Annotated in this window: 48 protein-coding genes (2 of these 48 only partly in view); 25 read left to right on the forward strand and 23 right to left on the reverse strand. The window is 74.3% G+C overall.

Going from position 1 to position 56,954, the window contains the following annotated elements; all coding sequences use genetic code 11:
• The 3 genes from cydD to IE99_RS30275 all read left to right on the forward strand — a co-directional run.
• On the forward strand, nt 1-456 hold the final stretch of the coding sequence (cydD, locus tag IE99_RS0113440) for a thiol reductant ABC exporter subunit CydD (RefSeq protein WP_030169177.1). It extends 1,182 nt beyond the left edge of the window; only the last 456 of its 1,638 coding nucleotides appear in the window; its start codon lies off the left edge, out of view; the stop codon is at nt 454-456.
• Complete coding sequence (cydC, locus tag IE99_RS0113445; protein ID WP_157610265.1) at nt 453-2,282, forward strand: thiol reductant ABC exporter subunit CydC; 1,830 nt, start codon at nt 453-455, stop codon at nt 2,280-2,282. The genes cydD and cydC overlap by 4 nt, the downstream gene beginning before the upstream one ends.
• A gap of 321 nt (nt 2,283-2,603) precedes the next feature.
• On the forward strand, nt 2,604-3,104 hold the full coding sequence (locus IE99_RS30275) for a hypothetical protein (protein ID WP_157610266.1): 501 nt from the start codon (nt 2,604-2,606) through the stop codon (nt 3,102-3,104).
• On the opposite strand, the gene lysX is transcribed toward IE99_RS30275, so the two are convergent.
• Nucleotides 3,101-6,388 (reverse strand): bifunctional lysylphosphatidylglycerol synthetase/lysine--tRNA ligase LysX, encoded by a 3,288-nt coding sequence (gene lysX / locus IE99_RS0113455; RefSeq protein ID WP_030169188.1) that lies wholly within the window; start codon nt 6,386-6,388, stop codon nt 3,101-3,103. The genes IE99_RS30275 and lysX overlap by 4 nt on opposite strands.
• A 246-nt stretch (nt 6,389-6,634) precedes the next feature.
• Here lysX and IE99_RS0113460 point away from each other — a divergent pair, with 246 nt between their 5' ends.
• The 3 genes from IE99_RS0113460 to IE99_RS30280 all read left to right on the forward strand — a co-directional run bounded on the left by IE99_RS0113460 (nt 6,635) and on the right by IE99_RS30280 (nt 11,467).
• A complete protein-coding gene (locus tag IE99_RS0113460; protein WP_037559352.1) occupies nt 6,635-8,359 on the forward strand; it encodes a serine/threonine-protein kinase in 1,725 nt (574 codons plus the stop codon).
• 65 nt (nt 8,360-8,424) lie between these two features.
• A complete protein-coding gene (locus IE99_RS33040; RefSeq protein WP_051712465.1) occupies nt 8,425-10,053 on the forward strand; it encodes a serine/threonine-protein kinase in 1,629 nt (542 codons plus the stop codon).
• Between the two features lie 22 nt (nt 10,054-10,075).
• Nucleotides 10,076-11,467 (forward strand): serine/threonine-protein kinase, encoded by a 1,392-nt coding sequence (locus IE99_RS30280; RefSeq protein ID WP_051712466.1) that lies wholly within the window; start codon nt 10,076-10,078, stop codon nt 11,465-11,467.
• Here IE99_RS30280 and IE99_RS0113475 read toward each other — a convergent pair.
• From IE99_RS0113475 to IE99_RS30290, 8 genes are all read right to left on the reverse strand, one after another.
• Nucleotides 11,419-12,381: a DUF6114 domain-containing protein gene (locus IE99_RS0113475; protein WP_030169200.1), complete on the reverse strand. Its 963-nt coding sequence runs from the start codon at nt 12,379-12,381 to the stop codon at nt 11,419-11,421. The genes IE99_RS30280 and IE99_RS0113475 overlap by 49 nt on opposite strands.
• Nucleotides 12,378-13,001: a DUF6230 family protein gene (locus tag IE99_RS0113480; protein WP_030169203.1), complete on the reverse strand. Its 624-nt coding sequence runs from the start codon at nt 12,999-13,001 to the stop codon at nt 12,378-12,380. Before IE99_RS0113480 ends, IE99_RS0113475 begins: the two co-directional genes overlap by 4 nt.
• A gap of 172 nt (nt 13,002-13,173) precedes the next feature.
• Entirely contained in the window at nt 13,174-13,791 is a 618-nt protein-coding gene (locus IE99_RS0113485; protein WP_030169206.1) for a response regulator, read from the reverse strand.
• Between the two features lie 76 nt (nt 13,792-13,867).
• Nucleotides 13,868-14,545 carry a response regulator transcription factor gene (locus IE99_RS0113490; protein ID WP_030169208.1) on the reverse strand — a complete coding sequence of 226 codons (678 nt, stop codon included), beginning with the start codon at nt 14,543-14,545 and terminating at the stop codon, nt 13,868-13,870.
• Nucleotides 14,542-15,801, reverse strand: coding sequence for a sensor histidine kinase (locus IE99_RS0113495; protein ID WP_051712467.1), 1,260 nt, complete (start codon nt 15,799-15,801; stop codon nt 14,542-14,544). Before IE99_RS0113495 ends, IE99_RS0113490 begins: the two co-directional genes overlap by 4 nt.
• Nucleotides 15,802-15,887: 86 nt before the next feature.
• A complete protein-coding gene (locus IE99_RS30285) occupies nt 15,888-16,706 on the reverse strand; it encodes a cytochrome P450 (RefSeq protein WP_030169216.1) in 819 nt (272 codons plus the stop codon).
• Complete coding sequence (locus tag IE99_RS0113505) at nt 16,691-17,338, reverse strand: response regulator (RefSeq protein ID WP_030169220.1); 648 nt, start codon at nt 17,336-17,338, stop codon at nt 16,691-16,693. Before IE99_RS0113505 ends, IE99_RS30285 begins: the two co-directional genes overlap by 16 nt.
• Nucleotides 17,335-18,114 (reverse strand): sensor histidine kinase, encoded by a 780-nt coding sequence (locus IE99_RS30290; RefSeq protein WP_051712469.1) that lies wholly within the window; start codon nt 18,112-18,114, stop codon nt 17,335-17,337. The genes IE99_RS0113505 and IE99_RS30290 overlap by 4 nt, the downstream gene beginning before the upstream one ends.
• Nucleotides 18,115-18,370: 256 nt before the next feature.
• On the opposite strand from IE99_RS30290, the gene IE99_RS0113515 reads away from it, so the two are divergent.
• Together IE99_RS0113515 and IE99_RS31860 are read left to right on the forward strand one after the other, a co-directional pair.
• Entirely contained in the window at nt 18,371-19,936 is a 1,566-nt protein-coding gene (locus IE99_RS0113515) for a Rieske 2Fe-2S domain-containing protein (protein WP_030169226.1), read from the forward strand.
• A 35-nt stretch (nt 19,937-19,971) separates the two neighbouring features.
• Complete coding sequence (locus tag IE99_RS31860) at nt 19,972-20,121, forward strand: hypothetical protein (RefSeq protein WP_157610267.1); 150 nt, start codon at nt 19,972-19,974, stop codon at nt 20,119-20,121.
• Between the two features lie 25 nt (nt 20,122-20,146).
• On the opposite strand, the gene IE99_RS0113525 is transcribed toward IE99_RS31860, so the two are convergent.
• From IE99_RS0113525 to IE99_RS0113560, 8 genes are all read right to left on the reverse strand, one after another.
• Nucleotides 20,147-21,067, reverse strand: coding sequence for a hypothetical protein (locus tag IE99_RS0113525; protein ID WP_030169229.1), 921 nt, complete (start codon nt 21,065-21,067; stop codon nt 20,147-20,149).
• Nucleotides 21,068-21,102: 35 nt separating this feature from the next.
• Nucleotides 21,103-21,858 (reverse strand): sugar transferase, encoded by a 756-nt coding sequence (locus IE99_RS0113530; protein ID WP_051712470.1) that lies wholly within the window; start codon nt 21,856-21,858, stop codon nt 21,103-21,105.
• Nucleotides 21,859-21,860: 2 nt separating this feature from the next.
• A complete protein-coding gene (locus IE99_RS0113535) occupies nt 21,861-24,584 on the reverse strand; it encodes a lipopolysaccharide biosynthesis protein (protein ID WP_084219478.1) in 2,724 nt (907 codons plus the stop codon).
• Nucleotides 24,581-25,813 carry a glycosyltransferase family 4 protein gene (locus IE99_RS0113540; protein ID WP_030169238.1) on the reverse strand — a complete coding sequence of 411 codons (1,233 nt, stop codon included), beginning with the start codon at nt 25,811-25,813 and terminating at the stop codon, nt 24,581-24,583. The genes IE99_RS0113535 and IE99_RS0113540 overlap by 4 nt, the downstream gene beginning before the upstream one ends.
• A gap of 7 nt (nt 25,814-25,820) precedes the next feature.
• Nucleotides 25,821-26,984 (reverse strand): polysaccharide biosynthesis protein, encoded by a 1,164-nt coding sequence (locus IE99_RS0113545; RefSeq protein ID WP_051712472.1) that lies wholly within the window; start codon nt 26,982-26,984, stop codon nt 25,821-25,823.
• 2 nt (nt 26,985-26,986) lie between these two features.
• A complete protein-coding gene (locus IE99_RS0113550; RefSeq protein ID WP_030169244.1) occupies nt 26,987-28,135 on the reverse strand; it encodes a DegT/DnrJ/EryC1/StrS family aminotransferase in 1,149 nt (382 codons plus the stop codon).
• Nucleotides 28,136-28,139: 4 nt separating this feature from the next.
• Entirely contained in the window at nt 28,140-29,477 is a 1,338-nt protein-coding gene (locus IE99_RS0113555; protein WP_030169247.1) for a YveK family protein, read from the reverse strand.
• A 103-nt stretch (nt 29,478-29,580) separates the two neighbouring features.
• The gene (locus IE99_RS0113560) at nt 29,581-30,240 is read right to left on the reverse strand and encodes a response regulator transcription factor (RefSeq protein WP_030169250.1); all 660 of its coding nucleotides are present in this window, start codon (nt 30,238-30,240) and stop codon (nt 29,581-29,583) included.
• Nucleotides 30,241-30,530: 290 nt separating this feature from the next.
• Between IE99_RS0113560 and galE the strand changes: the two genes are divergently transcribed.
• Nucleotides 30,531-31,544 carry a UDP-glucose 4-epimerase GalE gene (gene galE, locus IE99_RS0113565; protein ID WP_030169252.1) on the forward strand — a complete coding sequence of 338 codons (1,014 nt, stop codon included), beginning with the start codon at nt 30,531-30,533 and terminating at the stop codon, nt 31,542-31,544.
• Nucleotides 31,545-31,548: 4 nt separating this feature from the next.
• Here the strand turns inward: galE and IE99_RS0113570 are convergent, their stop codons facing one another.
• A complete protein-coding gene (locus IE99_RS0113570) occupies nt 31,549-32,724 on the reverse strand; it encodes a cytochrome P450 (protein WP_030169255.1) in 1,176 nt (391 codons plus the stop codon).
• A gap of 177 nt (nt 32,725-32,901) precedes the next feature.
• Here IE99_RS0113570 and IE99_RS0113575 point away from each other — a divergent pair, with 177 nt between their 5' ends.
• The 5 genes from IE99_RS0113575 (at nt 32,902) to IE99_RS0113595 (ending at nt 38,301) form a co-directional block, all read left to right on the forward strand.
• Nucleotides 32,902-33,525 carry a TetR/AcrR family transcriptional regulator gene (locus tag IE99_RS0113575; protein ID WP_030169257.1) on the forward strand — a complete coding sequence of 208 codons (624 nt, stop codon included), beginning with the start codon at nt 32,902-32,904 and terminating at the stop codon, nt 33,523-33,525.
• 119 nt (nt 33,526-33,644) lie between these two features.
• Nucleotides 33,645-34,883, forward strand: coding sequence for a PucR family transcriptional regulator (locus tag IE99_RS0113580; protein ID WP_245623188.1), 1,239 nt, complete (start codon nt 33,645-33,647; stop codon nt 34,881-34,883).
• 31 nt (nt 34,884-34,914) lie between these two features.
• A complete protein-coding gene (locus IE99_RS0113585) occupies nt 34,915-35,514 on the forward strand; it encodes a TetR/AcrR family transcriptional regulator (RefSeq protein WP_030169261.1) in 600 nt (199 codons plus the stop codon).
• Nucleotides 35,514-36,878: an MFS transporter gene (locus IE99_RS0113590; RefSeq protein ID WP_030169264.1), complete on the forward strand. Its 1,365-nt coding sequence runs from the start codon at nt 35,514-35,516 to the stop codon at nt 36,876-36,878. The genes IE99_RS0113585 and IE99_RS0113590 overlap by 1 nt, the downstream gene beginning before the upstream one ends.
• A complete protein-coding gene (locus tag IE99_RS0113595; RefSeq protein WP_030169267.1) occupies nt 36,868-38,301 on the forward strand; it encodes a pyridoxal phosphate-dependent decarboxylase family protein in 1,434 nt (477 codons plus the stop codon). The genes IE99_RS0113590 and IE99_RS0113595 overlap by 11 nt, the downstream gene beginning before the upstream one ends.
• Before the next feature lie 4 nt (nt 38,302-38,305).
• Here the strand turns inward: IE99_RS0113595 and IE99_RS33045 are convergent, their stop codons facing one another.
• Nucleotides 38,306-40,456, reverse strand: coding sequence for a D-alanyl-D-alanine carboxypeptidase (locus tag IE99_RS33045; protein WP_245623189.1), 2,151 nt, complete (start codon nt 40,454-40,456; stop codon nt 38,306-38,308).
• A gap of 215 nt (nt 40,457-40,671) precedes the next feature.
• Between IE99_RS33045 and IE99_RS0113605 the strand changes: the two genes are divergently transcribed.
• The 3 genes from IE99_RS0113605 (at nt 40,672) to IE99_RS0113615 (ending at nt 42,817) form a co-directional block, all read left to right on the forward strand.
• Nucleotides 40,672-41,256 carry an RNA polymerase sigma factor gene (locus tag IE99_RS0113605; RefSeq protein ID WP_030169273.1) on the forward strand — a complete coding sequence of 195 codons (585 nt, stop codon included), beginning with the start codon at nt 40,672-40,674 and terminating at the stop codon, nt 41,254-41,256.
• Nucleotides 41,257-41,258: 2 nt separating this feature from the next.
• On the forward strand, nt 41,259-42,293 hold the full coding sequence (locus IE99_RS29140; protein ID WP_051712474.1) for an LCP family protein: 1,035 nt from the start codon (nt 41,259-41,261) through the stop codon (nt 42,291-42,293).
• A 104-nt stretch (nt 42,294-42,397) separates the two neighbouring features.
• A complete protein-coding gene (locus IE99_RS0113615; RefSeq protein ID WP_030169279.1) occupies nt 42,398-42,817 on the forward strand; it encodes a CBS domain-containing protein in 420 nt (139 codons plus the stop codon).
• A 55-nt stretch (nt 42,818-42,872) separates the two neighbouring features.
• Here the strand turns inward: IE99_RS0113615 and IE99_RS0113620 are convergent, their stop codons facing one another.
• Entirely contained in the window at nt 42,873-44,039 is a 1,167-nt protein-coding gene (locus IE99_RS0113620) for an aminotransferase class V-fold PLP-dependent enzyme (protein WP_030169281.1), read from the reverse strand.
• A 206-nt stretch (nt 44,040-44,245) separates the two neighbouring features.
• Here IE99_RS0113620 and IE99_RS0113625 point away from each other — a divergent pair, with 206 nt between their 5' ends.
• The gene (locus IE99_RS0113625) at nt 44,246-46,129 is read left to right on the forward strand and encodes an ABC transporter ATP-binding protein (protein ID WP_030169284.1); all 1,884 of its coding nucleotides are present in this window, start codon (nt 44,246-44,248) and stop codon (nt 46,127-46,129) included.
• Between the two features lie 101 nt (nt 46,130-46,230).
• Nucleotides 46,231-47,034 (forward strand): transporter substrate-binding domain-containing protein, encoded by an 804-nt coding sequence (locus tag IE99_RS0113630; protein WP_030169287.1) that lies wholly within the window; start codon nt 46,231-46,233, stop codon nt 47,032-47,034.
• 7 nt (nt 47,035-47,041) lie between these two features.
• Here IE99_RS0113630 and IE99_RS0113635 read toward each other — a convergent pair whose 3' ends face one another.
• Together IE99_RS0113635 and IE99_RS0113640 are read right to left on the reverse strand one after the other, a co-directional pair.
• The gene (locus tag IE99_RS0113635) at nt 47,042-47,878 is read right to left on the reverse strand and encodes a cytochrome c biogenesis CcdA family protein (protein WP_051712475.1); all 837 of its coding nucleotides are present in this window, start codon (nt 47,876-47,878) and stop codon (nt 47,042-47,044) included.
• The gene (locus IE99_RS0113640) at nt 47,878-48,438 is read right to left on the reverse strand and encodes a TlpA family protein disulfide reductase (RefSeq protein ID WP_051712476.1); all 561 of its coding nucleotides are present in this window, start codon (nt 48,436-48,438) and stop codon (nt 47,878-47,880) included. The genes IE99_RS0113635 and IE99_RS0113640 overlap by 1 nt, the downstream gene beginning before the upstream one ends.
• 110 nt (nt 48,439-48,548) lie before the next feature.
• Between IE99_RS0113640 and IE99_RS0113645 the strand changes: the two genes are divergently transcribed.
• The 4 genes from IE99_RS0113645 to IE99_RS30295 all read left to right on the forward strand — a co-directional run bounded on the left by IE99_RS0113645 (nt 48,549) and on the right by IE99_RS30295 (nt 52,475).
• A complete protein-coding gene (locus tag IE99_RS0113645; RefSeq protein ID WP_030169295.1) occupies nt 48,549-49,472 on the forward strand; it encodes a MerR family transcriptional regulator in 924 nt (307 codons plus the stop codon).
• A 151-nt stretch (nt 49,473-49,623) separates the two neighbouring features.
• Nucleotides 49,624-50,595, forward strand: a complete 972-nt coding sequence (locus tag IE99_RS33410; RefSeq protein WP_030169299.1) for an alpha/beta hydrolase — start codon at nt 49,624-49,626, stop codon at nt 50,593-50,595.
• Between the two features lie 341 nt (nt 50,596-50,936).
• Nucleotides 50,937-51,485 carry an SRPBCC family protein gene (locus IE99_RS29145; protein WP_084219479.1) on the forward strand — a complete coding sequence of 183 codons (549 nt, stop codon included), beginning with the start codon at nt 50,937-50,939 and terminating at the stop codon, nt 51,483-51,485.
• 42 nt (nt 51,486-51,527) lie between these two features.
• Nucleotides 51,528-52,475 (forward strand): SRPBCC family protein, encoded by a 948-nt coding sequence (locus tag IE99_RS30295; RefSeq protein WP_051712477.1) that lies wholly within the window; start codon nt 51,528-51,530, stop codon nt 52,473-52,475.
• Here IE99_RS30295 and IE99_RS0113665 read toward each other — a convergent pair.
• Nucleotides 52,472-55,189 carry an AAA family ATPase gene (locus IE99_RS0113665; protein ID WP_030169340.1) on the reverse strand — a complete coding sequence of 906 codons (2,718 nt, stop codon included), beginning with the start codon at nt 55,187-55,189 and terminating at the stop codon, nt 52,472-52,474. The genes IE99_RS30295 and IE99_RS0113665 overlap by 4 nt on opposite strands.
• Before the next feature lie 209 nt (nt 55,190-55,398).
• Here IE99_RS0113665 and IE99_RS0113675 point away from each other — a divergent pair, with 209 nt between their 5' ends.
• Complete coding sequence (locus IE99_RS0113675) at nt 55,399-56,646, forward strand: PucR family transcriptional regulator (protein WP_051712478.1); 1,248 nt, start codon at nt 55,399-55,401, stop codon at nt 56,644-56,646.
• A gap of 55 nt (nt 56,647-56,701) precedes the next feature.
• Nucleotides 56,702-56,954: the 5' portion of a hypothetical protein gene (locus IE99_RS0113680; RefSeq protein WP_030169308.1), read on the forward strand. It continues 8 nt past the right edge of the window; the window shows 253 of its 261 coding nt (coding positions 1-253); the start codon lies at nt 56,702-56,704; its stop codon lies off the right edge, out of view.

The raw sequence follows: 56,954 nt of genomic DNA on the forward strand, positions 1-56,954 counted from the left end.
GAGTGGCGCACCGGCCTGTCCTGGGTGCCGCAGGACCCGTACCTGTTCGCGGGCAGCGTCGCCGACAACATCCGGCTCGCCGCGCCCGACGCGGGTGACGACGCCGTCCGGGAGGCCGCCCGCCTGGCCGGCGCCGACTTCATCGACGCCCTGCCCCAGGGGCTGCGGACCCCGCTCGGCGAACGCGGCGCCCGGCTTTCCAGCGGGCAGCGGCAGCGCATCGCGCTGGCCCGCGCCTTCCTGCGCGACGCGCCGGTCCTCCTGCTGGACGAGCCGACCGCGCACCTAGACGCCGCGACCGCCGCCGGCATCCGGAACACCGTGGAGCGGCTCATGACCGGGCGGACCGTCGTCCTCGTCACCCACGACCACTCCTGGACGGCGACCGCCGACCGCGTGGCCGTCATCGAGAACGGGCGGCTCCACGTCCACGACACCCTGGCGGCGGCATCATGACGACCTCGCAACCGCTCGCCCGCCGGTTCGCGGGGAGGCCGCGTGCCCCGCTCGGGTCCTCGGGGCGGGGGCCGCTGATGCGGCTGCTGGGATTCGCGCGGCCGATGCGGGCCCGGCTGGCGCTCGCCGTCCTCGCGGGCGCCGGGACGACGATGGCGGGGATCGCGCTGCTCGGCGTGTCCGGGTTCCTCATCGCGCGCGCCGCCGAGCGGCCGAGCGTCACGGCGCTGACGATCGCGGTCGTCGCGGTCCGCGCGCTCGGCGTCGGCCGCGGCGTGCTCCGCTACGTCGAACGGCTGACCTCGCACGACGTCGCGTTCCGCGTGCTCTCCGACGTCCGCGTGAAGATCTACCGGCGGCTCGCGAGGATCGCCCCGGCCGGGCTGCGCGAGTTCCGCTCCGGCGACCTGCTGGCCCGGCTCGTGTCCGACGTCGACACGACGCAGGACCTGTTCGTCCGCGGCGTCATCCCGGTCGCGTCGGCCGCGCTGGCGGGCGGCGCCGCCGTCACGGCGTGCGCGTTCCTGCTGTCCCCGGCCGCCGGGACGCTCGCCGCCGGGCTCCTCGTCGCGGGCGTGCTCGTGCCGTGGTGGGCGACGGTCCTGACCCGCCGTGCCGCCGACCGGGCCGCCGCCGCGCGCGGCGAGCTCGCGACCCGCGTCGTGGACGTCCTGTCCGGCGCCCCCGACCTGATCGCGTTCGGCGCGCAGGACCGGGCGCTCGCCGCCGTGGCCGCCGCCGACGGCGACCTCACCGCGCAGGCCCGGCGCGGCGCGTTCGCGGAGGCGCTCGGGGCGGGCCTCGTCGCCGCCGTCACCGGCGCCACCGTGTGGACGGTCCTGCTCCTCGGCGTCACCGCCGTCGAGGGCGGCACCCTCGGCCGCGTCCCGCTCGCCGCCCTCACCCTCACCGCCCTCGCCGCGTTCGAGGTGGTCGTGGGGCTGCCCGCGGCGGCGGCGCGGCTCGCCGAGACCCGCTCGTCCGCCCGCCGGATCACCGCCGTCCTGGACGCGCCCGAACCGGTCCGCGACCCGGACCGGCCCCGTCCCGCCCCGGACCGGCCCCTGACCGTCCGGATGCGCGGCGTGCGGGCCCGCTACGGCCCGGACGAGCCGTGGGCGCTCGACGGCCTCGACCTCGACCTCGCCCCCGGCCGCCGCGTCGCGCTCGTCGGACCGAGCGGCGCGGGCAAGAGCACGGCCGCGTCCGTCCTGCTGCGCTTCCTCGAATACGGCGCCGGCACCGTCACCCTGAACGGGCACGACCTGCGGAAGCACGCGGGCGACGACGTCCGGCGGCTGATCGGCGGCTGCCCCCAGCAACCGCACGTGTTCGACAGCACCGTCCGGGAGAACCTGCGGCTCGCCGCGCCCGGCGCGTCCGACGAGCGGCTCCGCGCGGCCGCCGCCGAAGCGCGCCTGCTGCCGTGGATCGAGTCCCTGCCGGACGGCTGGGACACCCCGGTCGGCACGCGCGGCACCGCCATGTCGGGCGGCGAGCGCCAGCGCCTCGCACTGGCCCGCGCGCTGCTGGCCGACCCCGCGGTCGTCATCCTGGACGAACCCACCGCCCACCTCGACCCGGACGCCCGCGCCGCCCTGACCGCCGACCTGCTGCGCGCCACCCGGGGCCGGAGCACCCTGCTGATCACGCACGATCTGGCGGGCCTGGACGAGGTCGACGAGATCGTGGTCCTCGACGGCGGGAAGGTCGTCCAGCGCGGAACCCATGACGACCTGGTCGGCCGCGACGGCCTCTACCGCCGCATGTGGTCAGGCAGCGCACCAGCGGAGGCGGACGCAGCCCCGATCGGCGTCGAACTCTAGGCGGACGGTCACCCCGCCCGCGGCGACCGTCCAACAGGCACAAGTTCATCCCGCACCCATCTCCGCGTACCCCGGCCCCCGAACGGGACCCCTTTTCCAGACGCATCGAGCGCTCGCGTCTCAAGGCGACGGGGTACGGCGAGACCAAGCCGGTCGCGTCCAACACCAAGCCGGACGGCTCCGACGATCCCGAGGCCCGCGCCAAGAACCGCCGCGTCGTCATCTCCGCCCAACGGAAGTGACGGCCGCCCCCTCACCTCAGCGCTCGCGCGGTCTCCGGAACGTGGCACCGACGTCATACCCGGCGTGTACAAAGGGGACGTGAGCGACTGGGACGAGGGTGCGCTGGGGCGGTTGCGGGCCGCCGCGCATCGGGGCGACGGGCGCGGCGGGGTCGCGGTGCTCGCCGGGCGTCCGCTGCTTCCCGTGCTCCAGTACGCCGGTGACGTGCTCGTCGCGGCGCTGGCCCAGGACGTCCCGGACGCGGAGAAGCTCGTCCGGCAATGCCTCGCCGAGCTCCACCGGCGCGGATCGTCCGGCGACCGGGAACTCGCCGACGAGGTCGCGGGGGCGCTCGACGGAGCCGGCACGCGACTCGAGCCGCTGCCGGTCGACCTCGGGGCCGTTGCGGCCGCGCTGGAGGACGGTACGCAGTTCCTCGACCTCGTCCGGGGCGATGTCGTGGACGAGATCCACGACGAATTCGGGCGGTGGCTCACCATTCCCCGGGAAGACATCGGGGACGGTGAGGAGGAACGGCGCGGAGCCGCGCGGCATTGGCTCGCCTCGCGGGGGTTCCGGGCCGTTCCCCGCAGCCTCTAGGAACCCGGCCTGACCAAGGGGAACGGGATCGTCTCGCGGATGCTCCTGCCCGTGAGGGTGATGAGCAGGCGGTCGATGCCCATGCCCATTCCGCCGGCGGGGGGCATCGCGTATTCGAGGGCGCGGAGGAAGTCCTCGTCGAGCTCCATGGCCTCCGGGTCGCCGCCCGCGGCCTGCAAGGACTGCTCGGTGAGGCGCTGCCGCTGCAGGATGGGGTCGATCAGCTCCGAATAGGCGGTGCCGAGTTCGAGGCCGAAGACGATGAGGTCCCATTTCTCGGCGAGGCGCGGGTCGTCGCGGTGCGGGCGGGTCAGCGGGGACGTCTCCGCCGGATAGTCGCGGACGAATGTCGGCGCCATGAGGCGTTCCTCGACGAGTGCCTCGAACAGTTCCTGGACGACCCTTCCCTGCCCCCATTGCGGATCGAAGCTGAGGCCGATCCTCTCGGCGTACTTCTGGATCTCGGCGACCGGGGTGTCGGGGGTGACCTCCTCCCCGAGGGCCTCGGAGACGGAGCCGTAGACGGTGATCTCCTGCCAGGGGGCGGCGAGGTCGTACTCGACGCCGTCGCGGACGACGACGGTGGTGCCGAGGGCGGCCTTCGCGGCGTCCACGACGAGGGAGCGGGTCAGTTCCGCCATCGTGTCGTAGTCGCCGTACGGCTCGTACGCCTCCAGCATCGTGAACTCGGGATTGTGCTTGGGGGAGACGCCCTCGTTGCGGAAGTTGCGGTTCAGTTCGAAGACCTTGCCGACGCCGCCGACGAGGAGCCGCTTCAGGTACAGCTCCGGTGCGATCCGCAGGTACAGCTGCATGTTGTAGGCGTTGATGCGGGTCGTGAACGGACGGGCGGTCGCGCCGCCGTGGACCGGCTGCAGCATCGGCGTCTCGACCTCGAGGTACCCGCGGTCGCGGAGCCCGTCGCGGACGGCGGCGATCGCGTCGCCCCGCGTCCGCAGCATGCGGCGGGACTCGTCGCTCACGATGAAGTCGACGTAGCGCTGCCGGACGCGGGCCTCCGGGTCGGAGAGGCCGGAGCGCTTGTTCGGCAGGGGGCGCAGGCACTTCGCGGTCAGCGTCCAGGACGACGCGAGGACCGACAGCTCGCCGTGCCGGGAGGTGGCGACCTCGCCGTCCACGCCGACCTGGTCGCCGAGGTCGATGAGGGCCTTCCAGCGGTCCAGGGGGTCGGCGCCGAGGGTGTCGGCGGCCAGGATGATCTGCAGGTCGCCGGTCTCGTCCCGGAGCGTCACGAAGATCAGCCTGCCGTGCTCGCGGGCGAGGACGACCCGTCCGGCGACGGCGACGCGCTCCCCGGTGCGGGTGTCGGGCGGGAGGTCGGGGAAGCGGGCGCGGATGTCGGCGGCGTGGTCGGTGCGGGCGAAGCCCAGCGGGTACGGCTCCAGGCCCGCCGAGCGGATCAGGTCGAGCTTGGCGTGCCGGACGCGCTCCTGCTCGGAGAGGCGGCGGTGCGGGGCGCGGGCGGCGTCCGCGGCGTCCTCGATCTCCTTGATCTTCGCGACGAGCTCGGCGGACGGCACGGTGGCGGCGATCCGGTCGAGCTTCGGGCGGCGGAAGCTCGGCAGGAACCCCTCCGCGCGCGCGTACGCGATGCCGAGCCGGACGATGTCGCGCCCCTGCCGGTAGCAGATGTAGCGCGGACGCCATGTCGGCATGTACTTGGCGTTCGAGAGGTACAGCGACTCCAGCTGCCAGAACCGGGACGCGAACGACAGGAACCGGTAGTAGAGGCGGGCGATGGGGCCGGCGCCGATCGCGGAGCCGCGGGCGAACGCCGAGCGCAGCATCGCGAAGTTCAGCGACAGCTGCTGGGCGCCGACGGCGGGGGCCTTCTCCGCGAGCTTGGCGACCATGTACTCGTTCAGGCCGTTCTCGGCGAGGCGGTCGCGGCGCATCAGGTCGAGGGACAGCCCGGAACGGCCCCACGGCACGAAGCTGAGCAGGCCGCGCAGCGTGCCCCCCGCGTCGAACGCCTCGACCATGACGCAGCGGCCGTCGGTGGGGTCGCCGAGCCGGCCGAGGGCCATGGAGAACCCGCGTTCGGTGTCCTCGCCGCGCCAGGCGTCGGCGCTGCGCAGGAGCGCGGCCATCTCCGCGGCGGGGATCTGCGAGTGGCGGCGGATCCGGAACGTGTACCCGGCCCGCTCGACGCGCCGGACCGCCTGCCGGACCTGCCGCATCTCGCGGCCGTCCAGGTTGAAGTCGGTGAGGTCGAGGATGGCCTCGTCGCCGAGCTCGAACGCGTCGAAGCCCTGCCGCCGGTAGATGTGGGCGGCGCGCTCGCCGACGCTGACGGCGCCGGGGATCCAGGCGTGCGCGCGGCATTCGCCGAGCCACGCCTCGATGGCCTGCTCCCACGACTCGGGGTCGCCGAGCGGGTCGCCGCTGGCGAGGGAGACCGAGCCCTCGACGCGGTAGGCGATGGCGGCCTTGCCGTTCGGCGCGAGGATGACGTCCTTGTCGCGGCGCAGCGCGAAGTAGCCGAGCGAGTCCTGGTCGCCGTACTTGGCCAGCAGGACGCGCGCCGCGAGCTCCTCGGGCGGGCTGAGGACGGGGTCGCGGCGGCCCGGCCGGAACAGCGCCCAGAACGTCCCGACGAGCAGGCCCGTGCCGAGGACCCAGAGGATCGCGTCGACCCAGAGGGGCACGTAGACGTCGATCGGCTTGCCCGTGACGCGGGGACCGAGTCCGGTCTGCATGATGGCGTAGACCGGATGCGTCCAGAAGTCGCCGCCGCGGTTGCGGTCGGTGAGGGTGACGATGATCGTGCCGATGACGCCGGTGACGAGCAGCAGGCCGGAGAAGACGAGGGCGGCCAGGCGGCGGTTGGCGCGGTCGGGCAGCGTCGTGAACTGCCGCCGCCCCGCGACGAGGAGGCCGAGCGCGGCGAGGTAGAAGGAGGTGCAGACGGCGAGCCCGGCGGGGGTCGGCTCGTCGGGGTCGAGCAGGGACGTCAGCATCCCGGCGACGCTGAGCACCGCCAGTGTGCAGAAGATCACGACGAGGATGCGCCAGGCGGCCTTCTTCCGCCGCCGCACGCCCATCGACAGCAGGAGCCAGAGCAGGCCGAGGGGGACGCTGGGGATCGCGCCCAGATAGCCGATCCACCGGAAGGCCCAGATGTCGAGCAGTTCGAGGATGAGACCATAGGACGCCCACCCGAGCAGCGACAGGATCCCGGAGAGCCGGGTGTACCAGAAGAAGATCGTCGGCGTCGCCTGGATGAGCTGCCGCCACTCGGCCGACAGGCCCTTGTCGCCCATGGTCCCCCCGTCGCCGTTCCGTGTGGCCCGCCCGTTCCTATCGGGTGAGCCCTTCATACCGGGTGAGACCTTCATATCGGGTGACACCTTGCTCACGCTCCCGCCTGGACGGTGTGGTGGCGAGGCGCACACCGAACAGCGGTACGGGCGCGAACCTGGACGTGGTCCCGAGCGTCGTACGTCTGGGGGGTCAAGCGGTGCAAGCTCAGTCCAAGGATGTCAGTAAAAGTCGATATGGTCGCGGATATGCCTAGTGAGACCTCCGGCGCGCGCCTGCTCGCCCGCCGTTACCGCCTGGTCGCCCACGTCGGCCGGGGCGGCATGGGAACGGTCTGGCAGGCGCACGATGAGGTCCTCGGTCGAGACGTCGCGGTGAAGGAGGTCATCCTCCCGCATGGTCTCACCGACGACGAGCGCGCCGTGCAGTACAAGCGCACCTTCCGCGAGGCGAGGACGGCCGCCCGGCTCGGCCACCCCGGCGTCGTCACCGTGTACGACGTCGTCGAGGAGGACGGCCGGCCCTGGATCGTCATGGAGCTCATCAAGGCGCGCTCCCTCGACCAGGTGATCAAGGACGAGGGGCCGATGGAGCCCCGCCGCGCGGCGGACATCGGCCGGCAGATGCTCGCCGCCCTGCACGCCGCGCACGACGCGGGCGTCCTGCACCGGGACGTCAAGCCCAGCAACGTGCTCGTGACCAGCACCGGACGCGCGGGCGACCGCGCCGTCCTGACCGACTTCGGCATCGCGACCGCCTCCGGCGACGCCACCCTCACGCAGACCGGCCTGGTCATGGGGTCGCCCGCGTACATCGCGCCGGAGCGCGCCCGGGGCCGCACGGCCGGTCCCGCGTCCGACCTGTGGTCGCTCGGCGTCACGCTGTACGCGATGGTGCACGGCAGGTCGCCGTTCGAGCGCTCCGAGCCGATGGCCGCGCTGGTCGCGGTCATCTCCGAGGAGCCCGAACCGCCGCACCGCGCCGGCCGGCTCACCCCTGTCATCGAGGGGCTGCTCCGCAAGGACCCCGACGCGCGGATGGACGCGATCGAGGCAGGCGCGCTGCTTGACGACATCGTCCGGCGGGAGACCATCGACGACCAGCGCACCCTCGCCGTCGACTTCCGCGAGTCGCAGCCGCCGGCCGAGGCGGCCCGGACGCGGGTCACGCCCGTCGCGGAGACGCCGGAGGATCCCGTGCCCGCGGCGTCCTGGACGCCCGACTCCTGGGACGCGGGCCCCGGCACGCAGGCCGCCGGGGCCGCCGCGACCGGACCGGCCGGGCAGGGTGGCCGCGCGCGGCCCGCCCTCAACCGGAACGCCCTGGTCGTCATCGGCGCCGTCCTGGCGCTGATCGTCGTGGTGGCGGGGATCGCGCTGGCCGCGTCCGGCGACGACGACAAGAAGGGCGAGCGCAAGGGCGCCGCCACGCCGACGCAGAAGAAGCAGACGCCGACGCGGAAGGCGTCCGACCCGCCGACGTCGGCGACGCCCACGGCGAACGGATCGACGCTCCCGGCCGGTTTCCGGATGTACGAGGACCCCAGCGGCTACTCGGTGCCCGTCCCGAAGGGCTGGAGCGGACCCGAGCGCAAGCAGGGCGGCGACTTCTTCTACGCGCCCGACCGGCAGACCTACATCCAGATCGGCCAGACGAAGGACCCCGGTCCGAGCGCGATCGGCGACTGGCGGAACCAGGAGCGCGGCGGCAGCGGCTTCCGCGCCTACGAGAAGATCAAGATCGCGCCGACCGGCGACGAGCCGCCGGTGCCCGACACCGGGAACGGCGACAAGTCCGCCGACTGGGAGTTCACCTTCGACGGCGGCGGCACCCGGATGCACATCCTCAACCGCGGCTTCGTCGCGAACGGGTACGGCTACGCGATCCTCGTCCGCGCGCCGGACGCGCGGTGGAAGACGGTGATCGCCGAACTCCAGCCGGTGTACCGGTTCTTCGAGCCGGCGGGGGAGTGAATGCCGGCCGGGAGACCCGTCGGGCGATGCCGAACCGTGAGCGGGGATCGGTAGGGTCGCGACTCATGTCGGACGGGGAACATTCGGGCGCGGGACGGCTGCTCGCCGGACGGTACCGGCTGGTGTCGGTGGTCGGCCGCGGCGGCATGGGCACGGTGTGGCGGGCGCGCGACGAGACCCTGCACCGCGACGTGGCGGTGAAGGAGGTCGCGCTGCACCACTCCCTCACCGCCGAGGAGCGCGCCGACCGGCACCGGCGGACCCTCCGGGAGGCGCGGGCGTCGGCGCGGCTGAACCACCCGGGGGTCGTGACCGTGCACGACGTCGTGGACGAGGACGACCGGCCATGGATCGTCATGGAGCTGGTCGACGCCAGGTCCCTGCAGGACGTCGTCGACACCGGCGGGCCGCTGCCGCCTGAGCGGGCCGCCGCGATCGGCCGGCAGGTCGTGGCGGCGCTGCGGGCCGCGCATGCGATCGGCATCCTGCACCGGGACGTGAAGCCCGCGAACGTGCTGGTCACCGATGACGACCGGGCCGTCCTCACCGACTTCGGCATCGCGCAGATGGCGGGCGACGCGACGCTCACCCGCACCGGCCTGATCATGGGATCGCCCGCCTACATGGCGCCGGAGCGGCTGCGGGGCGAGCGGGCGATCCCGGCGTCCGACCTGTGGGCGCTCGGCGCGACGCTCTACACGGCGTGCGAGGGCAGGTCGCCGCACCACCGGAGCGACGCGATGGCGGTGATCGCGGCCGTGATGACGCTGGACGCGCCACCGCCGCGCAGCGCCGGGCCGCTGACCCCCGTGCTGCGGGGCCTGCTGGAACGCGACCCGGTCCGGCGGATGGGCGCCGACGAGGCGGACAGGGCCCTCGCGGCGGTCGCCGCCGGCGAGGCCGCCCCGCCGGTGGAGGACCGCACGAGTCCCGTCCCGGCGCCCGCGCCCGTCCCGGAGCCCGTCGCCGCGCCCGTTCCCGTGCCCGTTCCGGACGAGACGGCGCCGGTGCCGGGCACGGCGGCGCGGGAGTGGGCGCCGCAGGAACCCGCGCGCGAGCGGCGCCGCGCGCTGCCGTTCATCGCGGCGGGCGCCGCCGCGGCCGTGATCGCCGTCCCGGCGGCGGTGTTCGTCCTGATGGACGAGGACGAGGCGAAGCCGTCCGAGCCGCCCGCGCTCGTTCAGGCCACGGGGGCGTCCCCGGCGCCGGGTGACACTCCGCCCGCCACCGGGACATCGCCGGCCACCGGGGCCTCCTGGCCGGACGGCCTCGTCCGGGAGACCGGAACCGGCTACTCGATCGGCGTCCCCCGCGGCTGGCGGCGCACCGAGCGGGGCGCCAGCACCCTGTGGATCGACCCGGTGACCGGCGGGTACGTCCAGGTCGACCGCACCCCGTGGACGGGCGACCCCTACGAGCACTGGCGGATCTGGCAGCGGGAGGCGATGGCGGACGGGAAGCTGCCCGGCCTGCGGGTCCTGCGCATCACCCGCACCCGGGTGGGGAGCGTCCCGGCCGCCGACATCGAGTTCACGTGGAACCGCGCCGGCGGTACCCGCGCCCGTGACCGGGGGGTCATAGCGGGCGGCAGGTCCTACGCGGTCGTGGTGGCGCTGCCGATGTCCGGGTGGAGCGGCAACGCGGCGCTTGTGAAGAATGTGCTCGACACGTTCCGTCCTCAAGGGGTGGGATGAACTCTTGGGGGACCATCTAGTCATGGAACAGGCACGTCTCCTCTCGGGCCGCTACCGGCTCGACTCGGTGGTGGGCCGCGGCGGCATGGGCACCGTGTGGCGCGCCTACGACGTCATGCTCGATCGCGAGGTGGCCGTCAAGGAGGTCGTGTTCCCGCCCGGCCTCACCGACGCCGAGCGGGGCGTCCTGTACGAGCGCACGTTCCGCGAGGCGCGGGCGTCGGCACGGCTCAGCCACCCCGGCGTGGTCACCGTCCACGACGTGGTGGAGGAGGCCGACCGGCCCTGGATCGTGATGGAGCTCGTCCTCGCCCCGTCGCTGCAGGACCTGCTCGACCGGGGGCCGCTGGAGCACCGCCGGGTGGCGGAGATCGGCCTGCAGATGCTGGCGGCGCTGAAGCACGCGCACGAGAAGGGCATCCTGCACCGGGACGTCAAGCCCAGCAACGTGCTGATCACCGACGCGGGACGGGTCGTCCTGACCGACTTCGGCATCGCGCAGGTGGAGGGCGACGCGACGCTGACGCAGACGGGCCTCGTCATGGGGTCGCCCGCGTACATCCCGCCGGAGCGGGCGCAGGGAGAGCGCGCGGTCCCGGCGTCCGACCTGTGGGCGCTCGGCGCGACCCTCTACGCGGCCGTCGAGGGACGCTCCCCCTACGAGCGGTCGGACGCGATGTCGTCGCTGCAGGCGGCGCTCACCGAGCCGGTCCCGCCGCCGCGCAACGCGGGGCCGCTGAGCCGGGTCCTGGAGGGGCTGCTCGCCCGCCAGCCGGTGCACCGGATGACCGCCGCGCAGGTGCAGCCGCTGCTGACGCAGGTGGCGACGGCGCCGCTTCCGGTGGCGCGGGCCGCGGCCGAGACCGTGCTGGACGAGCCGTCCCGGATGCCGGGGCGGCGCGACGGCGACCCCGCCGAGACGATCATGGACCCGTCGGACCTCGACTCGATCACCCGTCCGGACCGGGGGGACCGGCACCGGGAGCAGCCGCGGACCCTGCTGGAGAACGACTGGTCGGTGCCGCCCCCGCAGCGGAACGGTACGCCGGAGCCGCAGCCGAGCGCGTCGCCGCCGTGGGACCGGCCGCCCCGGCAGCGGTTCGAGCAGGATCAGCGGTTCGAGCAGGCACAGCGGTACGGGCACCGGTACGAGCAGCCGGGGCAGTACGGGAGCTGGCAGGGGTCCGCCGGGCCGCGCGCGCACTCCGGTGGCGAGCGCCGCAAGACCGTCGTGGTCGTGACGATCGCGGTGCTGCTCATCGTGGCGGCGGTGCTGCTCGGCGCGTTCATCCTGCGGCAGAAGCTCGGGACGGGCGCGCTGCCCGCGCCCGAGCCGCGCCCCGTCGCGAGCGCCGTCGCGAACGCTCAGTCCGGCCCGATGCCGAGTGCGGAGATCGCGGCGCCGCGCGCCTGAACCGACGGCCGCTCCGCCACCACGTCCGTCATGACCATGGACGGCGGGGTCAGCGGCGGCGGGTGCTCGGGGGTGAAGGTCACCGGTATGCCGAGCAGTTTCGACGCCATCCTCGTCGTGTAGATCGCGACGTCACCGGTGAACGTGAGCGTGCCCGCCGTGATGCGCGTGGTGGTGCCGCCGTGCCGGGAGGTCTGGTCGACGTCCTTCAGGACGGCCTTGGTCATGCTGAACTTCAGTGCCCTGACCGTCCCCTCGGCGGAGGGGAGCAGCGCGACGCCGTCGTAGCTGAGCCCGGACATCGTCAGCGACGACGCCCGCAGGGTGCCCGGGTCGCTGGAGACGCGATACCCGCCGCTCTTCTCCGGTGCGCTCATACCGCGCGCCGTGCGAGTGGGCGCGGGGCTCGGCGCGGCGGACGGGTCCGGTGGGGGAGTGGGCGTGAGCAGCGGGAAGCCGAGGACGGCGGGCACGGCCAGAGCGGTCAGCCGGCCTTCCCGCCTCACCGAGGGCACCGCCACGGGCCCGGCCGTGCGCCGCGCCCGTGTCTCCGGGACGTTCTTCTTCACGGGCACCCAGGCGACGGCCATGGCCCCGCCGACGACGCCGAGCAGCAGCCCCAGGAGGAAGCCGCCGAAGTTGGACGTGAGGAACGAGGCGATGGAGAGCAGCACCGCGAGGATGCCGTAGAAGATCCGCAGCATCGGTTGCGCCCACATCAGGGCACCGGCGGCGATGAGGATCGCGCCGATGAGCCAGCTCGCCACGCCGGCCATGCCCTGGTGCACGATCAGGGGCACCGGCGCGAGGGGGATGGCGATGAGTTCGAGCCCGGCGAGGACGACGAGCAGGCCGCCCCAGAAGGGACGGGTCCGCCGCCAGCGGCTGAATCCTCGCGGCCGGGTGGTGTTCATCGGAAGCACTCGTCGCCGAACCCCATGTGCAGGTCGCTCAGCCTGAACGTCCCGGCGGTGGTCGCCCACGCGGTCTGCTCGACGTCGCTCAGCCTGACGGTCCTCGCCTGCTGGCCGAACGCGCCGGCCGGGCCGCGGGAGTTCCTCCCGGCCCTGTCGAGGGTGCCGGCGTCGCGGCCGATCTCGATGTCCTCGAACAGGGCGTCGGCCTTCAGCTGCTCGACGTCGAGAACGAGGTCCGTCGCGTGGACCGGGTTCTTCTTGTCCGTGCCGGCGGTGAGGCGCAGGGTGACCCCGAGGACCTTCACCGACTGGCACAGGTTGTAGATCTTCGCGTCCTGGATGACCGAGACCTGGACGGGGTGCCTCTTGCCGCCGGCCTCGACACGGGCGCCGCCGTACTGGGCGAAGCCCGTGCCGTCGATGTGGTCGGCGCTGACCTTGAAGCTGCTGCCGGAGACGGCGAAGGAGGAGGCGATGGCGCCCTGCCCCGTCATGAACATCAGCGCGCCGGCGCAGGCGGCGGCGGGGAGGGCGACGGCCGCGAACCGCCTCCAGCGGACGCCGCCGGCGGCGGTCTCGGCGGGGTCGTCATCGGGGGCCTGGGAGGACTCGTTCATGGCGGGCTCGCTCCGCGTCTATCGCTGGACTCAGTGTCAATAGAGCTGGTGGAGCAAGATCCTATTGATCACGGAAAGTGACATTTCAGAGGCGGAAGGCCCGCCGCTCCGGGGCCGAAGGTCCCGGAGAACCCAGGCCGCGCCTCGCCCGGCGGCACGTCGGGTACCCGGTTCACTGCCCGGCGGAGAACGCCTCCAGCGCCGCCCGCAGCTCCGCCACGTGGTCGGGCAGCTCCTCCGCCGGAAGACCGGCCTGCTGCCGTGCGACGTCCTCCTCGATGAGCACGAGCCGCTCGTCGAGGGCCTTCAGCACCCGCTCGGCGCCGTCCGCCGCACCGCCGGCCCCGGCGGCGTCGTCCTCCAGCGTCCGGCGCAGCAGCTCGGCCTGCCCGCGGAGCCGCTCGGTCCGGCGGTGCAGCTCCACGAAGATCGACACCTTGGCGCGCAGCAGCCACGGGTCGAACGGCTTGGTGAGGTAGTCGACCGCGCCCGCCGCGTAGCCCCGGTACGCCTGCTCGCCGGAGGCGCCCCCGGCGGTGAGGAAGATGATGGGGATGTCGCGGGTGCGGGGCCGAGCCTTGATCCGCCCGGCGGTCTCGAACCCGTCCATCTCCGGCATCACGACGTCCAGCAGGATCAGCGCGAAGTCGTCGGTCAGCAGCTCGCGCAGCGCCTCCTCGCCCGACGACGCGAGGACGAGGTCGACCGGCAGCGCGTCCAGCACCGCGGCGAGCGCGATGAGGTTCTCCTCGCGGTCGTCGACGGCCAGGACCTTCGTCGGCTTCGGCACCGGGCTCCTTCACACGGTCGGCTGACGGACTGCCCGCCAAGCCTGTCATGCCCGCGCCCGCCGTGACAGCCGATCCCTAGGGCAGCCACCCCGGCTTCACCAGCCCCGTCTCGTACGCGAACACGACGAGCTGCGCCCGGTCGCGCGCGCCGAGCTTCACCATCGTCCGGCTGACATGCGTTTTCGCGGTCGCCGGGCTGACCACCAGGCGGGCGGCGATCTCCTCGTTGGACAGGCCCTCGCCGACCAGCGCCATCACCTCCCGCTCCCGGTCGGTCAGCGCGTTCAGCACCGCGTTCAGGCGCGGCGACGCGACCGGCTCCTTCGCCCGCGCGGCGAACTCGGCGATGAGCCGCCGGGTGACGCTCGGCGAGAGCAGCGCGTCGCCCGCCGCGACGGCCCGGACGGCGTGGATCAGCTCGACCGGCTCGGTGTCCTTCACGAGGAACCCGCTGGCCCCGCCGCGCAGCGCCTCGAAGACGTACTCGTCGAGCTCGAACGTGGTGAGGATGACGATGTGGACGCCGTCGAGCCGCGCGTCGGCGGCGATCTGCCGGGTCGCCGACAGGCCGTCCAGGCCGGGCATGCGGATGTCCATCAGGATGACGTCGGGACGCAGCCGCCGCGCGTCCGCCACCGCCGCGGCGCCGTCGCCCGCCTCGCCGACGACCTCGATGTCGGGCTGGGCGTCCAGCAGCGCCCGGAACCCCGCGCGGACGAGCGCCTGGTCGTCCGCCAGCAGCACCTTGATCATTCCGTCTCCCCTTCCCGGGGCGGCGGCGTGTCGAGCGGCAGCCGCGCCTCGACCGTGAACCCGCCGCCGGTGCGCGGCCCGGCGCTGAACGCGCCGCCGAGCGCGGCGGCCCGCTCCCGCATGCCGCGGATGCCGCTGCCGCCCGACCGGTCGTCCAGCAGGGGGGCGCCGCGCCCGTCGTCCTGGACCCGGATCACGATCTCGTCCTCACCGTAGGCGATCCGGACCCGCGCCGTCACCGGCCCCGGACCGGCGTGCCGCGTCACGTTCGTCAGCGACTCCTGGACGATCCGGAACGCGGCGAGGTCGGTGCTCGCGTGCAGCGGCCGCCGCTCTCCGGCGACCTCCAGCTCCACGCGGAGCCCGGCGGCACGGGCGCGGCCGAGCAGCTCCTCGAGCCGTTCGAGGCCCGCGGTGGGTGATCGGGGCGCGCTCTCGCCGTCCGCGCGCAGCGCCCCGATCACCCCCCGCATCTCGGTGAGGGCCTCCTTGCTCGCCTCCTTGATCGCGGCGAGCGCGGTGCGGGCCTGCCCCGGGTCGTCGTCCATGAGGTGCAGGGCGACGCCCGCCTGCACGTTGATCATCGAGATGTTGTGGGCGAGGACGTCGTGCAGCTCCCGCGCCATCCGCAGCCGCTCCTCGCTGACCTGGCGGCGCTCCTCCTCGGCGCGGCTGCGGGCCGTCTCGGCGGCCTTCTGGGCCCGCATCCGGACGAGTTCGGCGGTGACGAGCACGACCAGCGCCCAGCCGGTCACGAACGTCATCGCGATCAGGCTCGGCTCCTCGACCGGGAACGGCCGGCCGCCGGTGCCGCGCCGCTCGAACGGGACGCCGATCACCGAGGTGAGCGTGAAGTACCCGGTCAGCGCCGCGCCGGTGCCCCCCCACGCGGCCACCCGGTGCCCCGTCATGACGGCGCCGAACATGGCGATCGCGACCGCGAACGGCGCCGGACCGTAGGGGTAGGCGCGCAGGTAGTACAGCCCGGCGAGCGTGGCGACGGCGGCGAGCGTGAGCACCGGCCAGCGGCGGCGCAGCAGCAGCAGCGCGGGCCCGCCGACGAGGATGGCGACGCCGAGCGGGTCGAGCGCGGTGCTGCCGATCGGCTCCCCGTGCTCCCAGGGGCCCCGGTCCTCCTGGGCGCCGTACGTCCCCATCAGCATGACGGCCGCCGCGAAGGCCGGCAGGACCCAGACGGGCCACCGGGCGGGACGCGGCGGATGCGGCCGGGCCCGCGCGGACGGCGTTGTGCTCATGCTCCAGCACGTTAGCCACCGGCGCCCGGCGCCGCATCGGCCCGGGGGAGTCACCGTGCGTACTCCCGCGGAGGTAGCCGGGCGTCTCAGGCCGTCCAGCCGATCGGGAGGCGGTCGAAGCCGTTCCGCGCGCCCGACCGCGCGGGGACCGGCTCGCCCGCCGGGACGGCCCGCCCCGGGCGGTCCAGCAGCGCGCACAGGAACGCCCGCAGGTGCGTGCGCGCCAGCAGCGCGCCCAGGCAGGCGCGGGACCCGTACCCGAACGCGACGTGCGGGCGGGCGCCGCGTCCCGGCAGGTAGCGGTCGGGCTCGAACCGGCCGGGCTCGGGGAACGCGTCCCCGTCGCGGTTCGCGGACGCCAGCCACAGCGTCACCCGCTCGCCCGGAAGCAGCGGCACCCGGCCCAGGGCGGTGGCGCGCCGCACCGTCCGCCGGACCCGCGCGACGGGCGTCCACCAGCGGAGCATCTCCTCGACGGCGCTGTCGAGGAGACGGTCGTCGGCGCGCTCCGCGCGGAGCCGCGCGTAGGAGCCCGGGTGGTGCAGCAGCGCGGCCAGCCCGCCGGCGAGGGTGTTGCGGAGGGTCTCCGGCAGGTCGGCCGCGACCTGGGCGAAGTCGACGGGCGTGTCGTCGGGGATACGGCTCAGCAGCGCGGCGGCGGGCGGGTCCATGTCGAGCGGGGCGTCGCCGCCGGCCGGGGCGGCGCCGGAGGACGGGCCGTGCAGGATCCCGTCAGGTTCCGGCGCGAACATCTCCGGGTGCGCGAGGGCGTGCCGGACGTCGGCGTACCGCAGCACGGCCCATGCGCCGGCGCCGCCGGCGGACCGCCCGTCCAGCCAGACCACCGGCGTCCGGCGGCGCAGCCGGTCCAGCCGGTCGTAGGGGACGCTCAGCCCGCGAGCCATTCTCCCGTCTCCACGCTGACGAGCCCGTGCCGGGCCGCCTCGATGACGGCCTCGCGCTGCGAGTGCACGCCGAGCTTGGTGAGGACGCTCTGCACGTGGCTGCGCGCGGTGCTGCGGGTGACGCCCATCGCCCGCGCGAGGGCCTGCGTCGACTCGCCGCGGGCGAGCCGGGTCAGCACCTCGCGTTCGCGCGGGGTGAGGAACCGCGCGACCCGGTGCGCCTCGCTGCGCGGCCGGTCCGCGCCCGTCGGCGGCCTCCGTTCGGCGACGACCTCGCCGGCCTCGACGCGGGTCAGGAGGGCGAGGATGTCGCCCGCCTGCTGACCCTTGTGCGCGAACCCCCGGACGCCCGCCGCGACCCCCGCGTCCAGCACGCGCTGCTCCAGGAAGCCGGTGAGGACGACGTACCGGGTGCGGGGCGCGGCGGCCCGCAGCCGCGGCATCCAGTCGAGCGCCGTGCCCGACGGGAACCGCAGGTCGATCAGGCAGATGTCGGGCTGCGCCGCGCGCAGCAGCGGCAGCGCCTCCGCCGGGGAGTAGCCGACCCCGACGACGGTGTGCCCGGCGTCGGCGAGCACGAGCGACAGGGAGTCGGCGAAGACGGCGTGGTCGTCGCAGATGAGCACCCTCATGGATGGCGCCGCCAGTCGTCGGCCTCCGGCTCCGGATCGGCGGCGGGGACGGGCGGAGAGGACGGCAGCAGCATCCGGACCCGGGCGCCGCCCAGCTCGCACGTCCGGATCTCCAGGGCGCCGCCGTAGCCGGAGATGAGGTCGTGGACGATGCCGAGGCCGAGCGACGCGAGCCCGCGCGGGGCCGCCGGACCGGCTGCTCCGAAGCCGGGGCCGTCGTCGTCGATCCGGATCTCGACCCGGTCCCCGTCGTGGGCGACCCGCACGTCCACCCGGCCGGCGGCGAGCCGGCAGGCGTTGTCGAGGACGTTGCGGACCGCGCGCCACAGCGCCACCGGGTCGATGTGGGCCCACGCCTCGCCGCCCGTGAAGGAGATCGAGCGCGCGGTGGCGAGCCGCATCCCGGTGACGACCTCGGCGGCGAGCTCGTCGACGCGGATCCGCTCGTACCCCGGCGGGACGTCGCCGAAGTCGCCCTCGTCGAGCCGGCGGAGCAGATGGTCGAGCCAGCGGGTCTCGCCGAGGAGCTGCTCGACGCGGGCGCGGCTGCCGGTGCCGATGTCGTCGGCCACCGCGACGGCGGACGCCAGCATGACGATCGTGCCGAGCTCGTGCCGGATGTCGTGGCGCAGCCGGCGCCGCCCCAGCTCGTCGTCGTCGCGCGGAGCCGTCGGGTCCGCGTGCGGCGGGCACCGGAACGGGTCGGCGGAGGGGAGCGTCGCGGCTCCGGTGGGCTCCTCGCGCGGTGGCGAGGACCGAGACTTCCCCTGGTACATGAATAACCCCCGTCTGATATTGCCGGCACCGACTCGACGGTCACCCGAAAGGGTGGGTGTGTCCAGATGAAAGGACGCCACATGGTGCAGCCTGACCGGAAGTGGACAAGTAATCGGGCAGGTAAACTCGTGCCTTTGACTCTGCGTCCTGTCAGGATTGTCGGCTTGCTCTGTTTCCTTTCTTCATGCCGACGTCGTAGCCGCCTTGCGCCTATGGACGGGTGCGCCGGACCGCTCGCCGGGCGACGCTCACCCTATGCCGACGGTCACATTTCTCGGACATGCGGGGGTGGCGCTGCACGCCACGGCGTTCCGGCTGCTCGCGGACCCGTGGCTCGCGCCGACGGGGGCCTTCCTCGGGTCCTGGCACCAGTATCCCCGAAACGATCACCTTGACCTGGACGGCGTCCTCGACGCCGACTGGATCGCGATCTCGCACGAACACCTAGATCATTTCGATCCATGGGTCATCGAGCGCCTTCCGAAGAGGACGAGAATCCTCATTCCGCACTACCCCGGACCGGCCTTCCGGGAACGCATCACCACGGTCGCGGGTGCCCGCCAGGTAATCGAGATACCGGCCTGGGAGAAATTCCCGCTGGACAATAGGGGATCTTGGATCACGGCGATTCCGGAGCTGTCTCCGATGTGCCACGACGCCGCCTTTCTGGTGGTCGCCGACGGGCGCGCCGTCCTGCACTGCAACGACGCCCGGCTGACCGCCGCGCAGGCGCGCCGAGCGAAGCACCTGGCGGGCGACCGGCTCGACCTGATGGCGGTGCAGACGTCCGGGGCGTCCTGGCACCCGATCTGCTACGAGTACCCGGCCGCGGAGATGGCGCGGCATTCGCTGGGCAAGCGGGTGTCGAAGCTCCGCGCCGTGCAGCGCCTCGTCCGGCAGACCGAGCCCGAGCTGGCGGTGCCGTTCGCCGGGCCGCCCTGCTTCCTGGACGCGGACGTCCGCGGCCTGAACTGGGTCCTCGACCGCGAGACCGGCGCGTTCTGCGACCCGGAGGCCGCGACGGACTGGCTGCGCGAGCACCTGCCCGCGCAGCGCTGGGACCACTTCGAACCCGGTGACGTGCTCGACCTCGACACCGGCGCGGTCGTCCGCGACCCGGTGTCGGCGGAGTTCTCCTTCGCGGACGCCGGCCGCGCGGCCTACCTGGAGCGGTACGCCGCCGACCGGGCCGGGCACATCGCGGCCGCCGTCGCGGAGTTCCCCGAGCCGGGGCCGGGCCTGTACGACCGCTTCGCCGAGCACTTCCGGCATCTCGGCGGGCTGAGCGACTACTTCCTGAAGCAGATCGCGATGCTGGTCCGGTTCGAGATCACCGGCCCGCACGGCGGCACCTGGGACGTCGACTTCACCCCGGACGGGCTGACCATCGGTCCCGCCGACCCCGCCGCCCGCCCGCACTACCGCGTCACCACCGCCGGCCGGTGGGTGGACGCGGTGCTCACCGGCAGGCTGGCGTGGGAGGACGTCCTGATCTCCTTCCGGGTCGGCCTCTACCGGGACCCGGACGTCTACAACGACTACCTCGTCGGGCTGCTCAAGCACGCGAACGCGCCCGCGCTGCGGGCGGTCGAGATGTACGAGACGTGCCGGGACGAGAGCGAGCGGATCGTCGTCGAGAGCGCCGGCCGCCGCTACGACATCCCCCGCTACTGCCCGCACGCGGGCGAGGACCTGGCGGTCGGCGCGGTCGTCCGCGACGGGCTGGTGCACTGCCTCGCGCACAACTTCGCCTTCGACCTGGAGACCGGCGCGTGCGTGAACGCGCGGGCGGCGAACCTGACGAGCCGTCCCCTCGGCTGACGTGCTAGGTTTTCCCGGGGTTTCTGGGGGTTTGGGTGAATCGCAGCAAGGCCGGCCTGATGGCCGTCGGTTTCGTCGTGGCCGTCGTCGTGATGGAGATCCTGGCGTTGAAGCTGGGCTCCTTCGACTTCCCCGTCCCGGACGAACCGTCCCGGACGGCCGTCGCCGAGAACCCCGGGCAGTAGCGGAGACCGGTCGACGGCGCGGGTCCTACCCGCGGGCGTGCCGCGCGCGGAGGATGCCCTGCAGGTCGGGCTGGTCGCCGCCGGCCGCGTCCGCGAGCGTCGGGCACGCCCATTCCTTCTGCCGCCCCCACGAGTACGAGACCTCCAGCGGGGCGCGCGGGGCGAGCCGGTCCCAGCGCTCCAGGATCTGCCGGAACTGCCGCTCGGTGGGCAGCCAGTACTGCTTGTCGCCCTTCGAGCAGGTCTGGCCGAACGTCTGGAACACCGGAGCGACCATCGTCCGGGGGATGCCGGCCTTGTCGGCGAGCCGCACCATCCGGTCGATCGCGTCGATGTTGCAGTCGTCCTCGGCCTCGACCCCGCCCTTGCACGGGTACGGGTCCAGCCCGACGAGGTCGACGCCCGTGCGCTCCGGCGCGACCGGCTTCATCGGCCAGTCGGTGAGCGCGATGTAGGACACCTGCCCCGGCGCGTGCCGCCGGATGTGGTCGGCGCGGCGGCGGATCTCCCGCGCGATCCGCGGGCACTCCTCCGGGTTCGGCTCGTCGGACAGGTACCAGCCGTACACGCGCGGGTCGCGCCCGAACCGCTCGACGGCGCGCGTGAACGCGGGGAAGTCCAGCTCGAAGCCGCCGCAGGTGAAGTTGCCGACCCACAGCATCGCCCGCATCCCGGCGGGGACGCGGGCGAGCTGCGACTCGTCCGGCTGCGCGTCGACGAGGTCGTAGCCGAGCGCCCGCAGCCGCGGGTAGTCGGCCGGATCGGTGTTCAGCGCGATCCGGCGCGTCCCGCCGGGCTGTGTGGCGGGCCGGCCGGGGGTGGCGAGCGGCCCCTCGTACGGCTCGTAGCCGGACGTGCGTTCGCGCAGGTAGAACAGCCCTCCCGCGGCCAGCACGAGCGCCGCGGCGACGGCCGTGATCGTGAACCGGGCGTCCCGGACGTCCATGCCCTGCCTCCCTGCCGTTCCTCACCGACGCGCCGTCAGGCGGCGGAACCGGGCTCCTCGGCCGGACGCGCGGTCTCCGGCGGCGGAACCGGGGCCGGGGCCTCGGTCACCGTCCCGTCCGGCCTCACCCGCAGCGGAGCCACCCGGAAGCCGAGGACGTACCAGACGGTGTCGAACAGCGTCCGGAGCGTCGCGCGCATCGACGGGTCGCCGAGGTAGACCTCGTCGACCGCGGCCTGGGCGGGGGCGAGGCGCTTGACGTAGAAGGCGAGGTCGACCTCCTCGCCGGGCGGCAGGACGTCGGTGTCCCGGAACCTGACCTGGGACACCCCGGTCATCCCCGGCCGGTGGTCGAAGATCCACCGCCAGCGGTCGTCGTAGTACACGGCGAGGTCGTAGGTCTCCGGGCGCGGCCCGACGAGCGTCATGTCGCCCCGCAGGACGTTCACGAGCTGCGGGATCTCGTCCAGGTAGTAGCGGCGCAGCACGCGGCCGACCCGGGTGACGCGGGGGTCGTGGGTGGCGGTGACGGTGAGCCCGCCGACGCCCTGCCGCATCGTCCGGAACTTGTACATGGTGAACGGCCGGCCGCCCTGGCCCACGCGCGTCTGCCGGAAGATGCCGGGGCCGCGGCTCGTCAGCCGCACCAGGAGGTAGACGACGAGCAGCAGCGGGACGGACAGCAGCGTCAGCCCGGTGAGCGCGACCGTGATGTCCAGGGCGCGGCGGCCGACCGAGGGCGGGATGCCGTGGGAGGCGTCGAGGGGACGGGCGATGAGTTCCTCGGGCATGGTCACCCCTTGTTCTTGACGTGCTGGAACCAGGCCAGCAGGGCCGCGGTGGTGGCGATGAAGGAGACGGAGGTGGCGACGGCGGCGCCGACCGCTCCATGCGCGGGGATCAGGAGGACGCCGAGCACGACCACGACGAGCAGGCCGATGCCCTGCCCGGTGGACGCGGCGCCCGGACGGCCCACCCCGTAGAGGTAGGCCATGATGAGGCCGGTGACGCCGAACGTGATGACGCCGGCGAGGCGGATGTAGGTGGGCACGACCGCGTCGTCGAACACGTCGCCGAAGACCCACGGCAGCGCGGTCCCGGCGATGAGCGCGAGCGGCAGCGCGGCGAGGACGGAGACGCCGAGCGCGGGCAGGATGAGGGCGGCGGTGCGGCGCGCGGCGCTCCGCGCGTCCTCCCGGGCGAAGTCCGGGTACAGGACGTAGTTCACCGCGAGGCCGGGCAGCTGGACGAGCTCGGCGAACTTGCTCGCGACCGTGTAGACGCCGAGCACCTTCGGCCCGGCGAGCGCGCCGAGCAGCGCCATGTCGAAGCGGAGCTGGAGCAGGTCGATGAGCTGGCCGGCGTAGCCGCGGAACCCGTATCCGGCGATCGCCGCGCCGAGCCGCCGGTCGGCGCGCCCCCAGCCGCGGAAGTAGCCGCGCCGCGCGAGCCGCCGGGCGATCCACGCGGTGGCGGCGAGGTCGGCGAGGACGAGGCCGGCGATGAGGGCGCCCGGCCCGTGCCAGCCGAGCAGGAGCGCGACGTAGATCGGCAGGAAGACGAACTCCTCGACGGCGATGGCGAGGCTCGCGCCGTTCTGGTCGTCGGTGCCCTGGAGGAGGCCCTTGCCGACGGACACGAACCCCTGCGTGAAGGCGGGGACGGCCGCCGCGAGCGTGACCCAGACGCCGAACGAGTCGAAGAACACGAGGAGGAGCAGCGGGCTGAGCGCGAGCCACACGACCGCCGCCGTGACGGCCCCGATGACGGTCAGCCACGCGAGCGTGGGCCGCACCCGGCTGCGGACGGGCTCCTCGCGTGCGAGGAAGTAGGGCGCGGCGGCGGGCAGGCCGCCGTTGGACAGGTGGCAGAGCAGCCCCGGCAGGATCCGGACCAGCGTGAACGCCCCGACCAGCTCCGGGCCGCCGACCCGGGCGACGAGGATCGTCGCGAGCCCGAGCGACCCGAGCGCGCCCATCCGCCCCGCCATGTTGCCCGCGACCAGGCCGATCAGCCTTCTCCTCATCGCGGTGCCCTTGGCGTCGGGCTTCGGGGGCCCTCCTTCGGCGGGCGCCGCGCGCGGTCGCCGCGTCACTCCGGCCCGTCCGGGGACTCCTTGCGCGCTCAGGGATTTCGCTCCGCTCATCCCCGGCTTCCCACGCGATCGCAGCGTCCGGGGAGGCGGGGGACGAAAGGGCGATGGCTTCCGGCGGCCGTGGAGTTCGAGGGCGGCGATGAGGCCGAAGAAGGCGAAGCCGTGCCGGTAGTGCAGGACCTCGTAGAACAGCCCGCAGATGAGGAACACGACGAGGAGCGCCCCGAACAGCTCCGGGCGCGGGACGAGCCGCGCGTAGGCGGGCGCCAGCGCGTCCCGCCGCGCGATCCGCACGCACATCCGCACCAGCACGACCAGCAGGAGGATCAGCGCGAGCCCGCCGATGAACCCGCGCTCCAGGACGGACGCGATGTAGTCGTTGTGCGCCTCCCGGACGTACGTCTCCTGCTCGACGAGCATCCGGTGCTCGGTCTGACCCGCGCCGATGCCCCACGGGTGCTCCTGCGCCTCGATCATGTGCCACGTGGTGGTGAACACGGTGCTGCGCGAGTCGGTGCTCTCACCGGTCGTCCGGCCGATGGAGTCGCGCAGGAGCGGGGACGTCTGGCTCGCGCGGTCGAGGTACGGCTGGATGTCGATCTGCGTGACGACCGTGACCGCGCCCCCGCCGAGGAAGGCGGCCGCCGCGCCGATCGCGATGGCGTGGTGCGCCTTGCCCTCGCGGAACAGCCGGAACAGGTGGCCGAGCAGCAGCGCGCAGCTCAGCGCGAGCAGGCCGCCGTTGGAGCCGGTCAGCAGCTCGGCGGCGAGCAGGACGCCGCACACGGTCCGGCGCTGCCACGCCTTCTCCGGGAAGCGGGTGGCGCGCGCGATGAAGAAGACGCAGATGAACCAGTTGGCCGTGTAGTTCGCGTCGCCGAACGTGAACATCAGGCGCTCGCCGTCGGGCTGCTTGCCGGACAGCGTGTCGTTGCCGATGGCGAAGCCGAACATCATGACGAGGGCGTAGAACGTGCCGATCCAGACGAACGAGCGCAGCGCGACGCGGAGCAGCGACGCGTCCCGCCCGAGGGTGGCGATGCAGACCGCCCACATCAGCACGAACAGGTCCTTGACCAGGGTGAGCACGCCGACGTCGTCGTTGGCGAGCGCCGCGAGCCCGCCCGCGATGACCGTGAGCAGGGTGGGCAGCAGGAACGGCCACCGGACGGGTACCTTCCGCGTCCCCGCCCACAGGAACGTGGTGACGATGAGCCCGACCAGGACGACGTCGGGCAGCCCCGTGTTGCCGGGCCCCGGCGCCAGCCCGAACGGCATCAGCATCGGCAGGGACGCGACGCCCGCGACGAGGACGACCGCCTCCGGCCGCCACCGCCGCCGCAGCGGAGCGGCGGCCCCGGCCCCGGCGCCGGCCCCGCTCCCTCCCGGCGCCTCCGGTGGCGCCGCCGCCGTCACCGTCATGACCGCGGGCGGGGGCGCCGGGACGTGCCCCGGTACGTCTCGTCCAGGACGGTGCCGAGGTGCGCCGGGGAGAACCACGGGCCGACCCGGGCGCGGGCCCGCTCCGCCATCCGGTCGGCGGCGGCCGGGTCGTCCAGCATGGCCGTGACGGCGGCCGCCAGCCCCGCCGGGTCCTCCGGCGCGCAGAGCAGGCCCGTCTCGCCGGCGAGCACGAGGTCCTGGTTGGACGGCACGGCCGTCGCGACGAGCGGAATGCCGGCGCCGATCGCCTCCACCAGCACGCAGGGCAGGCCCTCCCAGCGGCTCGGCATCGCCATCAGGTCGAACGCGGGCAGGACGGCGGCGACGTCGTCGCGGTGCCCGAGCCAGCGCATCCGGTCCGCGATGCCGAGCCTCGCGGTGAGCCGCGCCAGCCCGCCGGCCATCGGGCCGCCGCCCACCCACAGTCCGAACACGTCGTCCGGCAGCCGCGCCATCGCCTTCGCGAAGATCTCCGGGCCCTTCTGGAACTGGAGCCGCCCGACCGCGCCGACGACCTTCACGCCGAGCGGCAGGTCGAGGGCGCGGCGCGCCTGCGCCCGGGACCCGGGGGCGGTCGCGAACGCGTCGACGTCCACGGCCGGGTAGGTCAGCCGCACCCGCTCCGGCGTGGTGAGGCCGAGCCGCAGCGCGGTCGTCACCGTGTCCGACCCGACGCCGAGGAACGCGTCGGTGTGCTTCGCGGCGATCCGCTCCAGGCGGATGTAGGCGGTGCGCCGGGCGGCGGACTGGAACTCGTTGAACGGGAACCCGTGCCACGTGTGGACGATGCGGGGGATCCCGGCGCGGGCCGCCGCGAGCCGCCCGATGACGCCCGCCTTCGAGGAGTGCGTGTGGACGACGTCGTACCGGCCCTCCGCCAGCACCCGCGTCAGCGTCCGCAGCGCGGCGAGGTCGTCGCGCGGTGAGATCTGCGGCACCAGCCGCCCCACCTGCGCGACCTCCATCCCGGCGCGGTGCGCGTCCGGCGTGAGGTCGCCGGCCGCGGCGCGCGCGACCGCCTCGTCCCCGTACAGGACGACGTCGCCGCTGGTGGACGGCTCGCTGTCCATGCCGACGCCGCCGGTGATGAGCGCCCGCTCGTACGCGCCGTCCGGCAGCGCCAGCAGGCCGTTCAGGGCGACCCGGCCGCCGCCGCCGTTAAAGCGGGTGATCACGGTCGCGACGCGCAGCTTCCTGTCCGTACTCACGGTCACCTCACAGGCCGGGGAGGGCGCCGCGGCGCCCCGTGCCGCAGCGGGGAGGCACGGGCGGGGGCCGCCGTGCCGGGCGGTACTCGGGCAGCAGCCGGCGCAGCAGCAGCCGCACCTCGTCGGCGGAGCCGGCCGCCGCCGCCAGCGACAGCGCGTCGACCAGCCGCGGTGTCCCGGCGGGCGGCGGCGCGGGCCGGGTCCCCCAGATCTTCGGGTGGGCGGTCGGGACGCGCCGCTCGGAGTCCGCGAACGCCTTCTCGGTGAGCTTCTCGCCCGGCCCCAGCCCGCTGAACCGGATCGTCACCGCGGACGGCCGCAGCTGCGCCGCGTACCGCTGCACCAGGTCCAGCACGGGGACGGGCCCGCCGACGTCGAGGACGAACGTCTCGGCCTCCTCCGCCAGCGCCGCCGCCTCGACCAGCAGGCCCGCGGCCTCCGCCACCGTCATGACGTGCCGCGCCGCCTCCGGATGCGCGACCGTGATGACCTCGCCCGCCGCGATCCGGCGGGCGAGCGGGTCGAGCGGCGCGCCCGGCCCGCCGATCACGGCGCCGACCCGGACGGCAGCGAAGCACGTCGGGCCGCCCGTCGCGGTCTGCAGCAGCAACTCCCCGATCCGCATCGTCGCGCCCAGTACCGACGTCGGCTCCGCCGCCAGGTCGGACGACACGAACACGAGCCGCCGGACCCCGTGCCGGACCGCGCTGCCCACCACGTGCCGGGTGCCGGTCACGTTGGCGGCGACGCCGCGGCACGGGTCGCTCTCGACCGCGGCGAGCCGGTACCGGCCCGCCGTGTGGAACAGCAGTTCGGGCCGGGCGTCGCCGATGACGCCGTCGACGCGGGCCGCGTCCCGCACGTCCGCCTCGGCGAGCGTGACGAGGGACCCCGCCGGCGTCGCGGCCAGCTCGCGGCCGAGCCGCTCCAGCCCGCGCCCGTCCTTGTCGACGAGGCACAGGGCGGCGGGCCCGAGCCGGCCGAGCCCGCGGCTCAGCGCGCCGCCGACCGTCCCGCACGCGCCGGTGACGAGCACCCGGCGGCCGCGTACGAGGCGCCGCCCTCGCTGCGACGCGAGGACGACCTCGTCCCGGCCCATCGGCAGCGCGGGCGGCCCGGCCCCGGCCGGGGCGGCGGCCCGGCCGGAGCGGCGCGGCGGGAACCAGCGCACGGTCAGCCCCGGGTCCGCAGGGCCTCGGTGAGGGCCGCGACGACGCGGTCCTGGCCGTCCGGCGACAGCCCCGGGTACAGCGGCAGCGACAGCAGCTGCTCGGCGACCCGGTCGGTCACCGGCAGCCGCCCGCACTCCTCCTCGCCGAGCAGCTCCCGGTACGCCGTCAGCTGATGCGCCGGGATGAAGTGGACGGACGTCGCGACGCCCGCCGCCTGCAGCTCGTCCCCGACGACGTCGCGGTCCGGGACGCGCACCTGGTAGAGGTGCCAGGCGTGCCGCACGTCGGCGGGCAGGCCGCGCTGCGGCAGGATCAGGCCGGGGACGTCGGCCAGCGCCGCGTCGTAGCGGGCGACGAGCTCCTCCCGGGCGCGCTGCCAGTCCGGCAGCGCGCGGAGCTGGGCCCGCCCGATCGCCGCCTGGACGTCGGTCATGTTCGCCTTCAGCCCGATCGTCTTCAGGTCGTACCGCCAGCTGCCGCCCGGCATGTACCGCTTCCACGCGTCCTTGCTGAGGCCGTGCAGCCGCATCGCGCGGACCCGGTCGGCGAGCTCCTCGTCGCTCGTCGCGACCGCGCCGCCCTCGCCGATCGGCAGGTTCTTCGTCGCGTAGAAGGAGAAGCACGCCGCGAACGACGACGACCCGACCGGGGCGCCGCCGCGGGCCGCGCCCGGCCCGTGCGCGGTGTCCTCCACGATCCGCGACCGGTCGAGGCCGGCCGCGGCGGCGAGCGCCGGCACGTCCACCGGGTAGCCCGCCTGGTTCTGCGTGACCATCGCGGCGGGCTTCACCCGGGCGGCGGCCGCGGCCACCGTCTCCGGGCTCGGCACCAGCGTGTCCTCGTCGATGTCGACCAGGACGGGCCGGTGCCCCGCGTGCAGGATCGCGTTGATCGCTCCGCAGAACGTCAGGCTCGGGGTCAGCACCGGCGAGCCGGGCGGCAGGCCCATCGCGCGCAGGCACAGCTCCAGCGCGGTCGTGCAGGAGGCGACCGCGACGACGTGCGCCGCGCCGAGATGGTCGGCGAACTCCTGCTCGAAGGCGGCCGTCTGCGGGCCCGTGGTGATCCAGCCGGAGTCGAGGACCTTGACGACCGCGTCGGACACCTCGTCCGCGAGCGGGGGGACGTTGAAGGGAACGGTCGAGCTCATGGAGTTACCTCTTGTTCCTCTGGGAGGTGGCGATGACGCCGAGCAGCGGCCATCCGGACGCGGTGACCAGGTCGCGGACCGCCGCGAGGCCCGAGACGGGGGTGACGGGACCGGCGACCACGATCACGCCGACCGCGTCGTCGGCGCCCGGGTCGATGTCCTCGAAGGCGTGCACGTGGCAGAGCGCCCGGAACGGGACGGGCTGGGTGGACTCGGACGCGGTCTCCGCGGCGGTGGCCACCTCGGCCGCCTGCTGCGTCGCGACGGCGGCGCCGCCCGCGCGCACCACGGACGTGCTCTTCCTTCCCTCCGGGCCCGTGCTGTTGGACGACGGCGCTCCGTCGCGCCCACCGGTGCGCACGACCTTCGTCGTGTCGCCGTAGACGGCGGCCGCGATCTTCGACACCAGATCGGCGGGCAGGCGGCCCGGGGCGCCCACCAGCGTGACGCGGGCGCAGCCCTCCCGCTTCGCCGCGAGCCGGATCCGCCGGCCCAGGTCGGCGAGCTCCGCCGGGCTTCCGTCCGCCCGGCCGAGCAGCGGAACCCCGAGCCGGTCGGCGACCCGCCGCTGCCCCGGGACCGTCGGGCGGACCATCTCCGCCACCACCGCGATGAGGATCCCGCCGACCAGCCCGACCAGGCCCGCGATCGCCGCCATCATGATCATCGGGTTCTGCTCGGGCCGCAGCACCGCGGGCTGCACCACCGACGCGGTGCCCGCCGCCGACAGCTGCGTCCGCAGGTCCGAGCGGTTGGACCGCAGGTCGGTCAGCTCCGCCTGCACGCGCTCGCGCTCGTTCGCCGCGCCGATGTCGGGGACCGGCTGCGCGCCCGCCCGCCGCGCGAGCGGGCCCAGCCGCTTCTCCAGCTCCCGGATGCGCTTGTCGAGGGCGCCGATCTGCCGCGTGATCGTCCCCTGGTTCGACTCGTTGATCTCCTCGACCACGGCCGCGCCGATCGTGTCGGCGAGCCTCGTCGCGACCGCGGGGTCGCGGTCCTTGACCGTCAGCTCGACGACCGTGGACGTCCCGAGACCGGTCACCCCGATCGCCTTCGCGACCTTCTGCGGGGAGCGGTCGGCGCCCGTCTCGTCCAGCACCTCCACCAGGAGGTTCCGGCTGGTCGCGAACGCCTTGACCTGGCTGACCACGATGCTGACGCCCGCGTCGCCGGCCGCCGCGTCCGTCGCCCTGCCGCTGGCCTGCAGCCGGGTCTCCGCCACGGCGGGCGGTTCCTTCCCCTGCATCCAGAAGCCCACAAGCGCCAACGGGAGAACCGTCATGACCAGCAGGAGCGCCCAGTAGCTGCGCAGGACGCGGGCGGCGACCTCGTCGATCTCCATCGGCCTTCCCTCCGGCTCGGTAAGCGCCACCGTAGGAACGGGACTCCGGAAGGGGATCACCCAAACGACGACCCCGGACTACGCCGTTTGCACCAGGCGCCGGTCAGCGGTCCGGGCGCATCCCGGCGCGCATGGCCAGGGTGATCGCCTCCAGCGCCGAATGGGTCTCCAGCTTGGCGAGGAGGTTCTGCGTGTGTGTCCGGACGGTGTTGGCCGACAACCCGAGCCGCTCGGCGATCTCCGCGCGGCCGAGACCGTCGACCATGCACTGGAGGACCTCCCGCTCGCGCGGCGTGAGCGCCGCGAGGAGCCGCGCGTCGCCGTTCGGCTCCGGGGCGTCCGCGCGCAGCCGGCGCAGCACCTCGCCGAGCAGCTCCGGCGGGATCCAGCCGCCCTCCCGGGCCGCCGACCGGACGACCCGCGCCACGTGCTCGGCGCTCTCGGTCTTCGGCAGCCAGCCGACGGCGCCGCGCCGGATCGCGTCCACCATCGCGCCGAGGTCGGTCGACGCGGTCAGCATGACGACCCGGACGTCCGGATGCCGCTCCCGGAGCAGGTCCAGGACGTCCAGGCCGCTCTCCGCGCCGAGCGCCATGTCGAGGACGGCGACGTCCGGGCGCTCGGTGGCGGTGAGCGCGAGGGCGCGGCGCGCGTCGGCGGCGACGGGCAGGATCACGAGATCGGGCTCGCGGCCGAGGCGGGCGGCGAGTGCCTCGGCGAACAGCGCGTGATCGTCCACGATGAGGACCCGGGTCCGGTGCATCACCCGACGATGCCCGCGGCCCGCGCACGGCGGATCCCGCAAATGACGGAGAGGCGCCCCCGCGTTCGGGATGCTCCCTATCCGGGTTTCGTTCTCGGCCGAAGGCGGTGGCGGCGTCCGCCGCCCAGGGCGCGCGCGGGGGGAGCCGTGCGCGGACGCGCCACGGCGCCCCCGGGTTGACGCCGGTTCCGAAGCCGGTCAGCCGGACCACGGAGCGTTGACCCTCCCGCACGCCCTGCTGATCCTGAGCGTGTCGTATCAGGGACGCAGCGGCTCAGGGGAAATGCCATATGAAAGTCCTGATCACAGGGGGCGCGGGCTTCATCGGGAGCACGATCGCCTCCGCCTTCGGCGAGCGCGGGATCACCCCCGTCGTGCTCGACAGCCTGATCACCGGCCGGCAGCAGTTCACCGAGGGCAGGATCTTCTACCAGGGCGACATCGGCGACGGCGCGCTCATCGACGAGATCTTCCACGACCACCCGGACATCGAGGTCGCCGTGCACTGCGCGGCGCTCATCGTCGTGCCCGACTCGATGTCGGACCCGCAGCGCTACTACCGCGTCAACGTGGCGCGCACGCTCGATCTGGCCGGGCATCTGCTGCGCAACGGCCACGACAGGCTGATCTTCGCGTCCACGGCCGGGATGTACCGCCCGGGGCCGGACCTGTCGGTCACCGAGGCGTCCGAGCTGGCGCCCCAGAACCCGTACACCCGCTCGAAGATGATGGCGGAGCTGATGCTGGAGGACATCGGCCGCGCCGCCGGCCTGCGCGTCGTCTCGCTCCGCTACCTCAACCCGATCGGCGCCGACCCCCGCATGCGGACGGGCCTGCAGAGCAGCAAGCCGACGCACGCCCTCGGCAAGATGATCGAGTCGTACGAGCGCGGCGTCCCGTTCACGATCACCGGTGTGGACTGGCCGACCCGCGACGGCACGGCCGTCCGCGACTACATCCACGTCTGGGACATCGCCCGCGCCTTCGTCGAGGCCGCGGTCCGGTTCGACGCGGTCATCCCGCCGGTCCGCCCGGCCGGTGCCGGGCCGGGCTACGAGGTGATCAACCTCGGCACCGGCGGCGGCACCACCGTGCGGGAGCTCGTCGACGCCTTCCGCGAGGTCGTCGGCGACGGATTCCGTGCCGAGGACGCCCCCGCCCGGCCCGGCGACGTCGTCGGGGCCTTCGTAGATCCGGCCAAGGCGTACGAGCTCCTCGGCTGGAAGCCCGAGTACACGATCGGCGACGCGATCCGGCACTCCCTGGAGTGGGCGGAACGCCGCCGGGAGCTGGACGTCGCCTGACGCCTCAGCGCGGAACGAGGGTCACCGGGAATTCCGTCACGCCACGCACGAAGGCGTTCCGCAGAATTCTCGGTCCCTCCTCGTCCGCCCATTCCGCGGATTCCACCCGGGCGATGAACTCCTCGAAGAAGATCTGCAGTTCCAGGCGGGCCAGGGACGCGCCCAGGCAGAAATGCGGACCCATTCCGAACGCGATGTGGTCGCCCGGCCGGCGGGTGACGTCGAAGACGTCCGGACGGTCGAACACGGCCTCGTCCCGGTTCGCCGACCCGTACATCAGGAGGATCTGGCCGCCCGCCGGGATCGGCACGCCGGCGATCTCGGTGTCGCGGGCGGCGACCCGGCACATGTTGAGGATCGGGGTCGTCCAGCGGACGAACTCCTCGACGGCGCCGGGGATGAGGGACGGGTCGGCGCGGAGCGCCCGCCACTGGTCCGGATGCCGGATCAGCGCGTCGAGCGCCGTGGCGATGACCGTCCGTGTCGTCTCGGCGCCGCCGACGAGCAGCAGCAGCGCCTCGTGCGCGAGGTGCTCGTCGTCGTAGCGCGGCTGGCCCGGCCCCGCGTTCGCCCAGGTGGACAGCAGATCGTCGGACGGGCAGCGGCGCCGTTCCCGAGCCATCTCCAGCACGCTGAGCGCGAACTCGCCGCACGCGATCGTCGCCTCGTCGGTCACGTAGCGCCGCCCGCCGCCCGCGAACACGGCCGTCGCCGACCAGTGCACCAGCTCCGGCCACATCTCCTCCGGATAGCCGAGCAGCCAGCCGATGACGCGGGCCGGCAGCGGCGCGGCGAGCGTCTGGACGGCGTCGACGCTCCCCGCGTCCAGCGCGGCCGTCACGCAGTCGACGGCGGTCGCCCGGATCCGGTCGGCGTAGCGGGCCACGCCGCGCGGGGTGAACCACTGGTAGACCATGCGGCGGCGGTGCGCGTGCTCGGGGTCGTCATGGCCGATCATGGACGGGTCGGACGGTAATTGGGGGCGGTACCCGCCGGAATTCGTCCACAGTTTCGGGTCGCGTTCGGCGGCGAAGACGTCGGCGTGCCGGGAAATGCCCCAGAGGCCGTTCTCGGCGTCGTGGTGGACGGGTGATTCGGCGCGCAGCCGCGCGTACACCGACCACGGGTCCGTCGCGTACATCTCCCCGTCGAGGAGGTCGATGGTGAGCGTGTCCGTCATGTGGCCTCCGACCGTAGAACCACCGCGTGAGACTTGCGTCTAGACTAAAATCGCAACCAAGTGGGCGGCGGGTCAAGGGGCGGCCGGGTGCGGCCGAGGGACCGGGCCGCAACGCCGGTTCCGCACATAAGGCACGCCGCGTACGGAAGAATGGGGTGGTCCCAGCGAGGAGGAGCCTTGAACGGCGATGTCCGGTTCACCGTCACGCGGACGCTGACCAAGGATCAGCAGGCCCGGCGGGAACGGCTGATCGACTCGGCCCGCGAGCTCGCCCTTGAGGGCGGCTACCCGGCCGTGACCATGCACGACGTGGCCGACCGCGCGGGGGTCGCGCGCGCCACCGTGTACCGCTACTTCGCGACGAAGGACCACCTGCTCACCGAGGTCGCCGCCGCCTGGGCGCACCGCGTCACGTCCGACATCGCCCGTCCCGTGACGGGCGGCACCCCGCTCGAGCGGCTCGGCGAGCTGCTGGAGCGGATCGTCCATGTCGCGGCGGAGGAGATCACCCTCACCTCCGCCATCATCCAGGCCGTGACCTCGGACGATTCCAGCGTCGACGACGCCCGAAGCGTGCTGTTCCTGTTCCTGCGGGAGCGGCTGTCGGCGGCCATCGGCGACCCGATCCCGGAACGCGACGACGTCGAGGTCGTCATCAGCCACGTCCTGCTCGCCGCCCTGATCAGCGTCGCGTCGCTGCGCCGCCCGGTCGACGAGGTCGCCGCGATGGTCCGCACGTCCGGCCGGCTGGTGCTCGCGGGCGCGCTCGCGTCCGCGCGGCCGCCCGAACCGGCCTGCTGAGCCCCGGGGGTCGCCGCCGCGTTTGTCAACGCGGTGACAACCGGCCGGGCGCAATGCGTCGCCGACGGTGATGTCCGTGCCTCCGCCGCTCGGTAGCTTCCCGGCAGGAGGTGCGAACGGTGACCACGACCATCGAGGAACGCTCGCCCCTGAAGCCCTGGGCGGGCGTGCCCCGCCGGCTGTCGGAGATGTTCCGGCCCCATCTCGAGGCGCTCGCCGAGGAGATGATCGAGGAGATCCTCGCCGGCATCCCCGAGTACGCGCGCCCGCAGGACGAGGGGTACGCCCGGCTCGTCCGGCTCGCCGTCGAGGGCGCGCTGCGCCAGTTCGTCGACCTCATCTCCGACCCCGAGAGCTCCTGGGACTCCGTCGCCGCCGTCTACCGGGAGATCGGCTGGGCGGAGGCGCGCGAAGGCCGGAACCTGGACGTCCTGCAGACCTCGCTGCGGCTCGGCGCCCGCGTCGCCTGGCGCCGGCTCGCCGCCGAGTCGGAGCGGTACGACATCGACCGGCGGACGCTCGCCGGCATCGCGGAGGCGATCTTCGCGTTCCTGGACGAGATCGCCCGCGCCGCCACCGACGGCTACACCAAGGCCCGCGCGCAGGAAGCGGGCGAGCTGGAGCACCGCCGCCGCCGGCTGCTCGACCTGCTGCTCGCCGAGCCGCCGGCCGCGCCCCAGGCCATCGCCGACCTGGCCCGGCTCGCGCAGTGGCGGGTGCCGCGCACGGTCGCCGCGGTCGTCCTGTACGAGCGGGGCCGGCAGCCGTTCTCCCACCCCTCGCTCCCGCCGGACGTCCTCGCCGACGTCAACCGGCGCGAACCGTGCCTGCTCGTCCCCGACCCCGAGGGGCCGGGCCGCGGCCGGATGCTGGAGTCGGCGCTGCGCACCTGGGTCGCCGTGCTCGGCCCCACCGTCCCCACCGAGGACGCGGCCAAGTCGCTGCGCTGGGCGCGGGAGGCCCTGCCGCTCGCCCGGCGCGGCATCCTGCCGTCCGACCGGCTGATCCGCTGCGCCGACCACATGCCCGCGCTCGTCGTGTTCAAGGACGAGGAGCTGGTGCGCGCCGTCGCCGACCAGCGCCTCGCGCCGCTGAAGGCCGTCCGGCCGCGGCACCGGGAGCGGCTCATGCGGACGCTCCTCGCCTGCCTGCAGAACGGCTTCAACGCCACCGAGGTCGCGTCGCGCCTGCACGTCCACCCGCAGACCGTCCGCTACCGGCTTCACCAGCTGGAGGAACTGTTCGGGACGTGGCTCTACGAGCCGGAGAACCGCCTCGAGCTGGAGATGGTCCTGACGGTCTGGCTCATCGCGCCCCCGCCCGAGGAGCCCGCGGCACTGCCTCAATCAATCGATTGACGGATGCGGGTGCGCGACCTACCGTGTGCCCATGACCAGCGAATCCGGTGCCGAGCGCATCATCCCCGCGGCCACCCGGCTGTTCGCGGCGCTCGGCTACGACGGCACCTCCACCCGGATGATCGCCGACGCGGCGGGGCTGAACATCTCCACGGTCAACTACCACGCGGGCGGCAAGCGCGAGCTGTACCTCGCCGTCATGGAGCGCGCCCACCAGGCCGAACGCGCCGTCCTCGAAGAGGCCCTCGCCGCCATGACGCCGGACGCCGCGGGCGTGCTGGGCATCGTCGACCGCTACGTCGACTTCTGCGCCGCCCACCCGGAGATCCCGGCGCTGTGGATGCACCGCTGGCTCTCCGACGCCGCCGACGTGGCCGACCTGGAGGCCCGCTACGTCCGCCCGCTGCTGGACATGGTCGTCCAGGCCGTCCGCAAGGTCGTCGCGGACGACGTGGACGTCGACTACCTGGCCTGGACGGTCGTCTGGTGCACCCACGGCTTCGGCCAGGGCGGCATCCTCGACGCCGACGGGAACCGCCGGGGCCTCGGCGACCCGGGCGCGCTGGCCAGGTTCCGCACCCATCTGCGCCGCCTCGTCGCCACCGCCGCCGGCTTCTCCCCGGACGCCTGATGGTGCCGGAGCGCGACGCGGCCGCGCTGGGGGCCCTGTCGCGGAGGCGGCTGCTGGGGTACGGGATCGGATCGGTCGGCACAGGGGTCTTCTCCGCCGTTCCCGGCCTGCTGCTCCTGTACTACCTGACGGACGTCCTCGCGGTCGGCGCGGCCGTCGCGGGTGCCGTGCTGGTCGTCCCCAAGGCGTGGGACGTGCTGTTCAACCCGGTCGTCGGCGCCGCCAGCGACCGGGAGGCCGTGCGGACCGGCCGCCGCACGCGGCTGCTGCTCACCGGGGCCGTCGCGCTGCCCGTCCTGTTCGCCGCGATGTTCGCCGTGCCCGGTGACTCGCCCGCCCTCGCGGCGGCGTGGGCGGGGGTCGCGTTCCTGCTCGCCGCGACCGCCTTCGCGTGCTTCCAGGTGCCGTACGTGGCGCTGCCCGCCGAGATCTCCGACGTCCCGTCCGAGCGGGGCCGGGCGATGGCGTGGCGGATCGTCTGCCTCACCGCCGGCATCCTGCTCGCGGGCGGCGGCGCTCCCGTCCTGGTCGACACCGCAGGGGGAGGCCGGGCCGGATACGCGCTGATGGGCGCCGTCGTCGGCGTCGTCATGGGCGCCGCGATGGTGGCCGCCGCGCTCGCGACCCGGTGGATTCCGTCCCGTCCCGGACCCCGTCCCCTCGGGCTCGCCGCCGCGCTGCGCACCGCCCGGGGCAACCGGCCGTTCTTCGCGCTGCTCGGCGCGTTCGCCGCGCAGTCCCTCGCGGTCGCCGTCATGCTCGCGGGCGCCCCCTACGTGGCGGCCTACCGGCTCGGCGACCACGGGCTCACCGCCGTGATGTTCGTCTGCATGGTCGGCCCGAGCGCCGTCGCGGTGCCGCTGTGGCGCGCGCTCGCGCGCCGCGCCGGCGAGGTGCCCTGCTACCTCGCGGCCGTCTGGCTGTTCGCCGGGACGGCCGCCGCCCTGTACCCGGCGGTCACCTCCGGTGCGACGGCCGCCGTCCTCGCGCTCACCGCCCTCGTCGGGGTCTGCTACGCGGCCGTCCAGCTGCTGCCGCTGTCGCTGCTGCCCGAGACCGTCCACGCCGACAGCGGACGCACCGGCCACGCCCAGTCGGGCGCGTTCACCGGCCTGTGGACCGCCGCCGAGACCGGCGCGCTCGCCCTCGGCCCCGGCGTGTTCGCGCTCATCCTCGCCGCGACGTCGTTCCGGTCGTCCGACCTCGAGACCCCCGTGCGGCAGCCCGGCGCCGCCCTGACCGGCCTCACCGCCGGGTTCACCCTCGTCCCCGCGCTGCTGCTCCTGCTCAGCGTCCCGGTCCTGCTGGCCTACCGCCGCCAGGCCGCCTCCCACCGGAAGGAAACCGCCGTCCATGCCGTCTGACCCCCTGCCGGAGACCGGCCGACCCGCCGCCGACCTGCTCGCCGAGCTCGACCGCCTCGGCGAGGCCGACCTCCCGGTGCGCGGCGGCCAGGTCACCGCGTACGTCTACGACACCGGACGCGACGCCGTCCACGACCTCGCCGCCGCCGCCCACCACCGGATGCTGGAGGTCAACTGCCTCGACCCGACCGCGTTCCCCAGCATCGTCGCGCTGGAGCGGCAGATCGTCGGCGCCGTGGCCGCGCGGCTCGGCGGCGGGCACGGGATCTTCACCAGCGGCGGAACCGAGTCGATCATGCTGGCGGTGAAGGCGGCGCGGGACGCCCGCCCCGTCGAGGGCCGCGCGGAGATCGTCCTGCCCGTCACCGCGCACCCGGCCTTCCACAAGGCCGCCCACTACCTGGGGATGGACGTCGTGCCGGTGCCGGTCGACGACGCGTTCCGGGCAGCGCCCGCCGAGATGGCCGCCGCCATCACGCCCCGCACCGTGCTCGTCGTCGCGTCCGCGCCGTCCTACCCGCAGGGCGTCATGGACCCGGTCGAGGAGATCGCGGCGCTGGCCGCCTCCGCCGGGGTCCTGTGCCACGTCGACGCGTGCGTGGGCGGCTGGATCCTCCCGTGGCTCCGCGACGCCGGACGCCCCGTCCCGCCGTTCGACCTCTCCGTCCCGGGCGTCACCTCCATCTCCTGCGACCTGCACAAGTACGGGTACGCGCCGAAGGGCGCCTCGGTCGTCCTGTTCGCGGACGAGGCGCTCCGCCGGCACGCCTACTTCGCGTCCGCCGGATGGCCCGGCTACACCGTGATCAACACGACCGTGCAGAGCAGCCGGAGCGCCGGGCCGCTCGGCGCGGCCTGGGCGACCCTCAACGCGCTCGGCGCCGCCGGGTACCGCGACCTCGCCGAGCGGGCGATGGCCACCGCGGACGCCTTCGTCGCGGGCGCGGCGGAGATCCCCGGGCTCCGCGTCCTCGGCACGCCCGCCGTGCCGCTCGTGTCCGTCACGTCCGACGATCCGGAGCTGGACGTCTTCGCCGTCGCCGACGAGGCCCGCGCCCGCGGGTGGTACTTCCAGCCGCAGCTCTCCTGCGGGGGCATCCCGCCGAACCTGCACTTCACGCTGACCGGCGTGACCGACGTCGAAGCGCTCCTTCGAGCCCTCGCCGACGCCGCGAAGGCCGCGCGGGAGGCCGGGCCGCCCGACGTCCCCGCCGACCTCGTCGGCGCCCTCGCCGGTCTGGACCTCGACAGCCTCGACGACGCCGGATTCGCGGGCCTCCTCGCGTCCGTCGGCGTCGACCTCGCCCCGAGCAGCGGCGAGCCCGAGATGGCCGTCGTCAACGCCATCCTGGACGCCCTGCCGCCCGAGACCCGCGAGGCGCTCCTCGTCCGGTTCCTGTCGGCGCTCTACGCGAGCGCCTGACGGCTCACCGCAGGCGGGTCAGCCGCTTCACCAGGTCGGGCTCGGCCAGCGTCCGGTCGAGCTCCAGCGGTACCCGCGCCGCGCCCGCGCGGACGGTCGCGACCCGCTCCCCGGCGCCGCCCTCGGCGGGCGGGTCGCCCAGGACCCGCACGGGCACCGTCAACCCGGGCCACCCGACGACCGTGACGGCGGACGCGGCGCGCAGCGGCGTCCGCCCCCCGAGGCCGTCCTCGATCCGCGCGACCCGCGCGCCCGCCGGGGCGAGGGTCGTCGCCGTCAGCGCGCCCCCGGCCGCCGCGACGAGCTGCTGACCGGCGCTGATGGCCGCCATCGCGCTCGATGACCGCTGCCCCATGACCGCGCCCAGGATCAACGTCGGCACCCCGGAGACGGCGGTGCGCGCGGCGAACACGTAGTTGCCGCCCGCCGCGTCCGTGTACCCGGTCTTACCGCCCACGACCCCGTACTGCCCGAGCAGGATGTTGCCGCCAGGACGCGCCGGGCCGCCGTCGTCCGGCACGTAGGCCCGCTTGTTCACGATCTCCTCGAACGCCGGCAGCCGCATCGCCGCCCGCAGCAGCTTCACCTGGTCGGCGGCCGTGCTGACCGTCCCGGAGTGGTACCCGCTGGGGTCGGTGTACCGGGTGGCGTCCATGCCCAGCGCCTTCGCCGCGGCGTTCATCTTCGCGACGAACGCCGGGCCGCTCCCGGCGTCCCACCGCGCCAGCTCGTGCGCCACGTCGTTCGCCGAGATGATCATCAGCGCCTCGAGGGCCTTGCGCTGGGTCAGCCGCTGGCCGGCGGTGACCCCGAGCAGCGACTCCCCGCGCCGCTTGCGCGCCGGGATCTGCGCCGCCGCCTGCGGTGACACCGTCAGCACCGGCCCCGGCTCCCCGGCCGCCAGCGGATGCTCCTTCAGGTACACGTACGCCGTCATCACCTTGGCGACGCTCGCCGTGGGCGTCGGAGCCGCCCCACCCGACGACCCCATCAGCCCGAGCCCGTCCACGTACACGACGGACTGCCCCTGCCCGCTCCAGGGCAGGGTGGGCGCGGTGCCCGCGAACGTGTGGCTGGACGCCGAGAGCGTCAGCTCGACCGTGGGGTCCGGCAGCGGCCGCAGGAGCTGCCCCGTGACCGCCCCGACGAGCAGCACGAGGACCATGAGAAGCGTGACCAGCGGCCACCGCCGCTTCTTGCGCGGCTCCACGTCGACGGGCATCGGCGGAGGCGCCTGCGCGATGGGCGCTCCGTTCTCCCAGGGCACGGCCCACGCCCCCGAGGAGCGCGTGTCCGGGGGAGCCGACTCCTGCGGAGCCGGGACGTGCCAGACCTCGTCCTCGGGCGGTCTCACCGGCCTGGGGGGAAGCGGAGGCGCGACATGGGCGGACTCGGCCGGCGCGCTCGCGGGGGCGTCCGGTGCCCGGACCTCCCAGACCTGGTCCTCCGGCTCCGGACGCAGGCGCCGGGGCCGGTCGATGACCGTGCGCTGCGGCGACGGCTCCGCCGGAGCGGCAGCCTCCGCGGCCTCCTCCGGGGCGCCCTGCTCCGGATCGTCCTGCGCCGGAGGCCGCGGGCCGGCCGGCTTCACGACGGGCATGCGGTCGACGATCGTGGGGTTGGGAGACGGACGCGGGGCGGGCCCGGAGCCGGCCGGGCCGGGCGTGTCGTCCTCGGCCTCGGGCTCCTGTTCCGGCGCCGCCGGAGGGGCCGGGCGCGGCCTGCGGGGAAGGGCGATGTCGGGGCGGGTGAGGGAGGCGTCCTCCGGGTCCTCCGGGTCCTCCGGCTCTTCCCGCACCTCGTCCGCGGCGGCCTGAGCCTGTCCGGAAACGGCCTCCGCCTGCTCGCCGGCGCCGTCCGTCTCGTCGGCCCGGTCCTCGTCGGCCTGGTCCTCGTCGGTTGCGGTCTCCGCCGCCTCCCCGACGGCGACGTCCGGCACCTCGGTGGTGTCCGGTTCCCGGGCGTCCGGTTCCTGCGTGTCCGGTTCCCGGGCGTCCGGCTCCTTGCGGGGCGGGACGCGGAACTCGGCCGTCGGGGTGCGGGATCTCGCGGGCTCCGGGGTTCCGGCGGCCTCGCCGGACCCCTCCTCGACCGCTTCCGGATCGGTGGTGTCCGGTTCGCCGGTGCGCTCCGCTTCCCGCTGGACGTCGTCCACGGCCCCGAACCTCCTCGACTCGCGTCCAGCACACAGACGGAGGTCCTACGCCGTCGAGCCCCCCGTGCATTGAAGGATGCGCAGTTTAGCCGGAAGGTTCGCCCCGTTACGCATTAGTGATCATGTCCGCGTGAACCCGGAACGGGCGTTGTGGAGATACCTGGCCGACGATGTCCCCTACGTGAAGGGCCGGTCCGCATGCCATGGTGTCGGCGATGACCGTTCCCCCCGCGGCCCCACCGGTCTGCGACGGCGACCTGATCGCCCGGTCGCGGTCCGATCCGGAGGTCTTCGCGGTGCTGTTCGACCGCTACTCGGCGATGCTCTACCGCTACGTGTCCCGGCGGCTCGGGCCGGAGACGGCGGAGGACGTCGTCGGTGAGACGTTCCTCGTCGCGTTCAGCAGGCGGCACCGGTACGACGTCGCGCGGCCGGACGCGCGGCCCTGGCTGTTCGGCATCGCGACCAAGCTCGTCGCGCGGCAGCACCGGACGGAGGGCGCGCGCTACCGGGCCCTGCGGCGCAGCCCGGTGGACGGGCCGGTGGACGGCCCGGCGGACCGGGTCGCGGCCGGCGTGACCGCGTCGGCGGCGCGGCCCCTGCTGCTGGAGGCGCTGGACGGCCTGGCCCGGCGGGATCGCGACGTCCTGCTGCTCGTGGCGTGGGGCGACCTCACCTACGAGGAGGTGGCGTCCGCGCTGGACATCCCGGTCGGGACGGTCCGGTCGCGCCTGAACCGGGCCCGCCGCAAGGTCCGCGCGGTGCTCGGCGACAGCAATCCGATGAACGAGGGGGCGTAGTCATGGACGACCTGGAACTGCTGCGCGGCCTCGGCCGGCACCTGGAGGACGACCCGCCCGCGACGCTCGTCCGGCAGCGGCGGCGGCTCCTGGACGCCGCGCGCGGGGGCGGGCGCGCCGCCGGGAGCGTGCGCCGGCCGCACCGGTGGGCGCTGGCCGGCATGGCCGCGGCGGTCACGGCCGCCCTGATCCTGGTGCCCGCCGTCCTCCTCGGCCGGGGGGACCCGGGACCGGCCGCGACCGGCGACAGGCCGCCCGCGAGGAAGGGCGGCGCCCTGAACGTCCTGCTCCTCGGCTCCGACAGCCGGGGGCGGGGCGGGGAGCGGTCGGACACCATCGTCCTGATGCGCATCGCGGCGGACCGCCGGAGCGCGCACGCGCTCAGCCTCCCGCGCGACACGCTCGTCCGGCTGCCCTCATGCGAGGCGCCGGGCAGAACCGTTCCGGCACGGCGCGGGCCCATCGCCACGGCGTTCACGGACGGCGGCATCGCCTGCGCGATGAAGACGGTCGAATCGCTCACCGGTGCCCGGGTCGACCGGGGGGTCGTGGTCGAGTTCGGCGGGTTCAAGCGGATGGTGTCCGCGCTCGGCGGCGTCGATGTGACGCTCCCGACGGCGGTGGACGACCCGTCGTCCGGGCTGCGGCTCCCCGCCGGGCGGCACCGCCTGAACGGTGAGCAGGCGCTGGCCTATGTCCGGGCGCGGCGGGGGCTCGGCGACGGTTCGGACCTCCAGCGGATCGTCCGGCAGCAGCGGTTCATGGCCTCGATGGCGCGGCGGGCCGAAGACCGGCGGCGGCGCGACCCGCTCCGGTTCGGGGCGTTCCTGGCGGCGGCGGCGGGCTCGGTCCGGACCGCTCCGCCGCTCGGCGTCGGCGGGATGCGCGCCCTCGCCGACGACCTGGCGTCGATCCGCACCGAAGAGATCGCGTTCAGCACGGCGCCCGTCCGGTCCGCGCCCGGGGACCCGAACCGGCTCGTCCTCGATCCGGCTCGGGCCGAGAGGGTGTTCGCCCAGTTCAGAGCGCGGCGGTGAGGCGGCGATCGCGTGTGGCGGGCCAATGAGTGATCCCCGCTCTGCCGGGTACGTGCCCGCACATCCGGGGCCCCACGAACGAACGATCCGGTTCAAGGAGTGATATGGCCACCAAGATCCGCGACATCATGACCAGCTCACCGACGTCGGTGTCCCCCGACAGCGACATCGTCTCCGTGGCGAAGAAGATGCGGGACGAGGACATCGGCGCGGTGCTCATCGCCGAAGGCGACGACCTGTTGGGTCTCGTCACCGATCGCGACCTGGTGGTGCGGGGGCTCGCCGGCGGCGGCGACCCCTCCCAGGCCAAGATCGGGAAGATCTGCAGCGAGGTCACCGCCACCGTCGGCCCGGACGACAGCCTCGACAAGGCCGCGCAGATCATGCGCGAGCGTTCGGTCCGGCGCCTCCCCGTGGTCGAGGACGGCCACGCGGTCGGCATCGTGTCGATCGGCGATCTCGCCATCGAGAAGGACTCCTCCTCGGCGCTCGCCGACATCAGCGCCGCCCGTCCGAACACCTGACGCGCGGCGGACGCGCCCGCCCGCTCCACCACCTCGGGCGGGCGCGTCCGGCCGTCTACCGGGGGAGGGCCGCCACGAGGCGGTCCAGCTCGTCCTCGGTGTTGTAGTAGTGGACGGACGCCCGCACGGCCGCCGGTTCGGCGCGCGGGTCGTAGCCCTGGTGGATCGGGTTCGTGACGCTCACGTTGACCCCGGCCTCCCGCGCGGCGGCCTTGACGTCGGCGGGCTCGCGCCCGTCGACGGTGAAGGTGACCAGGCCCGCGCGACGTGAGCCCCGGTCCAGGACGGTCGTCCCCGGATGGGCCGCCAGCCGCGTGCGCAGGGCCTCCGCCAGGCCGGTCACGCGCTCCTCGATCGCGGCGATCCCCAGATCCGCCGCGTATCCGGCGGCGACGCCCAGGCCGATCTGCCCGGCCACGTACCGCTCCCAGGTCTCGAAGCGGCGAGCGTCGTCCCGTACGACGTAGCCGTCCGGAGCGTGCCAGGTGGCGGAGTGCAGGTCCAGGAACGGCGGCTCCAGATCCCGGACGATGTCCCGCCGCACGTACAGGAACCCCGTCCCGCGCGGGCCGCGCAGGTACTTGCGGCCGGTACCGGACAGCATGTCGCAGCCGATCTCCCGGACGTCCACGGCCAGCTGGCCGACCGACTGGCACGCGTCGAGCAGGAACAGGACGCCGTGCTCCCGGCACAGGCGCCCCACCTCCGCGGCGGGATTGACGAGCCCGTTGTGGGTCGGGATGTGGTTGAGCGACACGAGCCTCACGCCGCCCTTGGCGAGCTCGCCGGCGAGGGCGTCCAGCGAGATCGTGCCGTCGGCGTCGTCCGGGACGACCTCCACGCGCGCGCCCCTGGCGGACGCGACCTGCCGATAGGCGATCGCGTTGCTGGCGTACTCGCTGGACGTCGTCAGGATCCGGTCGCCCTCCGCGAACGGGATCGCGTAGAACGCCATGTCCCACGCGCGCGTCGCGTTCTCCACATAGCCGATCTCGTCCGGTGCCGCCCCGATGAGCCCGGCGATCGCGGTGTAGAAGCGCTCGATCGCCGCCGCGCCCCGCTCGGCCGCCTCGTAGCCGCCGATCGTGCTCTCCAGCCGGAAGTGCCCGGCCACCGCCTCGATCACGGGCTCGGGAAGGAGCGCGGCGCCCGCGTTGTTGAGGTGGGCGACCTCGCGGCACCCCGGGGTGTCCCTCCTGGCCCGCTCGATGTCGATCCCCACATGCCACCCTTCGACGTCCCGGACAGGTCAATTCAACATCGTTCGTGGCGATACCCGCCCCGCCGGGGGCGATGAGAAAAGCGTTCGAGAAATGTCAGAGGCATGAGGCAGGCTCGATCGAGGGCGGCCGGGCTTGACCTCAAGAGAGCTTGAGGTCGCACGATGGCGGGCGACGGCCCACCACACTCGGAAACGGCGGTAGGTACATGGACATGGAGGTCACCGCGTGGATGTCTTTGCACCACGCGATGAACGCCAAGAACGACAAGAGGCCCTTCTCCAAGGAGACGCTTCGGCGCATCGCGCGCTTCGCCCGCCCGCATAAGCGGCTGCTCGGCGCGTTCCTGGTGCTGAGCGTGGTGCTGGCGGTGCTGGCGGTCGCCACGCCCGTCCTCGCCGGACGGGTCGTCGACGCGATCGTCAACAAGGATGAGCGGTCCACGGTCGTCTGGCTCGCCGTCCTGATCGCCTTCCTCGCGCTCGCCGAGGGCGGTCTCGGGCTGGTGAACCGCTGGCTGTCCGCCCGCATCGGCGAGGGCCTGATCCTCCACCTGCGCACCGCTGTGTTCGACCACGTCCAGCGGATGCCCGTCGCGTTCTTCACCCGCACCCGCACCGGCGCGCTCGTCAGCCGCCTCAACAACGACGTGATCGGCGCGCAGCGCGCGTTCAGCGACACCCTCTCCGGCGTGGTCAGCAACCTCGTGATGCTCGTGCTGACCTTCGCCGTCATGGTCGGCATCTCCTGGCAGATCACCCTGCTCGCGCTGGTCCTGCTGCCCGTGTTCGTCCTGCCTGCGCGCCGGATGGGCACCCGCCTCGCCCGCCTCGAACGCGAGGCCGCCGCGCACGACGCCGCGATGAGCACCCAGATGACCGAGCGGTTCTCCGCGCCGGGCGCCACGCTGGTGAAGCTGTTCGGCCGCCCGAACCGCGAGTCCGCCGAGTTCGCCGCCCGCGCCCGCCGCGTCCACGACATCGGGGTCCGCACCGCGATGGTGCAGCACGTGTTCATCACCGCGCTGACCATGGTCTCCGCCCTCGCCCTCGCGCTGGTCTACGGGCTCGGCGGCTGGTTCTCGCTGGGCGGCGGCCTGGACGCGGGCGCCGTCGTCGCCCTCGCGCTGCTGCTCACCCGCCTGTACGCGCCGCTGACCGCGCTCGCCAGCGCCCGTGTCGAGGTGATGAGCGCGCTCGTCAGCTTCGAGCGGGTCTTCGAGGTCCTCGACCTCAAGCCGCTCGTCGCGGAGAAGCCGGACGCGAAGGTCCTGCCGGAGGGGCCCGTCTCGGTCGAGTTCGACGGCGTGACGTTCGCGTACCCGTCCGCCGACAAGGTGTCCCTCGCCTCGCTGGAGGAGGTCGCGAACCTCGACACGCGCGGCGGCGTGGACGTCCTGCACGACGTCTCGTTCCGCGCGGAGCCCGGCCAGATGATCGCGCTGGTCGGGTCCTCGGGCGCCGGCAAGTCGACGATCGCGCAGCTCCTGCCGCGCCTCTACGACGTCGACGCGGGCGCCATCCGGCTGAACGGCGTCGACGTCCGCGACCTCACGTTCGACTCGATCCGCGACACGCTCGGCATGGTCACCCAGGACGGCCACCTGTTCCACGAGTCGATCCGCGCCAACCTCCTCCTCGCGCGCCCCGAGGCCGGCGAGGACGAACTCTGGGACGTTCTGCGCCGCGCCCGCCTGGCCGACCTGATCGAGGGGCTTCCCGACGGCCTCGACACCATCGTCGGTGAGCGCGGTTACCGGCTGTCCGGCGGCGAGCGCCAGCGCCTCACGATCGCGCGGCTGCTGCTCGCCCGGCAGCGCGTCGTGATCCTGGACGAGGCCACCGCGCACCTCGACTCCACGTCCGAGGCCGCAGTGCAGGAGGCCCTGGCGGAGGCCCTCGAAGGGCGCACCGCCCTGGTGATCGCGCACCGCCTGTCCACCGTCCGGGCCGCCGACCAGATCCTCGTCGTCGAGGCGGGCCGCGTCATCGAGCGCGGCACCCACGACGAGCTCCTCGCCGCGGGCGGCCGCTACACCGCCCTGTACCGCACCCAGTTCGACGACGAGGCCCCGCTGGAGCCGGTCGCCTGAGCCGGAGGAACCGGGCGACGGCGGGCCCGGCGGCGGAGTCGGAAGCTTCCCCTCCGGAGCGGTGCGCGGCACGATGGACGCACGCGATGTGAGGGGTGCGGATGCGGCGGGCGATCGCCTGGGGGGCGCTGGTCTGTGCGGTGCTCGGCGGCTGCGGCGGCGGGGAGGGCCGGTCGCTGATCGCCAAGGACACCCTCGTGGCAGGCGTCCGGCCGGATCTGCCGGGGATCGCCTTCCAGCGTCCGGACGGGGGGTTCGAGGGCCTCGACGTCGATGTGGCGCGCTATCTCGCCGGGCGGCTCGGCAAGCGGGTCCGGTTCGTCCCGGCGCGGGCGGGCGACCGGGAGAGCCTCCTCCGGGACGGAGGGGCCGACCTGGTCCTGACGTTCTGGGTCGAGCCCGAATGGAAGCTTCGCCTCGGATTCGCGGGCCCCTACTACCTCGGCCACCAGGACATCCTCGTCCGGCGCGAGGAGGGCCGGGTCCGCTCCGTCCACGATCTGAAGGGCCGCCGGCTGTGCGCGGTCACCGGGTCCGGGGCGGCCGAGCAGGTCATCGAGGAACGGCGGGTCGCGGCGGTCCCCGTGGCCGCGCGGGGCTACGGCGACTGCATCGCCATGCTCATGGACGGGCGTGTCGACGCGATCACCACGAACGACACGATCTTGGCCGGGCTGAAGCGCCGCGCGGGTGACGGCGTCCGCCTCGTCAACGCCCGGTACGGCGAGCGCCGCACCGGCATCGGGATGCGCCCCGGAGACCCGGACGGCTGCGAGGCCGTGAACAAGGCGATCACGGAGATGTACCAGGACGGCACCATGAGCCGCCTGATGCACAAGTGGTTCGGCGGCACCGGCCTCGACCTCTCGGTCATCGAGGTGCCCCAGTTCGAGGGCTGCTCGTAGCGGCCGGTCAGCGGCTCCCGGCGTCCTGCGCGGCCCTGCGCCGCCGGCTGCGCAGCGCCGCGGCCGCCCCGGCGGAGACGAGGAACGCGCCGGTCACCCACCAGATGCCGATCGTGTCCAACGCGCCGGTCACGGCGCCCTGGATCTCCGTGACGGCGCCGATGACGGGATCGTCCGCGGACTCCCCGGCGTTCACGCGCAACTCGTACCAGCCGTAGTAGGCGACATAGATCCCGGCGACGAGGAGGAATCCGCCGCTGGCGCGCGACACCCACGGGAGGAGCGCGCGGGTCCTGTTGACGGCGGCGTCCTGCGCGAGCGCCACCAGCAGGGACAGCGACGCGACCACCACTCCCATTCCGACGCCGTAGGCGATGAACGCGGCCAGCCCGGTCAGGAACTCGCCGCCGCCGGAGACCAGCCCGGTGACCGCGAGGAACGGCGCGATGGTGCACGACAGCGACGCCACCGCGTAGGACGCCCCGTACCCGTAGAGCGCGAGGAAGGAGTTCGACGGCCCGCCCACGCTCAGCCGGGGGATCCGGACGAGCAGCTCCCGCCCGGAGACCAGCCAGAGGCCCAGGCAGATCAGGATCCCGCCCGTCACCACCGTCACCCAAGGCAGATGCTCCTGTACGGAGACCGTCGCCGCGCTGATGACGAGTCCCGCGACGCCGAAGACGGTGACGAACCCCGCCGTCATCGCGACCGACAGCCGCAGCCCCCGCAGCACGCCGCCCTTCCCCGACAGCAGGATCGCCAGGTAGGAGGGCAGCAGCGCGAAGCCGCACGGGTTGAACGCGGCGACCAGCCCGGCCGCCAGCGCGAGCGTGATGCCGTCCATCACATCGCGTGGTCGTCGATGAGGGAGGACAGCTCCTTCTCGTCCAGCGGCCCGGTCGCCTTCCGCGTGCCGCCTTCGGCGTTCATGAACAGGTAGGACGACTGGGACGTGACCCGGAAGTGCTTGTAGAGGGTGCCGGCCCGGTCGTCGAGCTGCACGAGCCCGGACGTCCCGGTCCGGGAGACGAACCGGTTCATCGCGTCCTTGTTCTTGTCGAGGCCCCCGATCCCGACGAAAACGACCTTGTCCCCGTACTTTCGAGCCGCCTCGGCGACCGCCGGGCCCTCCGCCTGGCACTTGGGGCACCACGGCGCCCAGAACCAGAACACGACGGGCTTGCCGGCGAGGCTCTTCCCGTCGAACATGCCGCCGTTGAGCTTCGTCGCCGTGAACTCCAGCTCGGCGGGCACCTTCATCGCGGCCCCGGACGAGGGAGTGCCGGAGGCGGAGGAGGCGGGGGGAGCGGCCGGCGCGGTGGCCGCACCGGAACCGGCGGACTCGCCGCCGCAGGCGGAGACGGCGAAGGCCACGGCGGCGGCGGTCAGAATGAGTTTCTTCATGGCGGCAACGTAAGCCGGGGACGCCCGTTGAGACCCTTACGAGCCGGTGACGTCCGGCCGCGGGAAACCGGTTTGCATCTCCCCCAAGGGGAGGTCCGAAGGTGATGGGCATGGCGGACGACATGCTGTTCTCGATCGGGGACCTGGCGCGGCGCACCGGCCTCACGGTGAAGACCGTCCGGTTCTACTCCGACCGGGGCCTCGTGCCCGCCGTCCGCAACCATGCCGGCCACCGCCGGTACGACGTGACCGCGCTGGCCCGCCTCGAGCTGGTGCGCACCCTCCGCGACCTGGACGTCGACCTGGAGACCGTCCGGCGGCTGCTGGACCGGCGGGCCACCCTCCAGGAGATCGCGGCCGTGCACGCCGAGGCGCTCGACGCGCAGATCCGCGCCCTGCGGCTCCGCCGGGCCGTGCTGCGCGCGGTGGCCCGGCGCGGTTCCGAACCCGAGGAGTTGAAGATCATGCACGACATCGCCCGGCTCTCCGCCGAGCAGCGCGACCAGATCGTCCACGAGTTCATCGACGCGACCTTCGGCGGCCTGGACGCCGACCCGGGGTTCGTCGCGCGGATGCGCTCCGCCATGCCCCGGCTGCCCGACGACCCGGCGCCCGAGCAGGTCGAGGCGTGGATCGAGCTGGCCGACCTCGTCCGGGACGAGGACTTCCGCGCGTCCGTCCGGCGGATGGCCGAGACGCAGGCCGCCGACCCCGACGCGATCGAGTACGAGACCCTCACCGAAGAGGTCGTCACGCGGGTCAACGCCGCCCGCGTCGCCGGGACCGACCCTACGGCGCCCGAGGCCGCCCCCGTCCTCGCGGATCTGATCGCCCGGTACGCCCGCGCGTTCGGCGCCGAGGACACCCCGGCGTACCGGCGGGAGCTCCTGGAGCGGATGGAGGCCGCCTCCGACCCCCGGGCGTCCCGCTACTGGGAGCTTCTGGCCGTCATCAACGGCTGGCCGCCGAGCCCGGACAACATGCGCCCCGTCTTCACCTGGTTCATCGAGGCCCTCCGAGCCGATCTGGACTGAACCTCACGGATCGACGCGGCTGTGCGGTGCCGCCATCCCCCGGGGTGCGGGGGATGGCGGTCGTCCGGACGATGGACGACCTATGTACCCGAACGTTTACTTGGGGGTATTCTCGCGGCGGCCGATCGGCGCACGGCGAGAGGACGGGCACATGGCGATCACGCCCACGATCGAGGAGCGCGCGGGCTGCGGGCTCGCGGCCCGCCTGGCGGCGCGGATCGCGTACCGCTTCCTGCGGCCGCTCGTCACCCGCCTGCCCTGGACCCCGTTCACCCTCCGCTTCGCCTTCCTCCTCGACCTCGTCGGCGTCTTCCTCGTCCCGCCGCGCGGTACAAGGACCACCAAGGTGCGGGGCCTGCCCTGCCCCGCCGAATGGGTGCGCGGCCCCGGCGTGGACCGCGCGTCCCGGAAGGTGATCCTGTACTTCCACGGCGGCGGATTCGTCGCCTGCGGCCTGCGCACCCACCGCCGAATGATCGCCCGGATCTCCCAGGCGGCGGGGATGCCGGTCCTGTCGGTGGGCTACCGCATGCAGCCCCGCGTGCCCATCGAGACGTCCATCGCCGACTGCGTCGAGGCGTACCGGCGGCTCCTCGCGGCCGGATACGCGCCGGACGACATCGTCGTCGGCGGCGACTCCGCCGGCGGCTACCTCGCCTTCACGGCCCCGCTCAGGGCCGTGCGCGAGGGCCTGCCCCGTCCGGCCGGCATCGCCGCCCTGTCGCCGTTCCTCGACCTCGACATCGACCAGAAGATCGCCCACGCGAACGCCGCGCTGGACCCCTTCATCCCGGCCACCCGGCTCTGGGACATGGTCCGCACCTGCTTTCCGGGCGCCGACGTCACCGACCCCGAACTCTGCCCCGTCCACGCCGACCTCGGGGACCTCCCGCCGGCCCTCATCCAGGTGGGGTCGATCGAGGTGCTCCTGGGCGACGCCGAGCTGATGGCCGAGCGCCTGGGCGCGGCCGGCGTCCCCTGCACCCTCCAGATCTGGGAGGGCCAGATGCACGTCTTCCAGGTCTTCGCGGACGTGTCCCGCGAGGGCCTGATCGCGATCAAGGAGATCGGGGCCTTCGCCCGCGAGGTGACCGCCCGAACGGCCCGCGAGCGGGCCGCGTAGCGCTCGTCCGCGCGAACCCCCTGGCCTGGGCACTGTTTTGCCCGGTCTTTGACGGGTACCCGGCCGCTCGAACGAGAGCGGACGATGGGGTGACGCGGGCGTGAACTTCCGGACGGGACTCGCCGCCGGTGCGGGCGGCTATCTGGCGGCCCGCGCGGCGGGACGGGCCGGACGCCGGGTGGCGGACCGCGTCGTCGCGCGGTACCGGGCCCGGCTGGAGCGGTACGTCCGGGAGCGGGCGGCCGAGGTCGAGAACACCGGCGGCCCGCTCGCCAAGGCCGCGCTGGCCGGGGCTAGGGCGCTGCTCGAGGGACGCTCGCCCGCGCGGGCGTTTCCTCGGCGTGGGCTGGGCGGCCTTCAAGGCGGTCCTCGCCCGGATCTTCGGCGGCGGGTGGGGCGGACCGGTCGACATCGTCGAGGAGATCGACATCGGTGCGCCCTGCCGCCTCGTCTACGACCAGTGGACGAGGTTCGAGGACTTCCCCTCCTTCATGAAGAAGGTCGTGTCCGTCGAGCAGACGTCCGACCGGAAGCTGTCGTGGAAGGCGAAGGTCTTCTGGTCGACGCGGACGTGGCAGGCGACGATCACCGAGCAGGTCCCCGAGCGGCACATCGTGTGGCGCTCCCAGGGCCCGAAGGGCCTTGTGCACGGGACCGTCAGCTTCCATGAGCGGTCTCCCGACCTCACCCGCGTCCTGCTCGTCCTGGAGTACCACCCGCGTGGCCTCTTCGAGCGGACCGGCAACCTGTGGCGCGCGCAGGGACGCCGTGTCCGGCTCGAGCTCAAGCATTTCCGCCGCCATGTGATGACGCGGTCGCTCACCCGTCCCGAGGAGATCGAGGGATGGCGGGGCGAGATCCGCGACGGCGAGGTGGTGCACGCGCCGTGAGACACCCCAGAAGACAACCCCTATATGCGGAGGTACACACCCATGAGAGGTAAGAAGAGCGGCCTGGTCCCGATCGGGAACCTGGCGAAGCGGCTGCCGGTGGGCCGCAGCCGCAAGCGGACCCCGGACCTGAGCCGGATCACGAAGAACCTGCCGTCCGGGGTGCCCGGCGGCCGTACCGCCGGCGCGGCGGGCGGCGTCCTGCTGGGCGTCGGCACGGCCGTCGCCGCGGGCCGGGCGCTGAGCCGGCGCGGCAAGGACTCCTCGCCGGAGGAGACCGAGCAGAGCAAGGCCGTCGAGCGCGAGCCCGCCGAGGAGAAGGCCGGCGAGCAGGACGACAAGCAGTCCAAGGGCCTCCTCGCCGGCGTGAAGGACTCGGTCGGCAACGCCCTCAAGCCCGGTGGCAAGGGCGGCAAGGGCGGCGAGAAGGTGAAGGTCACCAACATCGTCGAGCACATCGACATCGGTGCGCCGCGCCGCCTCGTCTACAACCAGTACACGCAGTTCCAGGACTTCCCGTCCTTCATGAAGAAGGTCGTCTCGGTCGACCAGGAGGACGAGACCAAGCTGCACTGGAAGGCGAAGATCTTCTGGTCGTCGCGCTCCTGGGAGTCCACGATCATCGAGCAGGTCCCCGACCAGCACATCGTGTGGCGGTCGAAGGGCCCGAAGGGGCACGTGGACGGGACGGTCAGCTTCCACAAGCTGGCCCCGAACCTGACCCGCGTCCTGATGGTCCTCGAGTACCACCCGCAGGGGCTGTTCGAGAAGACCGCGAACATGTGGCGCGCCCAGGGCCGCCGCGCCCGGCTGGAGCTGAAGCACTTCCGCCGGTACGTGATGACGCGGTCGCTCACCCACCCCGACGAGGTGGAGGGCTGGCGCGGCGAGATCCACGACAGCGAGGTCGTCCGGACGCACGAGGAGGCGCTGGACGACGAGAAGCGCGCCGAGAAGGAGCAGCAGGCGGAGTACGAGGAGGTCCGCTAGCCGATCAGGCGGGCCAGCTCCACCCGGGACCGGATCCCCAGCCGCGTGAACACGTTGCGGAGGTGATGGTCGATCGTCCGGGGGCTGAGGACGAGCCGCGCCGCGATCTCCCGGTTGGTGGCGCCCTCGGCCGCGAGCCGGGCGATCCGCGCCTGCTGGGCGGTGAGGCCGCCGAGGTCCGCGCGGCGCACCGGCACGGCCGGTGCGCGCTCGGGCGCGGCGCGGCCGGGGACGGGCTCCCCGGCCGCGCGCAGCTCGGTGCGGGCCTGCGCGGCCCACGGCTCGGCGCCGTGCCGCTCGAAGGTCCGCAGCGCGGCGCGGAGGTGCTCGCGGGCCGCGCGGGGCCGCCGGCCGCGCCGCAGCCGGTGCCCGAACAGCAGGGCGGTGCGGGCCAGCTCGTGATCGGCGCCGGCCGCCTCGTGCAGCCGGAGCGCCTCGGTGAAATGGTGCTCGGCCTCGTCGCCGGCCGCGAGGAGGGCGCGGCAGCGGGCGGCGAGGGCCAGCGCGGCGGGTCCGCGCGTGGCGTCCGTCCAGCGGGCGTAGTCGGCGAACGCCAGGGCGGCGCGCGCCGGGTCGCCGTCCCGGACCAGCGCCTCGACCAGATGCGGCGCCGCGTGCAGCCGGACGAGGGCGGGCGCGCCGGGCGGGACGAGGCGTCCGGCGGCGTCGGCGGGGCGTCCGGCTGCGAGGTCCAGGCAGGCCGCCGCCCACGCGCCGACGGCGGACGCCCGGACGAGACCGCGCCGGGCGGCCGCGGGGGCGAGGGCGTCGAGCCGGGCGCGGGCGCCGCGCGCGTCGCCGGCGCGCGCCGCGGCCAGCGCGAGCGTCGCGAGCTGCTCGGCCGCGTGGACGTGCAGCCGGGTCGCCTGCGCGAGGCGCAGCCCGTCGGCCCCGGCGGTGGCGGGCGCCGTCCCCGGCCCGAGCAGGGCCTCCGCGCGCGCCGCGACGAGCAGCGCGAACGACGCGGCGGGCATCCGGCCCCGGCGGCGAGCCGACTCGGCCGCACCGGACGCGAGGATCCGGGCACGGCCCGCGTCGTCCAGCGCGAGCGCCGCGATCGCCGCGCAGGCCCGTGCGGCGGGGTCGACGACGATGTCGGCGAGCCGCACCGCGCCGCCGAGCAGGGCCGCCGCGTCCGCGTACCGGCCCCGGGCGAGCGCGGCCATGCCGGTGAGGTGCGCCCGCACCAGCGCGGACCGGGCGCCGTCGTCGCCGGTGAGGTCGGCCCGCGCGGCGATCGCGGCGTACGCTTCGGCGTCGCCGGCGCTGTCGGCGGCCTCCGCCGCCCACATCAGCGCGGTGAGGGCGTCCGTGCCCGCGAGCCGTCCGGCCGTTTCCGTCAGGATCCTGACCGCCCTGGAAGGGACACCGGATCCCGCCTCCATCTCCCCCCGCAGCCGCTCCGCTCTCTCGGGTGCGACCTGGACGGGCCGGGCGCGGCGCAGGAGCATGCGGGCGCGGCGCGTCCGCCCGGCGGTCCACGCGTCGGCGGCGGCGGCCAGGTAGCGGTCCGTGCGTGTCGGGCCGTCGGTGGTGAGGGTGGCGGCCCGCTGCCAGGTCCGCCAGGAATCGGCGGGGACGTCCCCGTTCCGGGCGGCCTCCGCGAGCGCGGCGGCCACCGCGTCGTCCGGTTCCCCGGTCCCCGCCGCGCGGTGCCACAGCCGCGACGCCCGCTGCCAGTCCTGGACGAGCACCTTCGCCAGCAGCGCGTGCGCGGCCTGCTGCTCGGCGCGCGACGCGTCCGCCCACAGCGACGCCCGGATCAGCGGATCCCGCACCGCCACCCCAGACCCGTCGAACCGCAGCAGCCCCGACTCGCGCGCCGCGTCGATCTCGCGGGCGCCGATGCCCGCCTTGCGCATCGCCCGCGCGAGCGCCGGGCCGTCCAGCCGCTCCTCCGCCACCGCCATCAGCGCGAGCCGCCGCGCCCGGACCGGAAGCCGCAGGTGGCGATGCCGGTACAGGGCCCGCAGCGTGCTGCCGGGCGGCAGGACGCGCGGCGGCGCCGTCGCCCCGGACAGCTGCCCCGGCGTCAGCGCCCCGGCCAGCTCCCGGATCGCGAGCGGCCGCCCGCCCGCGAGGTCGACGATCTCCTCCGCGAGGTCCCATCCGGCGTCGCCGCCGGCGGCCTCGCCGAGCAGCGCGTCAAGGACGCGCAGGCTCGCCTCCGCGTCGAGGGGCGGCAGCGGCAGCCGCCGGATCCCGTCGAGCCCCCGCGGCGGGCGCCGGTCGTCGCGCGCCGCGAACAGCACCGCGACCGCCTCGTCCTGGACGCGCCGCGCCGCGAACGCCAGCGCGTCCAGCGACCCGGAGTCGAGCCACTGGACGTCGTCGGCGACGCACAGCAGCGGGCCGTCCTCGGCGGCGCGGCTCAGCAGTTCGCACAGCGCGAACGGGACGACGCCGCCACCGCCCGTCCCGCCGACCGCCGCGCCGAGCGCCTGGGCATAGGGGGGCGGGAGGCGGGGCAGCAGGTCCAGGACCGGCCGCAGCAGCCGGTGCAGGCCCGCGTACGGGACACCCGCCTCACCGGGCACGCCGGTCGTCGCCAGCACCCGGAACCCGTCCTTCGGCGCCGCGTCCAGGAGCGCGGTCTTGCCCATGCCGGCGCCGGCCGTGAGCGCGAGCGCCCCGCCGCGCCGCCGCTCGCGGGCGCCGTCCAGCAGTGCGGTGAGGGTCGCGAGTTCGCCTTCGCGCCCGTACAACGTGGTCATGCCGGCCCCTCCTCGACGACGGCGGGACGGGACCACAGGGGAGCATGCGGCGCCGGGTGCGGTCCAGAGTGGGGCGCGGGCGCGGGGCGCGGGCGCAATCCGGACGCCCCGCGATTGTGAGCGTGCACAGTCCGGGCCGGAGCTCATGGTCGATACGTCCGTTCCGGTGGCAGTATGAGCCACCCGCGTTGTGCAGGAGGTGGCATGCCATGACGGGAGCGCGCCCGGGGCTCGCCGAGCCCGCGTCCCCTTCCGCGGCCGACGCGGACCGCGCGATCCTGCGCAAGGCGGTGCTGCGCCTCACCGGCCGGCTCCCCGACCTCGCCGACCGCCTGGCGCGGGAGATCCTTTCGGGCGAGCCCTCCGCCCGGTCCGAACCGCTGCGCGCCGACCTGCTGGACGTGTGCCGGAGGGGCCTCGGGCACGGCTTCCAGGCCATCCTGGAACCGGAGGGCGGCCGCGCCGACCTCGACTGGGCCGAGCGGCTCGGGCAGCGCCGCGCGCACGAGGGTCTGCCCCTCGACCAGCTCCTGCGCTCCTACCGCCTCGCCGGGCGGGTGTTCTGGGAGGCCGTGGTCGAGACCGTCGGCCGGCACGAGCCCGCGAACGTGCCGGCGCTCGTCCGGCAGGCCACCCGCACCTGGGACACCATCGACCAGCAGTCCAGCGCCGCCGCCTCCGCCTACCACCGCACGGAGTTCGCGCTGGCCCGCCGCAGCGAGGAGCGCGTCCAGGCGGTCGTGGACGCGCTGCTGGACGGCCAGGGCGCCGACGGCGGCCTCGTCGGGACCGCGACGTCCCTGCTGGGCCTGCCCGCGACCGGCCGGTACGCCGTCGTCGTGCTGGCCGCCGAGCACGGCCGCGCCCTCTCCGACGACGGCAGGCCCGGCGACACCGGCGGCATGCGGTTCATCTGGCGGCTCCGCGCGGACGCCCAGGTCGCCCTCGTCGCGCTCGGCGCCGCCGGCCTCGACGACCTGGTCGGCGCCGTCCGCCCCTACGCGCGCCGCCACGCGGGCGTCAGCCCCGTCGTCGACAGCCTCGCCGAACTCGGCCGCGCCCGCTGGATGGCGGAACTCGCGCTCCGCACGTGCCGGGGGGCGGATCCGCAGATCGCCCGGATGGACAAGCGGATCCCGGAGGCCCTGGTGCTCTCCCAGCCCCGCCTCGCCGGGCGCCTCGGGCAGGTCGCGTTCGGCGGCCTCGCCGAGGTCGAGCCCGCGTTCCGTGACGTCCTGCTGACGACCCTGGAGACCTGGCTGGACTGCGACGGCTCCGCGGCGCGGGCGGCCGAGCTGCTCTTCTGCCACCGCAACACCGTCCTCAACCGGCTGCGGAAGATCGAGCAGCTGACGGGACGGCAGCTGACCCGTCCGGGGGACCTGGTGGAGCTGGCGCTGGCGCTGAGCGCCGTGCGGCTGCACGACCGCAGGCATTCCGTCGCGCTCGGCCGGTGAGCTGGGATCCTCGTATCCTGACCCCGGACGAACCCCCACGGGCCGGGAGTCACCCATGCAGGTACTGGCCAAGGCGGTCATCTACGCCGCCACCTACATCGCAGTCGTGGAACGGGCCGATGACGACGTCGACGACGACGTGGACGCCCTGGAGTCCATCACCGCCTACCTCGCCGGCGCCACCGAGGCCGAGCAGAGCGCCCTCGCCGCCGCCGCCGAGGAGATGCTCGCGGCCGAGCTGAACGCCCCGTCCCCCCGCGTGGAGTACGTCGCGGGCTACCGCAGCTTCATGGAGAGCGTGTACGGGG

It is taken from the genome of Spirillospora albida (assembly GCF_000718255.1).
GTDB classification, from domain to species: Bacteria; Actinomycetota; Actinomycetes; order Streptosporangiales; family Streptosporangiaceae; genus Spirillospora; species Spirillospora albida.

Excerpts from the sequence above, each read along its gene's own strand:
- IE99_RS33040 (WP_051712465.1), top strand. The coding sequence starts at position 8,425 with ATGTCGGACGGGGAACATTCGGGCGCGGGACGGCTGCTCGCCGGACGG.
- IE99_RS0113630 (WP_030169287.1), top strand. The coding sequence starts at position 46,231 with ATGCGGCGGGCGATCGCCTGGGGGGCGCTGGTCTGTGCGGTGCTCGGC.
- cydC (WP_157610265.1), top strand. The coding sequence starts at position 453 with ATGACGACCTCGCAACCGCTCGCCCGCCGGTTCGCGGGGAGGCCGCGT.
- IE99_RS0113625 (WP_030169284.1), top strand. The coding sequence starts at position 44,246 with ATGGACATGGAGGTCACCGCGTGGATGTCTTTGCACCACGCGATGAAC.
- IE99_RS0113460 (WP_037559352.1), top strand. The coding sequence starts at position 6,635 with ATGCCTAGTGAGACCTCCGGCGCGCGCCTGCTCGCCCGCCGTTACCGC.
- IE99_RS0113640 (WP_051712476.1), bottom strand. The coding sequence starts at position 48,438 with ATGAAGAAACTCATTCTGACCGCCGCCGCCGTGGCCTTCGCCGTCTCC.
- IE99_RS0113495 (WP_051712467.1), bottom strand. The coding sequence starts at position 15,801 with ATGAGCACAACGCCGTCCGCGCGGGCCCGGCCGCATCCGCCGCGTCCC.
- IE99_RS0113535 (WP_084219478.1), bottom strand. The coding sequence starts at position 24,584 with ATGACGGTGACGGCGGCGGCGCCACCGGAGGCGCCGGGAGGGAGCGGG.
- IE99_RS0113590 (WP_030169264.1), top strand. The coding sequence starts at position 35,514 with ATGGTGCCGGAGCGCGACGCGGCCGCGCTGGGGGCCCTGTCGCGGAGG.
- IE99_RS29140 (WP_051712474.1), top strand. The coding sequence starts at position 41,259 with ATGGACGACCTGGAACTGCTGCGCGGCCTCGGCCGGCACCTGGAGGAC.
- IE99_RS30295 (WP_051712477.1), top strand. The coding sequence starts at position 51,528 with ATGAGAGGTAAGAAGAGCGGCCTGGTCCCGATCGGGAACCTGGCGAAG.
- IE99_RS0113605 (WP_030169273.1), top strand. The coding sequence starts at position 40,672 with ATGACCGTTCCCCCCGCGGCCCCACCGGTCTGCGACGGCGACCTGATC.
- IE99_RS0113615 (WP_030169279.1), top strand. The coding sequence starts at position 42,398 with ATGGCCACCAAGATCCGCGACATCATGACCAGCTCACCGACGTCGGTG.
- IE99_RS0113635 (WP_051712475.1), bottom strand. The coding sequence starts at position 47,878 with ATGGACGGCATCACGCTCGCGCTGGCGGCCGGGCTGGTCGCCGCGTTC.
- lysX (WP_030169188.1), bottom strand. The coding sequence starts at position 6,388 with ATGGGCGACAAGGGCCTGTCGGCCGAGTGGCGGCAGCTCATCCAGGCG.
- IE99_RS0113550 (WP_030169244.1), bottom strand. The coding sequence starts at position 28,135 with ATGAGCTCGACCGTTCCCTTCAACGTCCCCCCGCTCGCGGACGAGGTG.
- IE99_RS0113675 (WP_051712478.1), top strand. The coding sequence starts at position 55,399 with ATGACGGGAGCGCGCCCGGGGCTCGCCGAGCCCGCGTCCCCTTCCGCG.
- IE99_RS33410 (WP_030169299.1), top strand. The coding sequence starts at position 49,624 with ATGGCGATCACGCCCACGATCGAGGAGCGCGCGGGCTGCGGGCTCGCG.
- IE99_RS0113480 (WP_030169203.1), bottom strand. The coding sequence starts at position 13,001 with ATGAACGAGTCCTCCCAGGCCCCCGATGACGACCCCGCCGAGACCGCC.
- IE99_RS0113505 (WP_030169220.1), bottom strand. The coding sequence starts at position 17,338 with ATGAGGGTGCTCATCTGCGACGACCACGCCGTCTTCGCCGACTCCCTG.
- IE99_RS30280 (WP_051712466.1), top strand. The coding sequence starts at position 10,076 with ATGGAACAGGCACGTCTCCTCTCGGGCCGCTACCGGCTCGACTCGGTG.
- IE99_RS0113515 (WP_030169226.1), top strand. The coding sequence starts at position 18,371 with ATGCCGACGGTCACATTTCTCGGACATGCGGGGGTGGCGCTGCACGCC.
- IE99_RS0113585 (WP_030169261.1), top strand. The coding sequence starts at position 34,915 with ATGACCAGCGAATCCGGTGCCGAGCGCATCATCCCCGCGGCCACCCGG.
- IE99_RS30285 (WP_030169216.1), bottom strand. The coding sequence starts at position 16,706 with ATGGCTCGCGGGCTGAGCGTCCCCTACGACCGGCTGGACCGGCTGCGC.
- IE99_RS0113555 (WP_030169247.1), bottom strand. The coding sequence starts at position 29,477 with ATGGAGATCGACGAGGTCGCCGCCCGCGTCCTGCGCAGCTACTGGGCG.
- IE99_RS0113560 (WP_030169250.1), bottom strand. The coding sequence starts at position 30,240 with ATGCACCGGACCCGGGTCCTCATCGTGGACGATCACGCGCTGTTCGCC.
- IE99_RS0113475 (WP_030169200.1), bottom strand. The coding sequence starts at position 12,381 with ATGAACACCACCCGGCCGCGAGGATTCAGCCGCTGGCGGCGGACCCGT.
- IE99_RS0113665 (WP_030169340.1), bottom strand. The coding sequence starts at position 55,189 with ATGACCACGTTGTACGGGCGCGAAGGCGAACTCGCGACCCTCACCGCA.
- galE (WP_030169252.1), top strand. The coding sequence starts at position 30,531 with ATGAAAGTCCTGATCACAGGGGGCGCGGGCTTCATCGGGAGCACGATC.
- IE99_RS0113530 (WP_051712470.1), bottom strand. The coding sequence starts at position 21,858 with ATGCCCGAGGAACTCATCGCCCGTCCCCTCGACGCCTCCCACGGCATC.
- IE99_RS0113570 (WP_030169255.1), bottom strand. The coding sequence starts at position 32,724 with ATGACGGACACGCTCACCATCGACCTCCTCGACGGGGAGATGTACGCG.
- IE99_RS0113525 (WP_030169229.1), bottom strand. The coding sequence starts at position 21,067 with ATGGACGTCCGGGACGCCCGGTTCACGATCACGGCCGTCGCCGCGGCG.
- IE99_RS0113595 (WP_030169267.1), top strand. The coding sequence starts at position 36,868 with ATGCCGTCTGACCCCCTGCCGGAGACCGGCCGACCCGCCGCCGACCTG.
- IE99_RS0113645 (WP_030169295.1), top strand. The coding sequence starts at position 48,549 with ATGGCGGACGACATGCTGTTCTCGATCGGGGACCTGGCGCGGCGCACC.
- IE99_RS30290 (WP_051712469.1), bottom strand. The coding sequence starts at position 18,114 with ATGTACCAGGGGAAGTCTCGGTCCTCGCCACCGCGCGAGGAGCCCACC.
- IE99_RS0113490 (WP_030169208.1), bottom strand. The coding sequence starts at position 14,545 with ATGATCAAGGTGCTGCTGGCGGACGACCAGGCGCTCGTCCGCGCGGGG.